General features: G+C 46.3%; 54 protein-coding genes (1 of these 54 running past the window's edge). 28 read left to right on the top strand and 26 right to left on the bottom strand.

Features of this window, described 5'->3' with window-relative positions; all coding sequences use genetic code 11:
* From aroB to L1D37_RS13975, 12 genes are all read left to right on the top strand, one after another.
* Positions 1–1,004 carry the 3' portion of a 3-dehydroquinate synthase gene (gene aroB / locus L1D37_RS14030; protein ID WP_017061124.1) on the top strand. 85 nt of this gene lie to the left of the window's left edge, so the window shows 1,004 of its 1,089 coding nt (coding positions 86–1,089); the start codon falls outside the window, past its left edge; it ends in the stop codon at positions 1,002–1,004.
* A gap of 79 nt (positions 1,005–1,083) precedes the next feature.
* Positions 1,084–2,601 (top strand): AAA family ATPase, encoded by a 1,518-nt coding sequence (locus tag L1D37_RS14025; RefSeq protein ID WP_239848280.1) that lies wholly within the window; start codon positions 1,084–1,086, stop codon positions 2,599–2,601.
* A 69-nt stretch (positions 2,602–2,670) separates the two neighbouring features.
* Positions 2,671–3,516, top strand: a complete 846-nt coding sequence (locus tag L1D37_RS14020) for a Dam family site-specific DNA-(adenine-N6)-methyltransferase (RefSeq protein WP_239848279.1) — start codon at positions 2,671–2,673, stop codon at positions 3,514–3,516.
* A gap of 204 nt (positions 3,517–3,720) precedes the next feature.
* Positions 3,721–4,395, top strand: a complete 675-nt coding sequence (rpe, locus tag L1D37_RS14015) for a ribulose-phosphate 3-epimerase (protein WP_239848278.1) — start codon at positions 3,721–3,723, stop codon at positions 4,393–4,395.
* Positions 4,396–4,513: 118 nt separating this feature from the next.
* Positions 4,514–5,200, top strand: a complete 687-nt coding sequence (locus tag L1D37_RS14010) for a phosphoglycolate phosphatase (protein WP_239848277.1) — start codon at positions 4,514–4,516, stop codon at positions 5,198–5,200.
* Positions 5,201–5,351: 151 nt separating this feature from the next.
* Positions 5,352–6,368 (top strand): tryptophan--tRNA ligase, encoded by a 1,017-nt coding sequence (gene trpS / locus L1D37_RS14005; RefSeq protein ID WP_016796005.1) that lies wholly within the window; start codon positions 5,352–5,354, stop codon positions 6,366–6,368.
* Positions 6,369–6,753: 385 nt separating this feature from the next.
* The gene (locus L1D37_RS14000) at positions 6,754–9,348 is read left to right on the top strand and encodes an ExeM/NucH family extracellular endonuclease (protein WP_239848276.1); all 2,595 of its coding nucleotides are present in this window, start codon (positions 6,754–6,756) and stop codon (positions 9,346–9,348) included.
* 200 nt (positions 9,349–9,548) lie between these two features.
* Positions 9,549–10,127 carry an aminodeoxychorismate/anthranilate synthase component II gene (locus tag L1D37_RS13995; protein WP_239848275.1) on the top strand — a complete coding sequence of 193 codons (579 nt, stop codon included), beginning with the start codon at positions 9,549–9,551 and terminating at the stop codon, positions 10,125–10,127.
* Positions 10,128–10,591: 464 nt separating this feature from the next.
* Positions 10,592–11,803, top strand: a complete 1,212-nt coding sequence (locus tag L1D37_RS13990) for an aspartate aminotransferase family protein (protein WP_017632103.1) — start codon at positions 10,592–10,594, stop codon at positions 11,801–11,803.
* 107 nt (positions 11,804–11,910) lie between these two features.
* A complete protein-coding gene (astA, locus tag L1D37_RS13985) occupies positions 11,911–12,930 on the top strand; it encodes an arginine N-succinyltransferase (protein WP_016796008.1) in 1,020 nt (339 codons plus the stop codon).
* A gap of 39 nt (positions 12,931–12,969) precedes the next feature.
* Positions 12,970–14,427 carry a succinylglutamate-semialdehyde dehydrogenase gene (gene astD, locus L1D37_RS13980; RefSeq protein WP_239830776.1) on the top strand — a complete coding sequence of 486 codons (1,458 nt, stop codon included), beginning with the start codon at positions 12,970–12,972 and terminating at the stop codon, positions 14,425–14,427.
* A 214-nt stretch (positions 14,428–14,641) separates the two neighbouring features.
* The gene (locus L1D37_RS13975) at positions 14,642–15,433 is read left to right on the top strand and encodes a DUF1338 domain-containing protein (protein ID WP_239848274.1); all 792 of its coding nucleotides are present in this window, start codon (positions 14,642–14,644) and stop codon (positions 15,431–15,433) included.
* 143 nt (positions 15,434–15,576) lie between these two features.
* On the opposite strand, the gene crp is transcribed toward L1D37_RS13975, so the two are convergent.
* From crp to L1D37_RS13945, 6 genes are all read right to left on the bottom strand, one after another.
* Positions 15,577–16,209 (bottom strand): cAMP-activated global transcriptional regulator CRP, encoded by a 633-nt coding sequence (gene crp / locus L1D37_RS13970; RefSeq protein WP_004410522.1) that lies wholly within the window; start codon positions 16,207–16,209, stop codon positions 15,577–15,579.
* Between the two features lie 239 nt (positions 16,210–16,448).
* Positions 16,449–17,318 carry a phosphoribulokinase gene (locus L1D37_RS13965; protein ID WP_017632107.1) on the bottom strand — a complete coding sequence of 290 codons (870 nt, stop codon included), beginning with the start codon at positions 17,316–17,318 and terminating at the stop codon, positions 16,449–16,451.
* Positions 17,319–17,395: 77 nt separating this feature from the next.
* Positions 17,396–17,608 (bottom strand): YheU family protein, encoded by a 213-nt coding sequence (locus L1D37_RS13960; protein WP_136974327.1) that lies wholly within the window; start codon positions 17,606–17,608, stop codon positions 17,396–17,398.
* 127 nt (positions 17,609–17,735) lie between these two features.
* The gene (locus L1D37_RS13955) at positions 17,736–18,728 is read right to left on the bottom strand and encodes a hydrolase (RefSeq protein WP_239848273.1); all 993 of its coding nucleotides are present in this window, start codon (positions 18,726–18,728) and stop codon (positions 17,736–17,738) included.
* 294 nt (positions 18,729–19,022) lie between these two features.
* Positions 19,023–19,493, bottom strand: coding sequence for a TIGR02444 family protein (locus L1D37_RS13950; RefSeq protein WP_239848272.1), 471 nt, complete (start codon positions 19,491–19,493; stop codon positions 19,023–19,025).
* The gene (locus L1D37_RS13945) at positions 19,490–21,412 is read right to left on the bottom strand and encodes an ABC transporter ATP-binding protein (RefSeq protein WP_239848271.1); all 1,923 of its coding nucleotides are present in this window, start codon (positions 21,410–21,412) and stop codon (positions 19,490–19,492) included. The genes L1D37_RS13950 and L1D37_RS13945 overlap by 4 nt, the downstream gene beginning before the upstream one ends.
* A 173-nt stretch (positions 21,413–21,585) precedes the next feature.
* Between L1D37_RS13945 and kefG the strand changes: the two genes are divergently transcribed.
* The 5 genes from kefG (at position 21,586) to L1D37_RS13920 (ending at position 26,301) form a co-directional block, all read left to right on the top strand.
* On the top strand, positions 21,586–22,170 hold the full coding sequence (gene kefG, locus L1D37_RS13940) for a glutathione-regulated potassium-efflux system ancillary protein KefG (RefSeq protein WP_017632112.1): 585 nt from the start codon (positions 21,586–21,588) through the stop codon (positions 22,168–22,170).
* Complete coding sequence (gene kefB, locus L1D37_RS13935) at positions 22,157–23,953, top strand: glutathione-regulated potassium-efflux system protein KefB (protein WP_123297262.1); 1,797 nt, start codon at positions 22,157–22,159, stop codon at positions 23,951–23,953. The genes kefG and kefB overlap by 14 nt, the downstream gene beginning before the upstream one ends.
* A gap of 138 nt (positions 23,954–24,091) precedes the next feature.
* Positions 24,092–24,292 (top strand): YheV family putative zinc ribbon protein, encoded by a 201-nt coding sequence (locus tag L1D37_RS13930; protein ID WP_017632113.1) that lies wholly within the window; start codon positions 24,092–24,094, stop codon positions 24,290–24,292.
* Between the two features lie 94 nt (positions 24,293–24,386).
* The gene (gene slyD, locus L1D37_RS13925) at positions 24,387–24,977 is read left to right on the top strand and encodes a peptidylprolyl isomerase (protein ID WP_123284307.1); all 591 of its coding nucleotides are present in this window, start codon (positions 24,387–24,389) and stop codon (positions 24,975–24,977) included.
* Between the two features lie 119 nt (positions 24,978–25,096).
* Positions 25,097–26,301 (top strand): IS3 family transposase gene (locus L1D37_RS13920; protein WP_239848270.1). Its coding sequence is split into 2 segments (ribosomal slippage): positions 25,097–25,484 and positions 25,484–26,301, totalling 1,206 coding nucleotides; the frame shifts between segments, so codons are not numbered across the junction.
* Positions 26,302–26,348: 47 nt separating this feature from the next.
* On the opposite strand, the gene ilvA is transcribed toward L1D37_RS13920, so the two are convergent.
* The 5 genes from ilvA to ilvG are packed head-to-tail and all read right to left on the bottom strand — an operon-like array spanning position 26,349 to position 32,684.
* Positions 26,349–27,893 (bottom strand): threonine ammonia-lyase, biosynthetic, encoded by a 1,545-nt coding sequence (gene ilvA / locus L1D37_RS13915; RefSeq protein ID WP_239848269.1) that lies wholly within the window; start codon positions 27,891–27,893, stop codon positions 26,349–26,351.
* 3 nt (positions 27,894–27,896) lie between these two features.
* On the bottom strand, positions 27,897–29,738 hold the full coding sequence (ilvD, locus tag L1D37_RS13910; RefSeq protein ID WP_017066753.1) for a dihydroxy-acid dehydratase: 1,842 nt from the start codon (positions 29,736–29,738) through the stop codon (positions 27,897–27,899).
* A gap of 32 nt (positions 29,739–29,770) precedes the next feature.
* Positions 29,771–30,739, bottom strand: coding sequence for a branched-chain amino acid transaminase (locus tag L1D37_RS13905; RefSeq protein ID WP_239848268.1), 969 nt, complete (start codon positions 30,737–30,739; stop codon positions 29,771–29,773).
* 12 nt (positions 30,740–30,751) lie between these two features.
* Positions 30,752–31,036, bottom strand: a complete 285-nt coding sequence (ilvM, locus tag L1D37_RS13900; RefSeq protein ID WP_017055442.1) for an acetolactate synthase 2 small subunit — start codon at positions 31,034–31,036, stop codon at positions 30,752–30,754.
* Between the two features lies 1 nt (position 31,037).
* Positions 31,038–32,684 (bottom strand): acetolactate synthase 2 catalytic subunit, encoded by a 1,647-nt coding sequence (gene ilvG / locus L1D37_RS13895; RefSeq protein ID WP_239848267.1) that lies wholly within the window; start codon positions 32,682–32,684, stop codon positions 31,038–31,040.
* Positions 32,685–33,156: 472 nt separating this feature from the next.
* Here ilvG and L1D37_RS13890 point away from each other — a divergent pair, with 472 nt between their 5' ends.
* A complete protein-coding gene (locus tag L1D37_RS13890) occupies positions 33,157–34,680 on the top strand; it encodes a YifB family Mg chelatase-like AAA ATPase (RefSeq protein WP_239848266.1) in 1,524 nt (507 codons plus the stop codon).
* A gap of 81 nt (positions 34,681–34,761) precedes the next feature.
* Here the strand turns inward: L1D37_RS13890 and L1D37_RS13885 are convergent, their stop codons facing one another.
* From L1D37_RS13885 to L1D37_RS13860, 6 genes are all read right to left on the bottom strand, one after another.
* A complete protein-coding gene (locus L1D37_RS13885; protein WP_239848265.1) occupies positions 34,762–35,715 on the bottom strand; it encodes a DUF2860 domain-containing protein in 954 nt (317 codons plus the stop codon).
* Positions 35,716–35,951: 236 nt separating this feature from the next.
* A complete protein-coding gene (locus L1D37_RS13880) occupies positions 35,952–36,551 on the bottom strand; it encodes a thiol:disulfide interchange protein DsbA/DsbL (RefSeq protein ID WP_176680641.1) in 600 nt (199 codons plus the stop codon).
* Between the two features lie 55 nt (positions 36,552–36,606).
* Positions 36,607–37,593 carry a serine/threonine protein kinase gene (locus L1D37_RS13875; protein ID WP_239848319.1) on the bottom strand — a complete coding sequence of 329 codons (987 nt, stop codon included), beginning with the start codon at positions 37,591–37,593 and terminating at the stop codon, positions 36,607–36,609.
* Between the two features lie 70 nt (positions 37,594–37,663).
* Positions 37,664–39,082, bottom strand: a complete 1,419-nt coding sequence (gene ccoG / locus L1D37_RS13870) for a cytochrome c oxidase accessory protein CcoG (RefSeq protein WP_239848264.1) — start codon at positions 39,080–39,082, stop codon at positions 37,664–37,666.
* Positions 39,083–39,409: 327 nt separating this feature from the next.
* Positions 39,410–39,673, bottom strand: coding sequence for a YihD family protein (locus tag L1D37_RS13865; protein ID WP_010433308.1), 264 nt, complete (start codon positions 39,671–39,673; stop codon positions 39,410–39,412).
* Between the two features lie 131 nt (positions 39,674–39,804).
* The gene (locus L1D37_RS13860; RefSeq protein WP_004739323.1) at positions 39,805–39,972 is read right to left on the bottom strand and encodes a hypothetical protein; all 168 of its coding nucleotides are present in this window, start codon (positions 39,970–39,972) and stop codon (positions 39,805–39,807) included.
* Positions 39,973–40,255: 283 nt separating this feature from the next.
* Here L1D37_RS13860 and L1D37_RS13855 point away from each other — a divergent pair, with 283 nt between their 5' ends.
* Together L1D37_RS13855 and L1D37_RS13850 are read left to right on the top strand one after the other, a co-directional pair.
* Positions 40,256–41,047 carry a sporulation protein gene (locus tag L1D37_RS13855; protein WP_029405285.1) on the top strand — a complete coding sequence of 264 codons (792 nt, stop codon included), beginning with the start codon at positions 40,256–40,258 and terminating at the stop codon, positions 41,045–41,047.
* Between the two features lie 156 nt (positions 41,048–41,203).
* Positions 41,204–41,857 carry a hemolysin III family protein gene (locus L1D37_RS13850; protein WP_019820279.1) on the top strand — a complete coding sequence of 218 codons (654 nt, stop codon included), beginning with the start codon at positions 41,204–41,206 and terminating at the stop codon, positions 41,855–41,857.
* On the opposite strand, the gene L1D37_RS13845 is transcribed toward L1D37_RS13850, so the two are convergent.
* The 6 genes from L1D37_RS13845 to def form a co-directional block, all read right to left on the bottom strand.
* The gene (locus L1D37_RS13845; protein ID WP_239848263.1) at positions 41,854–42,429 is read right to left on the bottom strand and encodes a DUF3157 family protein; all 576 of its coding nucleotides are present in this window, start codon (positions 42,427–42,429) and stop codon (positions 41,854–41,856) included. The two genes, L1D37_RS13850 and L1D37_RS13845, sit on opposite strands and share 4 nt — an antisense overlap.
* A 26-nt stretch (positions 42,430–42,455) precedes the next feature.
* Positions 42,456–43,901, bottom strand: coding sequence for a TrkH family potassium uptake protein (locus L1D37_RS13840; RefSeq protein ID WP_019820282.1), 1,446 nt, complete (start codon positions 43,899–43,901; stop codon positions 42,456–42,458).
* A 79-nt stretch (positions 43,902–43,980) separates the two neighbouring features.
* On the bottom strand, positions 43,981–45,357 hold the full coding sequence (gene trkA / locus L1D37_RS13835) for a Trk system potassium transporter TrkA (RefSeq protein WP_004739332.1): 1,377 nt from the start codon (positions 45,355–45,357) through the stop codon (positions 43,981–43,983).
* 109 nt (positions 45,358–45,466) lie between these two features.
* The gene (gene rsmB / locus L1D37_RS13830; RefSeq protein WP_017631532.1) at positions 45,467–46,747 is read right to left on the bottom strand and encodes a 16S rRNA (cytosine(967)-C(5))-methyltransferase RsmB; all 1,281 of its coding nucleotides are present in this window, start codon (positions 46,745–46,747) and stop codon (positions 45,467–45,469) included.
* A 91-nt stretch (positions 46,748–46,838) separates the two neighbouring features.
* Positions 46,839–47,786: a methionyl-tRNA formyltransferase gene (gene fmt, locus L1D37_RS13825; protein WP_239848262.1), complete on the bottom strand. Its 948-nt coding sequence runs from the start codon at positions 47,784–47,786 to the stop codon at positions 46,839–46,841.
* Positions 47,787–47,823: 37 nt separating this feature from the next.
* On the bottom strand, positions 47,824–48,336 hold the full coding sequence (def, locus tag L1D37_RS13820; protein WP_017058772.1) for a peptide deformylase: 513 nt from the start codon (positions 48,334–48,336) through the stop codon (positions 47,824–47,826).
* A 140-nt stretch (positions 48,337–48,476) separates the two neighbouring features.
* Here def and L1D37_RS13815 point away from each other — a divergent pair, with 140 nt between their 5' ends.
* From L1D37_RS13815 to L1D37_RS13800, 4 genes are read left to right on the top strand one after another with little or no spacing between them, the layout of a single operon-like run.
* Positions 48,477–49,568: a LysM peptidoglycan-binding domain-containing protein gene (locus L1D37_RS13815; RefSeq protein ID WP_239848261.1), complete on the top strand. Its 1,092-nt coding sequence runs from the start codon at positions 48,477–48,479 to the stop codon at positions 49,566–49,568.
* A complete protein-coding gene (gene dprA, locus L1D37_RS13810; RefSeq protein ID WP_239848260.1) occupies positions 49,565–50,677 on the top strand; it encodes a DNA-processing protein DprA in 1,113 nt (370 codons plus the stop codon). Before L1D37_RS13815 ends, dprA begins: the two co-directional genes overlap by 4 nt.
* A gap of 3 nt (positions 50,678–50,680) precedes the next feature.
* Positions 50,681–51,157, top strand: a complete 477-nt coding sequence (locus L1D37_RS13805; RefSeq protein ID WP_048657837.1) for a DUF494 family protein — start codon at positions 50,681–50,683, stop codon at positions 51,155–51,157.
* Between the two features lie 12 nt (positions 51,158–51,169).
* Positions 51,170–51,739 carry a topoisomerase DNA-binding C4 zinc finger domain-containing protein gene (locus L1D37_RS13800; protein WP_239848259.1) on the top strand — a complete coding sequence of 190 codons (570 nt, stop codon included), beginning with the start codon at positions 51,170–51,172 and terminating at the stop codon, positions 51,737–51,739.
* A gap of 104 nt (positions 51,740–51,843) precedes the next feature.
* Here the strand turns inward: L1D37_RS13800 and L1D37_RS13795 are convergent, their stop codons facing one another.
* Positions 51,844–52,974: a 5-(carboxyamino)imidazole ribonucleotide synthase gene (locus L1D37_RS13795; RefSeq protein WP_239848258.1), complete on the bottom strand. Its 1,131-nt coding sequence runs from the start codon at positions 52,972–52,974 to the stop codon at positions 51,844–51,846.
* Positions 52,975–52,979: 5 nt separating this feature from the next.
* Positions 52,980–53,465 (bottom strand): 5-(carboxyamino)imidazole ribonucleotide mutase, encoded by a 486-nt coding sequence (gene purE / locus L1D37_RS13790; protein ID WP_017073863.1) that lies wholly within the window; start codon positions 53,463–53,465, stop codon positions 52,980–52,982.
* Between the two features lie 194 nt (positions 53,466–53,659).
* On the opposite strand from purE, the gene L1D37_RS13785 reads away from it, so the two are divergent.
* The 4 genes from L1D37_RS13785 (at position 53,660) to L1D37_RS13770 (ending at position 56,349) form a co-directional block, all read left to right on the top strand.
* Positions 53,660–54,217 (top strand): L-threonylcarbamoyladenylate synthase, encoded by a 558-nt coding sequence (locus L1D37_RS13785; protein ID WP_239848257.1) that lies wholly within the window; start codon positions 53,660–53,662, stop codon positions 54,215–54,217.
* 20 nt (positions 54,218–54,237) lie between these two features.
* Positions 54,238–55,155, top strand: coding sequence for an oxygen-dependent coproporphyrinogen oxidase (hemF, locus tag L1D37_RS13780; protein ID WP_239848256.1), 918 nt, complete (start codon positions 54,238–54,240; stop codon positions 55,153–55,155).
* A gap of 77 nt (positions 55,156–55,232) precedes the next feature.
* Positions 55,233–56,063 carry a shikimate dehydrogenase gene (aroE, locus tag L1D37_RS13775; protein ID WP_239848255.1) on the top strand — a complete coding sequence of 277 codons (831 nt, stop codon included), beginning with the start codon at positions 55,233–55,235 and terminating at the stop codon, positions 56,061–56,063.
* Between the two features lie 16 nt (positions 56,064–56,079).
* Positions 56,080–56,349, top strand: coding sequence for a DUF1488 domain-containing protein (locus L1D37_RS13770; RefSeq protein ID WP_239848254.1), 270 nt, complete (start codon positions 56,080–56,082; stop codon positions 56,347–56,349).
* Here L1D37_RS13770 and L1D37_RS13765 read toward each other — a convergent pair.
* Entirely contained in the window at positions 56,346–56,891 is a 546-nt protein-coding gene (locus L1D37_RS13765; protein ID WP_239848253.1) for a gamma carbonic anhydrase family protein, read from the bottom strand. The genes L1D37_RS13770 and L1D37_RS13765 overlap by 4 nt on opposite strands.
* Between the last annotated feature and the right edge of the window lie 780 nt (positions 56,892–57,671).

Below are 57,671 nucleotides of genomic sequence, written 5' to 3'. Positions count from 1 at the left end.
CTTTTTTATCAGGCAAACAGAAAGTTGTTGTTATCAGTAATGTGACAGTAGCGCCTCTTTATGCTGATAAAATTTTATCGCTATTGGATCAAGTTGGCTGTCAGACTTCTCTTTTAGAGTTGCCAGACGGTGAACAGTACAAAACCCTTGAAACGTTCAATTCAGTGATGAGCTACATGCTTGAAGGAAATTACAGCCGCGATGTGGTGGTGATTGCTTTAGGTGGTGGTGTTATCGGTGACTTGGTCGGTTTTGCTGCTTCTTGTTACCAGCGCGGTATTGATTTCATTCAAATCCCAACGACACTTCTTTCTCAAGTGGACTCTTCTGTAGGTGGTAAAACCGCAGTAAACCATCCCCTTGGTAAGAATATGATCGGCGCTTTTTACCAACCGAAATCTGTCATCATCGATACTAACTGTTTATCAACGCTTCCAGAGCGTGAGTTTGCAGCGGGTATTGCTGAGGTGATCAAATACGGCATCATTTACGATGAAGCCTTCTTTGATTGGTTGGAACAGAATCTAGAGAAACTTTATCAACTTGATGAAGAGGCACTGATTACCGCAATTGCTCGTTGTTGTGCAATTAAGGCAGAAGTGGTGGCTCTAGATGAAAAAGAGTCAGGAATCAGAGCGTTATTGAACCTAGGTCATACATTTGGTCATGCGATCGAAGCAGAACTAGGCTATGGTAATTGGCTACATGGTGAAGCTGTGTCTTCAGGCACTGTAATGGCAGCGAAAACTGCTCAATTACAGGGACTGATCTCTCAGCAGCAACTTGAGCGAATTATTTCTATACTCAAGAATGCGAAACTGCCAATCCATACGCCAGAAAGCATGTCTTTTGAAGACTTTATGAAGCACATGATGCGTGATAAAAAAGTGCTGTCTGGTCAGTTACGTTTGGTATTGCCAACAAGTATTGGTACTGCTGAAGTAGTCGCTGATGTGCCTCAAGACATCATTAAACAAGCGATCGATTTCTGCCGTACTCTTTAAATTTGGTTGTGAGGTTGCCTAGTTAAACTCTAGGCAACTGAAGCGTTTTACTGATCGATCTTATCAGTAGGGATCCCCAATGAGTTTGGCTCATGAATTAAGAGTATTAGAGTTAGAATCTCAAGTTGAGCTGCTAGAGCGCTTACAGCTTTTGACTAATTTTGGCTCAAACCTAGTCACGGTTGCTGGTAAAACTGGCTCTGGCCGTTCTTGGTTGGCTCAGCGTTATCTTGAAGCGTGGTCGACAGAAAAAAATCAGTGCTTACTGCTTTGTCACCCAAGCCAAGACGATCAACAACGCCGTGCGCTTATTCTTAGCCAAATAGTTTCTGATCCACTCTTTAATCAACATGACTCTTTATCAGATAGCCTCACTCGGTTACTGGATGGGGATTCGTGTAATGTGGTTATAGTTGTTGATGATGCCCACAGACTCTCTGAGCTATTGGTATCCGAATTATGGATGTTGGTACTGGAAGCTCAATCAAACCCTCAATGGACGATCAATATCGTTCTCTTCTCGGATACGGGTCACTTAGACACGCTATTAACACGTCTAAGTTACGGCCAACCACACAAGCCTATCGATCTCGAGATCGATGACCTTTCGCAACCAGAAGCTGAACATTTCTTTGAATCACTGGTGATTCGATATGTTGATGATGAGTCTGAAACTCGCGTGCGACGTGCGTTTAGTAAAGCGCAACCTTTGCCCGGCGAGTTAATGGCTTTAGGAGAATTGAAAGTGGAAAAAAGGATTATTATTCGCTCAATCATTGGCTCACCAATCAATATCGCGATTGTGGTGGCCTTGTTGCTGTTGTTGATTGGTGGTGGTTATTGGTGGATGTTCAGTCAACCAACACCAGACGATAAAGCGCAGTCGCTTATCGCACCGATTGAACAGACGGCTATTCCAACCTTTGAAGTGGAAAGCGGCACTGAACAAACTGGCGTCGATGGAGCTGTTGATTCTGAAGCTGAAACCGACATGAGTTACCAAGGTGCCGATGATGATAGCTCGTCTCTGCCACCAACTGTCGTTGAAGATACCGCGAGTGTCGGAGAAGTCGAACAAGATCAGCAACGCGTTGTGATAACCTCTGACGTGGTTGATGCTCTGCTTGATGATAAGCCTGAAAGTGCTGATACTAGAGCGATTGATGCGGCAGTTGAGGAAAATACAGGGGCAGCGGTTAGTGCACAACCTGATGCGGCGCAAGCCGAACCACAACCAACAGTCGATGAAGAATCAGATCTAACTGATTCAACACCACCGACCAAAAAGATTACCTTCTCCTTTGCTCGTGAAGAGTTACAAGCTATCTCGCCGCGCGCGTATACCTTGCAGTTGAGTGCGATGACTTCATTGGAGGATGTGCAATCCTTCATTGAAGAGTATGACCTTGAGAACAAGGTTCGTATCTACCCAACACTTCGTAACGACACCAAGTGGTTTATCATCACTTATCAAGATTACCCAACGATTCAAGTGGCGAGAGACGCGGTAAGTGCGTTATCAAAACCCCTTCAACAGTTGGAACCTTGGGCAAAATCGATGAATCAAGTGCATCGAGAGATAGAACGTGCGAAATAACCCTGAGCTTAGCCTCAAAATATGTTACATTCCGCAGCCTTATTTTTGAGTTGATAGATAGAGCAGTAAATGAAAAAGCAGCGTGCCTTTCTAAAATGGGCTGGTGGTAAATATGGCCTAGTTGAAGACATCCAACGTCACCTGCCACCTGCTCGTAAATTGGTAGAACCGTTTGTCGGTGCCGGCTCAGTATTCCTGAATACTGATTTTGAACAGTACCTGCTTGCAGACATCAATCCCGATCTTATCAACCTGTATAATCTACTTAAAACCGATCCTGAAACCTATATCACGGAAGCGAAACGCTGGTTCTGCCCTGAGAACAATCGCAAAGAAGCCTTTTTAGATATTCGTGCTCAGTTCAACGATACCGACAACGTCATGTATCGTTCGCTTGCCTTCTTGTATATGAACCGTTTTGGCTTCAATGGCCTGTGTCGTTACAACAAGAAGGGCGGTTTTAACGTTCCGTTTGGTTCTTACAAAAAACCTTACTTCCCAGAAGCTGAGCTGGAGTTTTTTGCTGAGAAAGCGAAAAAGGCCACTTTCGTTTGTGAGGGATACCATGAAACCTTTAGCCGTGCTCGCAAAGGCTGCGTGGTTTACTGTGATCCTCCATACGCACCGCTATCAAATACCGCTAACTTTACCTCTTATGCAGGTAATGGCTTCAGCTTAGATGATCAGGCAGCTTTGGCTGATGTCGCTGAAAAAGCCGCAATGGAACGTGGTATTCCTGTTTTGATTTCAAACCACGATACGACATTAACGCGTCGCTTATATCATGGTGCGGAGCTGAACGTGGTGAAGGTGAAGCGCACCATCAGCCGTAACGGCGCTGGGCGTAATAAAGTTGATGAGTTACTGGCGCTTTTCCATAAAGAGAAAAACCTGCAACACGTATCAGCGGAATAGGTCTGGTCAGAATCGCCTCTAAACTCATTAAATTGAGTGACCAACGGATACTTTCTTAAACTAATCTTTCGAACTGCTAGGATCTGCTTAGGTGCTTAGGTAGAATTGCACACCAAATAGTCTTGGGCTCGAGTCTTGTATTTGTGTATGAGAGAGCACCAAGGCGGTGACATTCGCAATTTACTCACTCTTAAGAGGTTTGGTATGAAAGATTTTCTAATCGCTCCATCGATTTTGTCTGCAGATTTTGCTCGTCTTGGTGAAGATGTAGAAAAAGTGTTGGCAGCTGGTGCTGATGTTGTGCACTTCGATGTGATGGACAACCACTACGTACCTAACCTGACTTTTGGCGCGCCTATCTGTAAAGCGCTGCGCGACTACGGTATTACTGCTCCTATCGACGTTCACCTAATGGTTAAGCCAGTCGACAGCATTGTGCCTGAGTTTGCGAAAGCGGGTGCATCAATGATTACCTTCCACGTTGAAGCATCAGAGCACATCGATCGCACTCTACAGCTAATCAAAGAACACGGCTGTAAAGCGGGCGTCGTTCTTAACCCTGCAACACCACTATCTTGCCTAGATTACATTATGGACAAAGTAGACATGATTCTACTAATGTCTGTGAACCCTGGCTTCGGCGGTCAATCTTTCATTCCTCACACGCTAGATAAGCTCCGTGCAGTTCGTAAGCTAATTGATCAGTCAGGCCGTGACATTCGCCTTGAGATTGATGGTGGCGTGAAGGTTGATAACATCCGTGAAATCGCAGAAGCGGGTGCGGATATGTTCGTTGCAGGTTCAGCTATCTTCAATCAACCAGATTACAAAGAAGTGATTGATGAGATGCGTGCAGAGCTTGCAAAAGTTAACGCATAAAAGTAGAACTAGGGTCAGTTGACCTAAAATCAAAAATTTAGATAAAGGGGCTGATTGGCCCCTTTTTTACGTCTTATTGCTCAACACATAAGACGAATATAATTAATAGGAAAGTAAGATGTCATTAAGCTCAATAATACTGATCGCCTTTGATTTGGATGGAACCTTGTTAGACAGCGTGCCTGATTTGGCTGTTGCTGCTGACCAAGCTTGTCAGGAGCTGGGCTTCCCTTCAGTGAGTGAAGAACAAGTTCGTGACTATGTTGGCAATGGCGCTGACGTGCTTATCGGGCGCTCACTTAGCCGTAACCTAACCGTTGACCCAAGCCTAGAGCCTGAACTGCTGAAGAAAGCGCGTATCCTGTTTGATGATTTTTACGAGCAGGGCGGCCACAAGCTGAGCCACCTTTACCCATCAGTAAAAGAGACGCTGGCTGAACTACATAAAGCAGGTTTCACTATGGCACTTGTGACGAACAAGCCATCGAAGTTTGTACCCGACGTTCTGGCGCAACACGGTATCGATAAGTACTTTGTTGATGTCTTGGGCGGCGACTCTTTCCCAGAGAAAAAACCAAACCCAGTAGCGCTGAACTGGTTGCTAGAAAAGCACAACGTTAAAGCGGAAGAGATGTTGATGGTTGGTGATTCGAGCAACGACATCAAAGCGGCGAAGAATGCGGGTTGCCACTCGTTTGGTCTGACTTACGGCTACAATCACGGTGAGCCAATTTCAGCATCAAACCCTGACTATGTGGCGGATAACGTTGCTCAATTACTAGATGTCGTTCTAGTTTCAGCATAAAGCGTACAAAAGTTAGCTAACCCACTAGCAAAATACTTATCAATGAGTACACTGGTTGAGCCGCGCAGAAAGAGCTGTGCGGCTTTTCTATATTTAAGTTAAGAAGCTAAGCGTTCAATAAACTTAGCGAATAAGCAAAGGAATTAAAACCATGAGCAAGCCCATCGTATTGAGTGGTGTTCAACCATCTGGTGAACTAAGTATCGGTAACTACTTGGGTGCTCTACGTCAATGGCAACAGATGCAAGATGATTACGATTGCCAATACTGTGTTGTAGACCTTCACGCAATTACGGTTCGTCAAGACCCGAAAGCACTGCATGAAGCGACTCTAGACGCACTAGCAATCTGTCTTGCTGTCGGTGTTGATCCAAAGAAGAGCACGCTATTTGTTCAGTCACACGTACCAGAGCATGCTCAACTTGGTTGGCTTCTTAACTGTTACACACAAATGGGTGAACTGAGCCGTATGACTCAGTTTAAAGATAAGTCTGCACGTCACTCAAACGACGTAAACGTAGGCCTATACGACTACCCAGTGTTGATGGCTGCAGACATCCTGCTTTACGGTGCTCACCAAGTGCCAGTAGGTAGCGACCAGAAACAACACCTAGAGCTAGCGCGTGATATCGCAACTCGTTTCAACAACATCTACGGTCCAGAAACACCAATCTTCCAAGTGCCAGAACCTTACATTCCAACAGTGAATGCACGTGTAATGAGCCTGCAAGACGCGACTAAGAAGATGTCTAAGTCGGATGACAACCGTAAGAACGTAATTACTCTGCTAGAAGAGCCTAAGTCGATCATCAAGAAGATCAACAAAGCGCAAACTGATGCAGAAACACCGCCACGTATTGCTCACGATTGGGAAAACAAAGCGGGTATCTCTAACCTGATGGGTCTTTACTCAGCAGCGACAGGCAAAACGTTTGAAGAGATCGAAGCGCAATACCAAGGCGTTGAGATGTACGGTCCATTCAAGAAAGATGTAGGCGCAGCATTGGTTGAGATGCTTGAGCCGATTCAAGCTGAATACCACCGTATCCGTGCTGACCGTGCTTACATGGACGCAGTAATGAAAGCGGGTGCTGAAAAAGCGTCTGAGCGTGCTGCAGTAACACTGAAAAAAGCATACGAAGCAGTAGGTTTTGTTACTCGCCCATAGGGTGAACTAAAACAACTCGCTTGATAATTTGAGCCCAAAGTAGCTTCTGTTTACTTTGGGCTTTTTAATGCCCATTCCATTTGCCTTCCTCGAAAACCCCTTGTTTGAATTGATAATTTACGCAGTATCTGGCTAGCATATCCATCATGTTAATGCTGTGCCGATGATCTTATTCATCACTTCTAGACTTTATAAATTCATACTCATTTCTATATATGTTGGAAATATATAACGTGCCAAACAATTGATGATTCCAAAGTGATAAGTTCCTCATTTTCTTGCCAACTGACTTATTCCTTTCATAAATAAACCTGATAGTTACCACAAAATACATGACTGCCCATAGATGGCAGTGACTATAAATCAATGAACTCAGGTGAAACGGATGGCTCTTTTACACAAACCTTCATTGCTAGCAGTGGCAATTGGTAGCTTGTTAACCACAAGCGCACACGCTGATTTGTTTATTTCACAATATGTGGAAGGCGGCAGCTACAACAAAGCGGTTGAGATCGCCAATAACGGCGATAGCAGCATTAACTTAGATGGTTACTCACTGGCTAAGTCAGCCAATGGCAACGGATCATGGGGCGCCACTTTACCTTTAGACGGCCACGTTTTAGCGCCCGGTGAGGTGCTTGTTGTTGCTCATACCAGTGCCAGTGATGAGATTAAGGCAGTCGCTGACATTCTCAATGCTTCATTGGCTAATCATAATGGCGACGATCCACTGGCGATCCTAAATTCAGACTCAAGCGTGCTGGATATGATTGGTGTGATGGGCGATGTGGACTGGGGCAAAGACGTCACCTTAGTTCGTGCTGAGCAAACACCATCGGCGACGTTTGACGCTTCACAGTGGGTATCGCTACCAAAAGACAGCATTGAAGGTCTAGGTTCACTAGACAGTGTGGAACTACCAGAAGCATTCGCTTGTACGCAAGATGGCTCTGACCCAGTATTCACCACCATTCAAGAAATCCAAGGTGAGGGCGCGACATCGCCATTCATTGATGGCTACCCGTATATCACCGACGATGAGTATTTCGTAAAAGGCGTGGTTAGCGCAGTGACAACGGGCCTAACCAAAGGCTTTTATCTGCAAGCGCTTGAGGATGACTTCAATTCAAGCACTTCTGAAGGTCTGTTTATTCACACTAACCAATCAAGCTCAGACTTAGCTGCAGGCGATGTGGTGTGTGTGAAAGGTAAGGTTCAAGAATACTACAGCCACACTCAGCTTAAAGTTGAAAACAACCAATGGCTAAAGCAGGGCGAACAACAAGCCCCTGAAGCGACGGCGATTGAAGCGCTAGACAGTGATGAGAACTTCGCTGCAACGCTTGAACGTTACGAAGGCATGTTGGTAAAAACAACCGAAGCGCTTGATATGCGTGTGACGCGTACCTTTGGTTATGATTACGCAGGTCGTCGCAACAACATGGTATTGGCGCATGAGCGTATCAACATGCAACCGAACCAGCTTTTCGCCGCAGGTTCTGATGAAGCGAAGCAGCAAACTCAAGACAACGCAGATCGTCGTCTTTTCGTAGAAACGGATCAAAAAGCGGGTGATGGCCAAGTTCCTTTCTACCCAGATTTTGGTCGTACCGACATCGACCAAGATGGTTCGACCGAAGACTACATTCGTATCGATGACACCATTGTCGGCCTAGAAGGTGTGTTGACTTACAGTTACGGTGAATACCGTTTAATTACAACTAACCAGATCTCGGCTGAAAACTTTGTTCGTAACGACCCACGTACTGACAAGCCAAACATGGATGAAGGTGACCTGCGTATCGCGACCTTCAACGTGCTGAACTACTTCAACTCTCCATTTGGCGGTGATGCGAACCAGCACGGCAACAACCGTGGCGCAAACACCATCACTGAGTTTGAAATGCAGCAAGAGAAGATTGTGAACGCGATTCTTCGTCTAGACGCTGACATCATTGGTTTGATGGAAATCGAGAACAACGGCTTTGGTGAAGGTTCTGCCATTCAGCAGCTTGTGAATCAGTTGAATGATCGCATTGAGCGTAAGAAAGACCGTTATACGTTTGTCGCTGTTGATTCAAATGAAGATGGCGTAACCGACGAGATGGACTCTATTGGTACCGACGTTATCACAACAGGTGTTATCTACCGTAAGAAGGTAGTGAAGCTTAAAGACAGCCGCGTTATCGCGATGCCAAGCCAACAAGCACCAGAGGTGTTAGACGATTCAGGTAAGGTGATTGAAGACGGTAAGAACTACCAGCGTGACTCATTGGCGCCAACCTTTAAAGTTAAAGGCACTAAAGAGAAACTCACTGTAGCGATTAACCACTTTAAATCGAAAGGCTCTAAGTGTTGGGAAGATGCAGCACCGGTTGAGCAGGGCGGTCAGGGTGGTGTTGATGCCGATAAGCAAGGCTCATGTGAGAACTTCCGCGTAGCTGCTGCGGTGGCACTGGGTGAAGCGCTCGATGGCATCAAAGGTCACAAAGTGATCCTAGGTGATATGAACTCGTACGGCATGGAAGATCCAATGCTGGTGCTAACGGATTACTCTGAAGAGAAATACGGCAAACAAATCAAAGCGGCTCGTAACACTTACATTGATGGTGTTGAACAGTTTGGTGATAGCGGTGCGGTGATTACTAAGAACTACGGTTACATTAATGCTGTAGCTCAAAAGCACCCAGACAGCTGGAGCTACTCATACAATGACGAAGTGGGCGCACTGGATCACCTGTTGATCAGCGACAGCCTGAAAGACATGGTGGTGGATGCAACGGACTGGCACATTAACGGTGGTGAATCGACGTTGTTTGACTACAACGAAGAGTACAAAGGCGATCTGCCTAAGTACCAAGATCACTTCCGTTCATCGGATCATGATCCTGCGGTTCTTGAGCTAAGAGTTGGCGGTTCATTCGGCTTGGGTGCATTGATGTCATTGTTTGGCCTAGCAATGTGGCGTCGTCGTAAGTAGCTAAATCGTCAGTAGATTGGCAAGCCATACAAGCAAGCCAATTCAGATAGCTTAAGGCTATCTGTAAACAATTAAGGTCAACCTAGGTTGGCCTTAATTATTGGCGAAATGCAGTTTCCACTTGCCTTTCGCTATGGGTATTGCACAATACCGCCCCTATATCTCCCAATCCTTTAGTATTTAGCAAACGATTTCGACCCATGTTACTTATCATCGATAACTACGACTCCTTTACTTATAACTTGTATCAGTATTTCTGTGAGTTAGGGGTAACTGTAAAAGTTGTACGCAACGATGAGATTGATATCGTAGGTATCGAAGCGCTGAATCCTAGCCACATTGTTATCTCGCCGGGTCCTTGTACGCCGGATGACGCGGGAATCTCTCTGCAAGTCATTGAGCACTTCGTGGGTAAGTTGCCGATCTTAGGTGTGTGTCTTGGTCATCAAGCCATTGCTCAAGTGTTTGGTGGGGAAGTGGTGAGAGCCAGACAAGTGATGCACGGTAAAACCTCTCCGATACGCCATAATGGTAAGAGTGTTTTTCAAGGATTGAACAACCCATTGACCGTGACACGTTACCACTCACTCGTGGTGAAAAATGGCACGCTACCAGACTGCTTTGAACTGACGTCTTGGACGGAATTTGAAGATGGCAGCATGGATGAAATCATGGGTTATCAACACAAAACCTTGCCAATTGATGCGGTGCAATTTCACCCTGAATCGATTAAAACAGAGCAAGGACACCAGCTTCTCGCTAACTTCCTAGCACGCTAAGTGTTTAAATTTGACCCTTTCCCCGTCTAAATAGGCCAGTTAAACCTGTCAGTCCATTCGTTAAGCGTTTAAATTCGGGCTTTACGCGTCTCTCTCCCTCTGACGCCGATCACTTTTTATAACATTTCTCTCTCGCTTCGCTAAGTTTTTAGCCTATGCAAAATTATTCGCCTTATTTCCTCTCGAACCCTATATACCGCTGTGCCAGTAAGGCTTTGCTATTGCTGGTTATACGTTTAGGTAAAAAAAGCTTCATAAAACAGATTAATTGATGCATAAATAGTCATAGGTAGTGACGTTTAGCTGGTTGTTAGGGATGGCTAAAGAATAATCTACTATTGAAAAGGTTAATTAAATGTAAATATAATGCTGCAGCGGGATTATGGCGAGACAAAATATCTTTGTCTCACTTATGAACCATTACGCTTATTTGCGAAGCTTGCGGTATCGAGAAGGAATGTACGATGACAGTGGAAAATAAAGTAGAACGTAGTCTGTTTAATGAGGTGATGGTGCCTTGTTATAACCCAATGGAAATGATCCCGGTAAAAGGGGAAGGCGCACGCGTTTGGGACCAACAAGGCCGAGAGTATATCGACTTTGCTGGTGGTATCGCTGTGAGCTGTTTGGGTCACTGTCACCCGGCAATGGTTAACGCCGTTACTGAGCAAGCAAACAAGATTTGGCACCTAAGTAACGTGATGACCAACGAACCTGCACTGCGTCTAGCGAAAAAGCTAACAGACGTATGTTTTGCTGAAAAAGTATTCTTTGCAAACTCTGGCGCGGAAGCGAACGAAGCAGCTCTAAAGCTAGCTCGTCGTTGGGCGGCGGATGTTCACGGTCCTGAGAAATCTGAAATCATTGCATTCAAACAAGGTTTTCACGGTCGTACTTTCTTTACTGTAACGGTGGGTGGTCAAGAAGCTTACTCTGATGGCTTCGGTCCTAAACCGGGCGATGTGACTCACCTGCCTTACAATGATATTGCAGCGCTAGAAGCGCACATCTCTGATCGCACTTGTGCCATCATGATGGAACCTCTGCAAGGCGAGGGCGGTATCATTTCTCCAACGTCTGAATTCGTGAACACAGTTCGTGAACTGTGTGACAAACACAATGCACTGCTTATCTTTGATGAAGTGCAAACAGGTAATGGCCGTACTGGTAATTTTTATGCTTACCAAGGTCTAGGTGTAACACCAGACATCTTGAGCACAGCAAAATCTCTAGGTGGTGGCTTCCCTATCGGCGCAATGCTTACAACCTCTGAACTTGCGACACACCTAAAAGTTGGCACACACGGCTCTACTTACGGTGGTAACCCACTGGCGTGTGCGGTAGCAGAAGCGGTTGTTGATGTAGTTAGCCAACCTGAAACTCTGGCTGGCGTGAAAGAGCGTGAAGCTCTGTTCCGCGATGGCCTAGCTAAGATTAACGACAAGTACCAAATTTTCAGTGAAGTTCGTGGTAAAGGCCTATTGTTAGGTGCTGCACTCAACGACGAATGGCAAGGACGTGCACGTGACGTATTAGTAGCAGCAGGCGAACAAGGCTTGATGGTATTGGTTGCGGGTACAAACGTGGTTCGTTTTACTCCATCACTGGTTATCACTACACAAGAAATTGAAGAAGGCTTATCAAAACTAGACAAAGCAATCGCTACGCTAGTTTAGCCTGAGCGGCGTCATAGGAATGATCGCCACTAGAGCGATCCCATGACGTTCTGCTAAAGGCCCAAGCTTCTGGTTTTGGGCCTATTTTGCATCTGGAGGGAATATTGATGCTAGTTGTTCGCCCAATAAAACTATCTGATTACGATGCGCTGCATACCTGCGCCGTTGAGTCAGGACATGGATTCACATCTCTTCCGGTTAACGAAGAACTGTTAACTAACCGTATTACTCACTCTGAATACAGCTTTGCCAAACAAGATGTGACTGAACCCGGTGACGAAGGCTACCTAATGGTTGGCTTCGACACTGAAACCGGTGAAGTTGCTGGTACCACCGGCATTGAAGCTTCAATTGGCTGGGATGTTCCATTTTACTCTTACCACATCAGTAAAGTAGTTCACTCATCGCAAAAGCTTGGCGTGAATAACGTCGTGAAGCTGCTGACTTTCGGTAACAACTACACGGGATGCAGCGAGATTTGTACGTTGTTCTTGCGTCCGGCTTTCCGTGGTGGATTGAATGGTCGTTTGATGTCGAAGTGTCGCTTCTTGATCATGTCTGAGCACCCAGAGCGTTTCTCGAAAACGATTTTTGCTGAGATGCGTGGTGTCTCGGATGCTGAAGGCAACTCTCCTTTCTGGCAATGGCTGCAAGAGCACTTCTTCTCGATTGATTTCACGCTTGCCGATTACCTAACCGGTATTGGCAAGAAAGGCTTCATTGCTGACCTAATGCCAAAGCTACCTATCTACGTGAACCTACTGAGCAAAGAAGCTCAGGCGGTGATTGGAGAGGTACATGACAATACACGTCCTGCACTTAAGTTGCTGGAGCGTGAAGGTTTCACTAACCGTGGTTATGTCGACATCTTTGATGCGGGCCCGACGGTTGAGTGTGATCTTAGAAACATCGAATCGGTGCGTCACTCAATTCGAGCACAGGTTCAAATTGCAGAGCACTCTAGCTCTAAAGACTTCCTAATTGGTAATACCTCGTTTGAGAACTTCCGCGCAGTAGCCGCGAAAGGTGCGTATGACCAAGCAAGCGACACAGTGATTTTATCATCTGAAGTAGCAAGCGCTCTTGAAGTAAAAGAAGGCGAATACGTTCGCATGTTGGCTCAATAAGAGCGGCGATTATCTGTCGAAGATTTTAAGGATAGAAGTATGACTCAGTGGATAGCAGGACAATGGGTGGCAGGTCAAGGTGACGCCATGACATCAGTAAGCCCATACAACAACGAAGTAGTGTGGCAAGGTGATAGTGCAACACCAGCACAGGTTGAATCTGCAGTAGCAGCGGCTCGTGAAGCGTTTCTAGTTTGGAAAAAGCTGAGCTTTGCTGAGCGCGAAGCGATCGTGTTGAAGTTCGCGGAAAAAGTGAAAGAGAACAGCGAAGAGATCGCGCAAATTATCGCAAAAGAGACGGGTAAGCCTATTTGGGAAACTCGCACTGAAGCGGGCGCAATGGCGGGCAAGATCGCTATCTCTATCCGTGCTTACCACGAGCGTACTGGTGAGGCTTCACGTGAAGCGGCTGGCAACCAAATCGTACTTCGTCATCGTCCATTGGGCGTGATGGCGGTATTTGGCCCTTACAACTTCCCAGGTCACCTACCTAACGGTCACATTGTTCCAGCTCTGCTATCGGGCAACACTGTAGTATTCAAACCTTCAGAGCAGACGCCTTGGACGGGTGAGTTTGCTATGAAGCTATGGCAAGAAGCGGGTCTTCCTGCTGGCGTAATCAACCTAGTGCAAGGCGCTAAAGAGACTGGCATCGCACTGGCTGATGCTAAAGGTCTTGATGGCGTGTTATTTACGGGTAGTGCGAATACGGGTCATATCCTGCATCGTCAATTCGCGGGTCAACCGGGCAAGATGCTGGCACTAGAAATGGGCGGCAACAACCCTATGGTGATCAGTGACCAATACGGTGATGCGGATGCAACGGTATACACCATTATTCAATCGGCGTTCATCAGTGCTGGTCAACGTTGTACATGTGCTCGTCGCCTGTATGTTCCTGTTGGCGAGAAGGGTGACCTACTGATCGATAAGCTGGTCGCGGCTACGCAAAAGATTCGTGTTGATCAGCCTTTTGCTGAGCCTGCACCCTTCATGGGCCCACAGATCTCAGAAGCCGCTGCTAAGTTTATTTTGGACGCACAAGCGAATCTGCAATCGCTAGGTGGTGTAAGCCTAGTAGAAGCAAAAGCGGGTGAAGCGGCGTTTGTTTCTCCGGGTATTATTGATGCAACCAACATTGCTGAACTACCAGATGAAGAGTACTTCGGTCCATTGCTACAAGTGGTTCGTTACCAGTCACTTGAGCAAGCGGTTGAACTAGCGAATGACACACGCTTTGGTTTGTCTGCTGGTTTAGTATCGACAGACGATTCTGAGTGGGAATACTTCGTTGACCATATCCGTGCGGGTATTGTTAACCGTAACCGCCAACTCACAGGCGCAAGTGGTGATGCACCATTTGGTGGTCCGGGTGCTTCTGGCAACCTACGTCCAAGTGCTTACTATGCGGCGGACTACTGTGCTTACCCAATGGCTTCAATGGAAGGTGGTGAAACTCAACTACCAGCTACGTTTAGCCCGGGCATCGAGCTGTAGTTTAGATGGATATTGAGCTAAGGCTCATTCATTAGTTATGAGATAAGGAAGCGGCGTATCGCTTCCTTGTTTTAACCACGCTCAGCATCAAGATTGGGCGGTAGATAATAATAGAACAAGTATGTCACAGGCTGATGGCTGCTGACTCTATGTCCAGCCTCTCCCTTTCTAATCCAAATCACTAGCTTGCTAGAACCTCTGACAAGGAGTCACCATGACGCCCGATCTACTCTTTAAATCACTATGGGATGATTACATTCATAGGCTTTGTCCATCGGCTGAGAAAGTACACCACTTGCTGAAAGAAGACGAAGCGCTGATCAACGATCACATTGCGCTGCGTACTTTTAATGTTGCTCCGCTGGGTATTGAAACATTGGCTAAGCCTTTCCTTGAGCTAGGTTATAAAGCGTGTGGCGATTATCTGTTTGAGAGCAAGAAGCTAGTCGCGAAGCATTACGAGCACCCAGACCCAAAACAGCCGAAAGTGTTCATCAGTGAGTTGAAGGTAGAAGAGTGCTCAAGTGAGTTACAACAGATCGTTGCTAAGCTAGTTGAGCAAGTCGATGCTAGCAAACTACAAGGTCATGAATTCCTGTTTGGTGGACGCCTTTGGGATTTAAGCTTCGCAGATTTCCAAGTGCTCGCAAAAGAGAGTGAATACGCGTCTTGGTTAGCGGCTCATGGTTACGGTGCCAACCACTTTACGGTGAGCGTAAATCAACTCAACGCCTTTGATGAAGTTCAGGCCGTGAATGACTATCTGAGCGAATCGGGTTTCACTATCAATGCATCTGGTGGTGAAGTTAAAGGCTCTCCAGAGGTCTTATTAGAGCAATCATCAACAATGGCAGACAAAGTGCCAGTTTCATTTGTTGAAGGCAATGAGATGATTCCTGGAGGCTTCTATGAGTTCGCTAAGCGTTATGCGATGGCGAATGGTGAGCTTTACACTGGTTTTGTTGCAGCATCGGCGGACAAGATCTTCGAAAGCACCAATGGTTAAACTGTTAACGGCTGAGTTTTACTGACTCGGCGTTAATGTCATGTCTTTACTCATTCAGGTCTAGAGGCATGATAAACAGATAATAAAAAAGCCACCAAATTTGCATTTGGTGGCTTTCAAATTTTTGGCTCAGTTAATCGAGATTAACGAGTGCCGTATACCACGATAGTTTTACCATGTGCAGAAATTAGGTTCTGCTCTTCTAGCATCTTCAAGATACGACCTACTGTCTCACGAGAACAACCAACGATCTGGCCAATCTCTTGACGAGTGATCTTGATTTGCATGCCGTCAGGGTGAGTCATTGCATCTGGCTGTTTCGCTAGGTTTAGTAGCGTTTGAGCGATACGACCTGTTACGTCAAGGAACGCTAAGTCACCAACCTTTTGGCTAGTTACTTGTAGGCGGCTTGCCATTTGCGCTGAAAGACGCATCAGGATGTCTGGGTTCACTTGGATAAGTTGACGGAATTTCTTGAAAGAAATTTCAGCTACTTCACAAGGAGATTTAGCACGAACCCAAGCAGTACGCTCTTGGTCTTCTTCGAACAAGCCTAGCTCACCGATGAAGTCGCCTTGGTTTAGGTAAGAAAGAATCATTTCCTTACCTTCTTCGTCTTTGATAAGAACTGCCACAGAACCTTTAACGATGTAGTACAAGGTTTCTGCCTTTTCACCAGCATGAATCAAAGTACTTTTTGAAGGGTACTTATGAATATGACAGTGTGAAAGGAACCATTCTAATGTTGGATCGGTTTGAGGTTTACCTAGAACCATAATATCTCACTTCCTCTGCAGGGTATGCTTGCCGCTTTCCGTATTTTAGCTAAGCCTGGATTGACTTGTAGGATAAGAGCACTCGTTGAGCGCTGCAAGCTATCTTGTGTTTCGTTTAAGAATAGTATCCTTTTTCAGGTACTATTTCTTGATTTTAATCGTGACCAAGCTACGATTTTTTACGCAAAATTGTGCACATGATCACGGTATGAAAAGTAATCAACCAGAATGTCGTTTTGTTAACCTATTTTTCCGGTTTCGATGAGTTGTTGTAGGATTGGCCTTACAATGAGCTCCATAGCAAAACTCATCTTGCCCCCTGGCACCACTAGCGTGTTATGACGAGACATAAATGAGCCGTCAATCATTGCCAAAAGGTAAGGGAAATCGACGTTTTTGATGCCACGCAAACGTATAACTACGAAGCTTTCGTCTAAACTTGGAATCCCTTTGGCGTTGAGTGGGTTCGATGTATCTACGGTTGGAACACGCTGAAAGTTGATATGTGTGCGTGAAAACTGCGGGGTAATGTAGTTAAGGTAATCATCCATTGAACGCACAATGGAGTCCATTACCGCTTCACGAGAGTGGCCACGATCGCGTGTGTCACGAACGAATTTCTGAATCCATTCTAGGTTTACGATCGGTACCATGCCAATCAGCAGGTCGACGTGTTGAGAGACATTAATATCGCCATCAACCACACCGCCGTGCAGGCCTTCGTAAAACATCACATCGGAATTTTCAGGGATATCTTGCCATGGCGTGAAGGTGCCCGGCATTTGATTGTAAGGAACAGCTTCATCGAAGGTGTGTAGGTAACTACGTACTTTTCCGGTGCCTTCGTTCCCGTATTGACGGAAGAACTCTTCTAATGCACCAAAGTCGTTGGCTTGTGGACCAAAGTAGCTAATGTGCTTACCTTGCTCGCGCGCCTTGCGGATCTCGACATCCATTTCTGGTCGAGTGAATCGGTGGAAACTATCCCCTTCAACCCAAGCAGCCTTCACGTCCATCATATTGAACATTTTGCGGAAGGCTTCTGAGGTAGTGGTGGTGCCGGCTCCAGATGAACCCGTCACCGCAATAATTGGATGTTTAGCGGACATGACAACCCTTGTCGTTTGAGTAACTTACTTGTTAGCAATCGTTTTCCACTATAACACGGCTCCTTTCTAAGCGCAGCCTAGAAGCGTTTTGTCACCTGGATATCAACGGTCTCGTGCAGTTCTGAAAACACGATGCTCACATCACCAGAAGCTAATTGATGTTTCACCTGATCAATCTTGTTTTGCAGTGAGATCTCAACGTCGCCATAGTCTGTGCCTTCACGCAGCACGAATTCTTTGATGAGGTTTTCCAGTGTTTCTGGCGCGATGTCTTGCCATGGGATGATCATAAATACTTCTCTCTTTTATGTTCATTGATATGTTGATGAGTGTGTCTAGTGATGTTTTTAGCACAACCCCGTTTGGGCTGCGCTATCTTATCAAGGTTTCGCGTTTATATTTAGCAAGGCTTCGTCGTTATGCTGAACCTTGGATACTTTCATAATACGCAGGTAAGGCTTCTTCTAGCCAAAATCGTGGTTTGAGTGTACTACCTGTGATAAACCCGACATGGCCGCCTTTCTGAAACAGGCGATAATCGATGTTATCCGGTAGGACGAATTTTGGAATCACATCATCGGTCATGAAAGGATCGTCTTTGGCGTGAATGATCTGTGTCGGTAGTTTGATTTTATTGAGCTTAGGAAGAGCGGAGCACTGTGCGTAGTAGTCTTGCGCGTTTTTGAATCCGTGCAGGGGCGCAGTAATCCGTTCATCAAACTCATACAGTTTGTCGATCTTCTTGATGGATTCAGCTGTGATGCCGAGTTTCTCCTGCAGCAGCTTCACCTTTTTCAAGGCATTCGATTTGAGTGAATCAAGTAGGTATTTTTTATAGAGCTTCGAGAAGCCACGTTCTATGCGACTCGAACAGCAGGCTAAATCAAAAGGTGCAGAGACTATCGTTGCTGCAGACAACAGTGGATCATCTGCGTATTCCGCCAAATAGTTCGCCAACATGTTTCCGCCCAAGGAGATACCAACCGCCACCTTTGGGTTATTGGGAAACTGAGCGTGTAGATGCCTTAGGAAGAAGCGAGCGTCTTCAACTTCACCTGAGTGATATGCGCGAGCCAAGCGATTCGGTTTACCGCTGCAGCCTCTAAAGTGCATCATCACCGATAGCCAGCCATCTTTAGCAAACGCATTCATTAGTCCATTGGCATAAGGGCTCTCAAAACTGCCTTCCAAACCGTGGAACAGCACGAATATCGGTTTGTTCTTTATATCGTCACTATTTGGATTGTCGCCATCTGGCGATTCGCTCCAAGCAAGATCGAGAAAATCACCGTCGGGTGTTTCTAAGGTTTGCCATTGCGGATTGAACAACGCCTGCTTTCTAATAAATCGTGGCACTAAGGTTTGTAAGTGCGGATTAGATAGACCAGCTGCTGCGGTAAATATTGTCATAAAACAGTCCATGCTTCTTTTATGGGCTTTGGTAAAGTGTTGAGCTTTTAGCGGAACGCCCACGTTTTTATTTGAGCTTGGTTGATTCTCGGCATAAGCGCAAGGGTTTCACTGATACGGGCAACAAAAACATGCTATGGGTAACTGATTGAATAATATCGGAGTTAGGCTTGTTACTTGCTGTATGAGTGGAGTGTTCTACCAATGGTACGTACCCGATATGTTGTAAACATCGATCACGATACCTCTCAAACAAGCTTGGATCTTGATTGAATAAAAGGGAAAGGAAACAGGTTAGGGCTGAGGTGCTGGTTCAGAAAATGCATCGTAGAGGTTTTCAGCCCCTAATAAACGACAGTATTGAAATGCGAGAGGCGATTGCTGATTGGCGTGCAATGGTAGGGAGTTAATACAATCGACGAGATCGGACTGCTGTTGTTTCTCAAGCTGCAATTCGAACTGTAAGGCTTCACGGTAGAGTGAATCTACAACGTGTGCCTTGAGATGTTTACGCAGTTCTCGATAACTATGGAGCAGGGTTTCATAGCGGCTTAAGCATTGCTGTACCTTGTGCCACTCTTCTTCCGCAAAGGAGAGTTGCTGCTCATCAAGCCATTTGAGAAGCAGCAGTAGATTGACGTTGCCATGGAACTGGTTTTGCAAAGCTAAGCACGCATCCTTTACACCGCGCACACTGTAATACTGAAGGCTAAATTGCCATAGTCGTTCCAGTGTTAGTGATATTGGGGCGTGCTCTGGGTTCATAAGCTATCCATATCCTGTTCCATCTGCTCAAGCTCTTCTTGAGTGGACATCCAATCCATTTCAACTTCTTCTAGCTGTGACTTACTGCTCGCTTGTAGAGCGAGTACTTTGTTCAGTTTAGCCTTATTTTCAGCTTCATACAGTGAAGTGTCGGATAATTCTTGCTCGGCTTCTTCAAGAGCTTGCGTCAGCTTATCCATCTGCTTTTCAAATTGAGTCAGCTTTTTACGCAGTGGCGCAGTCAGTTTTCTGAACTCGGCTTCTTTGCGTTTCTGCTCTTTTTTCGCTGCTGCACTGTTGGCGCCGTCTTTTGCTGGTGCCAATGCTTGTGCTTCTTTACGCTCAACTTTTTGTTGTTCGGTTAGCCACTTGTAGTAATCGCTTAGGTCACCATCAAACGGTGCCACTTGGCGATCGTGTACAAGGTACAGGTCATCTGTGGTTGCACGCAGTAGGTAACGGTCGTGCGATACGATAACCATTGCACCTTCAAACGTCTGCAATGCAAAAGTCAGCGCCTGACGCATGTCGAGATCCAAGTGGTTGGTTGGTTCATCGAGTAGCAATAGGTTAGGTTTTTGCCATACCAGCAATGCCAATACCAAACGCGCTTTTTCACCACCTGAGAATGGCGCCACTTTATCCAGTGCTTTTTCACCTTGGAAGCCAAAGCTACCTAGGTAATCACGCAGCTGTTGTTCTGTGTGCTTAGGCGCAATCTGCATCATGTGTTGCAGCGGCGTCTCTTCTGGGTGCAGGGTTTCTAATTGGTGCTGTGCGAAGTAGCCAATCTTAACGCCTTGTGAGTAGCTCAGTTCACCGCCTTGCTGTTTCAGTTCACCTGAAAGCAGCTTGATCAGCGTTGATTTACCTGCGCCATTTCGACCAAGCAGACCAATGCGGCTGCCCGGAACGAGATTTAGGCGAATCTTTTCTAGAATGAGGTTGTCGTCATAGCCCGCTGATACCTCGTCCATCATCATGATTGGATTTGGTAGTGCGTCTGGCTCTCTAAACTCAAAGCTGAATGGATTATCAAACTGAGCGGGTAACACTTGCTCCATTTTCTCTAGTGCTTTAATACGGCTTTGCGCTTGGCGAGCCTTTGAAGCTTTGTAGCGGAAACGGTCAATGTAGCTCTGCATGTGCGCCATTTGTTTCTGCTGCTTCTGGAACATCGCTTGTTGCAGGATCAGCTTTTGCGCTCGTTGAGTTTCAAACGATGAGTAGTTACCCGTGTATTCGTTAAGCTGTTGGTTTTCAACATGCACGATACGGTTGACGATAGGGTCTAGGAAGTCTCTATCGTGCGAGATAAGCACTAGCGTGCCCGGGTAGGTTTGTAACCAACGCTCTAGCCACATTACTGCATCTAAATCCAAGTGGTTGGTCGGCTCATCGAGCAGCAATAAGTCACTGCGACACAGTAGGGCTTGCGCTAGGTTCAAACGCATACGCCAACCACCAGAGAACTGAGTCAGGTTCCATGTCATTTGTTCTTGGCTAAAGCCTAGGCCATCCAACAACTCGGCAGCGCGTGCCTTGATGCTGTAACCACCAATGGTTTCGATCTTGCCGTGGATCTCTGCGACCAATGTGCCGTTGTCGGCTTGTTCCGCTTCCTCTAGTTGATCTTCAAGGCCACGATATTCACGGTCACCATCGATCACGTATTCAATTGCTGTTCTTTCTAATGCAGGTGTCTCTTGAGCAACCCAAGCCATTTCCCAATGCGCTGGTTTGCTGAATGAGCCTGCATCAATAGACAGTTCGTCCTTGATTAAGGCGAACAGCGTAGATTTACCACAGCCGTTTTTACCAACCAAACCGATCTTGTCGCCAGGGTGAAGAGTCGCAGATGCTTGGTCAAGGAGTGGCTTACCGCCGCGTAGCAATTGAATATCAGAGAAAGTAATCATATAGAGATAGCATAGAAATTAGAGGTGAACAGACGCCTGCATAGTAGGCTGAAACCAGATAAAAGTCGATCACAATGCAATTTGCGTTATGATGCCAATAACATATTAATAACTTTTGCTTAAATTCTTGTGGCCTTGCCACCGTTTAGCCCTCAAAGGAATGTTTCAAAGGAATGAGTAATACTCCCTCGACAGACAAAGTCGTGCCAAAGGTGTTGATCATCTACGCGCACCCAGAGCCGCAAACTTCTATTGCCAATCAGATGATGATTAAAAAGATAGAGTCGCTCGGTCATGTCAAAATTCATGATCTCTACGCCATCTACCCAGACTTCTTCATCGATGTGCCTTATGAGCATGAACTACTTCTCGAGTACGATGTGATTGTGTTTCAACACCCTCTGTTTATGTATTCCTGTCCCTCATTATTAAAAGAGTGGTTTGACCGCGTATTGGGCAAAGGTTTTGCGTTTGGTGAACAAAGCGCGCTTAAGGGGAAACACTGGCGTAGCGTTATCACAACCGGTGGTAAAGAAGAGGCGTTTGGTGCCGCAGGCTATAATAAATATCCATTACAAGAGATCTTGCAACCATTCGAACTCACCGCTGCCTTGTGTCAGATGAACTGGATATCACCATTGGTTTTACACTGGGCAAGAAATGTCTCGGATATGACGCGTTATCAACACGCAGAAGCGTATCGAAACTGGTTACGAGACCCGCTACAAGAGATAGGAGCGAATGATGGCTCTGACTAATGATTTTTTGCAAAGTAGCGTTATATTTCTAGCGGCTGCTGTAGTCGCGGTTCCTATCGCGCAGCGAGCAGGCTTGGGCTCAGTATTGGGTTACCTTCTGGCAGGTGTTGCAATTGGCCCATGGGGGCTTGGTTTAATCAGTGATGTAGAGGCGATTCTGCACTTCTCCGAATTTGGGGTGGTACTGCTGCTCTTCTTGATTGGCTTAGAGCTTAACCCTAAAAAATTGTGGCAGATGCGGGCGCCTATTCTCGGATTGGGTGGTGCGCAGGTGCTGATCACCACTCTGATTATTACCGCCATCGCCTGCATGTTCGGCTTAACTTGGCAAACGAGCTTGGTCATAGGTATGGGCTTAGCCCTATCTTCGACCGCAATCGCCTTACGGGTTATTGAAGAGCGAGAGCTTGGCGGCAAAGAAGCGGGGCAGTCTGGTTTCGCGGTGTTACTTTTCCAAGATATTGCCGTTATTCCTATGTTGGCGATGTTGCCTCTGCTTGCGGGCAATACCGGTGGCAGTTGGGCGGACATGTTATGGATGCTAGGCGGAGTAATTGGCTTGCTTGTCGGTGGTCATTTCTTGTTGAGACCGCTATTTCGCTACGTAGTCATGAGTGGCGTGCGTGAATTGTTCACGGTCGCAGCGCTGTTATTGGTGATTGGTATTGCTGTGATCATGCAGCAGATCGGTTTATCGATGGCATTGGGCACATTCTTGGCGGGCGTACTTCTGGCAGAAAGTGAATATCGACACGAGCTTGAAATCGCGATTGACCCATTCAAAGGATTACTGCTTGGTCTGTTCTTTATCTCGGTGGGGATGGCGGTGAACTTAGGTTTACTCGCTGAAAGTCCATTTGCGATATTGATTGCCGTTTCTGCATTGGTCGTATTGAAAGGCTTAGTGCTGTACGCACTGGCTCGTATCTTCGGTACTCAGGCCAAAGCACGTAGCCGAATGGCGATGATTCTCAGCCAAGGCGGTGAGTTTGCTTTCGTTATTTTTACCGCGGCGAGTGCTCAAGGCATCCTAAGTGGCGAACAAGTGTCTTTCTTACTGGTGGTTGTGAGTTTGTCTATGGTGACCACGCCATTGATGCTCAAGTTGCAAGACCGATTCTTTGCTCGTCAACTGAATCAAATCAGTGAGAACGCGATGTCTTCGGATGTTGTCGATCGCAGCCCTCGAGTAATCATTGCTGGCTTTGGTCGTTTCGGTCAGATCATTGGTCGTTTGATGTATGCCAACAAGATTCGAATCACCGTTCTTGAGAGTGATGCCAGCCAAATACACATCCTGAGAAAGTTCGGCTACAAGGTATTTTACGGTGATTCAACACACCTAGAACTGTTACGTGCCGCAGGTGCTGATAAAGCGGAAGCCATCGTGTTGTGTACTGACTCTCCTGATGAAATCATGAAAACCGTCGATTTGTGTAAGCAGCATTTCCCGCGCTTAAAGATCTTAGCGCGCGCTCGAAGCCGTGTTGAAGCGTATCAACTACTTAACCACGGTGTGAGTAACTACTCACGTGAAACCTTCCTTGGGGCTCTCGATTTAGGCCGTCAAACATTGACCGAGCTTGGCATGCACCCATATAAAGCGAAGCGAGCAGAAGCACACTTTAGGAAGTTGGATAATGGTATGCTGAAAGAGTTGCTTCCTCAGCATAACGAGGATGCCGAGTTAGCCCAAAGAGCGAAAGAGGCTCGTAAAGAGCTTGAAGAGATTTTTGGACACGAGATGGAAAACGATCACCAATCTCGAAACTATTGGCAGTAGCTAGAGTAAATAGCGGATAGCTTGAGCATAGAAATAACAGTCTATAGAACCAATCTAATAATAAACGCGGTCTCTGCTTCGTCTTTAATAATGCTAGAACGGAAGAACCGTGAATCCAGAGTAGTAAAGGATATTAACGTGAAACAGAAAAAACGCTTTATCGCAGGGGCGAGCTGCCCGAGCTGCAACACTCAAGACACGCTTCGCTGGTGGGTTGAGAATAATATCGAGCTGGTGGAATGTGTCGATTGTGACTTCACAGAGCAACGTAAACCGAAAACTGTAGAGAAATCTGAACACGCGAATCAAGAAATGATCGGTATTTTTAAGCCAGAATGATTGAGTTTCGTTAATTGATCCCCATAATATCCCGGTACAGAATTTTTCCTAAGCTCAACTGTTCGAGCTTAGTCCAAACCTCCTTGGAGCTCTCATGAAAATTGAAAAGAACGTAGTAGTTAGTGTTGCATATCAAGTGAAACTTGAAGATGGCGTAGTAGTTGACCAATCAACTGCAGAAGCTCCACTAGATTACCTTCACGGTCACAACAACCTAATTACAGGTCTTGAAAAAGAGCTTGAAGGCAAAGTTGCTGGTGACAAGTTCTCTGCAACTGTTACTCCAGAAGACGCTTACGGCGAGCACAACGACGCTCTAGTTCAACGTGTTCCTGCTGACGTATTCCAAGGTGTTGAACAAATCGAAGTTGGTATGCGTTTCCTAGCGGATACTGACCAAGGTCCAATCCCAGTAGAAGTTACTGAAGTAGACGGCGACGAAGTTGTTGTTGACGGTAACCACATGCTAGCTGGCCAAACTCTAACGTTTGACGTTGAAGTTGTAGCGGTTCGTGAAGCGACTGAAGAAGAAGTTCAACACGGTCACGTACACCAAGAAGGCGGCTGCGGCAGCCACGGTCACGATCATGACCACGAAGGCGGTTGCTGTGGTGGCGAAGGCCACGACCACGGTGAAGAGAAAAAAGACGGCTGCTGCGGCGGCGGTAGCTGTGGTTCTCACTAATACCGAATTAGCGGTTTAGATTAAGAATCTTGAAAGCCTCCCTTGTGGAGGCTTTTTTCGTATTAGTGTACCGTCCTAAATATGGTTGACACATTTCCAACATGAAATTGGAGAGTGTCATGAAAACAACAAGTAGACGTACTCAACGAGATTATTCTCTTGCCTTTAAATTGGCAGTAGTAAGCCAAGTTGAAAAAGGCGAAATGACTTATAAGCAGGCTCAAGAGCGTTATGGGATCCAAGGTCGCTCTACCGTTTTAGTTTGGCTTCGCAAACATGGTCAACTAGATTGGTCTAAAGGAATAGAACAATCGAGAGCGTTAGGAGCGACTATGTCAAACTCTTCCTCAACTCAAACCCCAGAGCAACGAATCAAAGAACTCGARCAGCAATTAGAAGARACTCAGCTYAARGCTGAGTTCTTTGAAGCGGTTGTAAAAGTCATGGATCGAGATTTCGGWGTCCGAATYTCAAAGAAGCGCAAGGCCGAGTTATTAAGGAAAAAACGGTCAGAAAGTTGACCGTCACTAAAGCTTGTCACTTCATYGGTATTACACGACAAGCTTTCTACAAGCGCTGTGTTGCRGAAATTCATCAGACAAAGAAAGATGAATCAGTACTCGGTTTTGTGAAGGAGCAAAGGATGATGCACCCTCGTATAGGAACTCGTAAGATCAAGTATTTACTTGCTCAGAACGATATTGAAATCGGGCGAGACCGCTTATTCTCTCTACTGAGAATGAATCGATTATTAGTGCAGAATCGAAGGGCTTATCATCGAACCACAAACAGTAATCATCGYTTTTACTGCCATCCAAATCGAATCAAAGAAGGCTTAATACCGGAAAGACCAGAGCAATTATGGGTTGCYGATATTACTTATCTAGCAACGCGGTGTGGTAGTACTTATCTCAGTTTAGTGACGGACGCTTATTCAAGAAAAATCGTGGGCTATCACATAGGTGATGATATGAAAGCTCGCACGGTCAAGCAGGCCTTTTTAAACGCGTTGAAAGAGCGGAAGAATACAGGTGAGCTTRTTCATCACTCAGATCGAGGTGTTCAGTACTGCTCTGTTGAATACCAAGAGTTACATCGACAGTATGATGTATCTTGCTCAATGACTGATGGCTATGACTGTTATCAAAATGCGTTGGCAGAGAGGATCAACGGAATACTGAAGATGGAATATCTGTTGAATAAGCCGAATGATTTAGATGAAGCAAAGAAAATGGTCGCCGAATCAGTAAAAATCTACAATGAATATAGGCCTCACACAGCTCTAAAATACAAAACGCCCGATGAAATACATCGAGCGTTTTAGTCAATCAAGTGTCAACCCATATCAGGACGGGTCAGATGGTTTAACTCTTACGACAAGAAGAACTTGTAAGAAGGGTTATCGGTTTCATCTTTACACTGATAACCAAGCTCCCGTAAATGTGTTGAGAACTGGGCTAAATCATCATCGCCAAGTTCGAAGCCACACAATACGCGACCATAATCGGCACCGTGGTTACGATAGTTGAACAGGCTGATGTTCCAGTGGGTACCTAAGGTATCAAGGAACTTAATCAAGGCACCTGGGTATTCCGGAAACTCAAAGCTGTATAGTCGCTCTTTCAATGGTTTTGATGGTTTGCCGCCAATCATGTAACGAATGTGCAGTTTTGCCATCTCATCATCAGAAAGGTCGACGACTGGATAGCCGCCCTCTCGCAGGTCATTGATGATGTGCTCGAGCTCTTCTTGACCACCTTGCAGACGTACACCAACGAAGACATTTGCTAGGCTTTCGTCATTGTGGCGGTAGTTAAACTCTGTCACCGCTCGGCCGCCAATAATATTGCAGAACTCTAGGAACGCCCCTTGTCGCTCAGGGATAGTGACCGCAAGCAAACCTTCTCGCTTCTCACCTAACTCACAACGTTCAGACACATAGCGCAGACCGTGGAAGTTGGTGTTAGCACCAGACAGTACTGTCGCCAGTTGCTTGCCTTGCAGTTGGTTCTGCTCAGCAAACTTTTTCAAGCCAGCCAGAGCAAGCGCTCCCGAAGGTTCAGCAATCGCACGAGTATCTTCAAAGATGTCTTTCACCGCCGAGCAGATCTCATCGCTAGACACGGCAATGTGGCCATCAATGTACTGCTGACATAAGCGGAATGTCTCTTCACCAATGCGCTTAACCGCGACGCCATCGGCAAACATACTGACTTGGTCAAGAACCACTGGTTCACCGGCATCCAGCGCTGCTTTCAAGCAAGATGAGTCTTCTGGTTCAACCGCGATGACTTTGATTTCTGGCATCAACTGTTTAACCAGTACAGCAACACCCGCAGCTAAGCCACCACCACCGACAGGCACAAAGATATAATCCATGTGACCATTCTGCTGAAGCATCTCCATACCCATGGTACCTTGCCCAGCGATCACTAATGGGTGATCGAATGGAGGTACAAAGGTGTAGCCGTGTTCAGCAGAAAGGCGTTCAGCCTCTGCCTTAGCTTCATCAAAGTTGCTGCCGTGCAGAACCACGTTACCGCCAAAGCCACGTACCGCATCAACCTTGATGTCTGGTGTGGTTTTCGGCATCACAATCGTGGTTTGAATACCAAGTTTAGAACCGGACAGCGCCATACCTTGAGCGTGGTTACCCGCCGATGCAGCAATCACACCGGCAGCTTTCTGTTGCTCTGAAAGGCTTGATACCATGTTGTAGGCACCACGTAGCTTGAACGAGTGGACCGGCTGACGGTCTTCTCGCTTTAGCTGAACCTGATTACCAATACGAGTACTTAAGCGAGGCATCTCTTGCAGAGGAGTCACTATTGCCGCTTCGTAAACTGGCGCTCTCAGGATCTGGCGCAGGTAATCTGCGCCAGTTTGTTTTACGGGACTGACCGTGTCATCGCTCATAGACTAGCCCTCTAGCTTAGACTTATCACGCACGGCGCCTTTATCGGCACTGGTTGCCATGCTTGCGTAAGCTTTCAGTGCGAACGATACTTCACGCTGACGGTTTTCTGGTTTCCAGCCTAGTGCGTCTTGCTTAACACGACGCGCTTCTAGCTCGGCTTCAGGCACATCAAGTGTGATTGAGCGGCTAGGGATGTCGATAGTGATGATGTCGCCAGTATTTACTAGACCAATCACACCGCCACTTGCTGCTTCTGGAGAAGCGTGACCGATAGACAGACCCGAAGTACCACCAGAGAAACGACCATCTGTTAGTAGTGCACAAGATTTACCTAGACCCATCGATTTTAGGTAAGTGGTTGGGTAAAGCATTTCTTGCATGCCCGGACCACCTTTAGGGCCTTCGTAACGAATCACAACCACTTCGCCTGCTTTCACTTTGCCACCTAAGATGCCATCAACAGCACTGTCTTGGCTTTCAAATACGATAGCTGGACCTTGGAATTTCAGGTTCTCTTCATCAACACCTGCCGTCTTAACGATACAACCATCAACCGCGATGTTACCCGAAAGTACTGCTAGACCGCCTTCTTGGCTGAATGCGTTCTCTTTGGTTCGGATACAACCTTCTTTGCGGTCGTCATCAAGACGATCCCAACGGCAATCTTGTGAGAATGCTTTGGTGGTACGGATGCCCGCAGGGCCAGCACGGAAGAACTTAAGCACCGCTTCGTCTTCTGTTTGCATTATGTCGTATTGAGCTAGCTGCTCTTGCATGCTTAGACCAAGTACTGTGCGAGTCTGGTTGTTCAGTAAGCCTGCACGGTCTAATTCACCTAGGATAGCCATTACACCACCAGCGCGGTGAACGTCTTCCATATGGTATTTAGGTGTTGAAGGTGCAACCTTACATAGGTGTGGAACGCGGCGAGACATCTCGTCGATATCACCCATATCAAAATCAATCTCACCTTCTTGAGCTGAAGCTAATAGGTGAAGAACGGTGTTACTAGAACCGCCCATCGCGATATCCAGCGCCATCGCATTTTCAAATGCTGCGCGGTTTGCGATGTTACGAGGCAGTGCTGATTCGTCATCTTGCTCGTAGTAACGCTTGGTCAGGTCAACGATACGCTTACCAGCATTGATGAATAGCTCTTCACGGTCAGCGTGCGTTGCTAGCATAGAACCGTTACCAGGCTGAGATAGGCCAAGTGCTTCAGTTAGACAGTTCATTGAGTTCGCCGTGAACATGCCTGAACAAGACCCACATGTTGGACATGCAGAACGCTCTACTTGCTCACTTTGCTCATCTGAAATCGTTGGATCGGCACCTTGAATCATTGCGTCAACTAGATCTAGCTTGATGATCTGATCGGAAAGCTTGGTTTTACCCGCTTCCATAGGACCGCCAGATACAAAGATCACTGGGATGTTTAGGCGCATTGCAGCCATCATCATTCCCGGAGTGATTTTGTCACAGTTAGAGATACATACCATCGCATCCGCACAGTGTGCATTCACCATGTACTCTACTGAGTCTGCGATAAGCTCACGTGATGGCAGTGAATACAGCATGCCGCCGTGACCCATTGCGATTCCATCATCCACAGCGATGGTGTTGAACTCTTTAGCGATACCGCCCGCTTTCTCGATTTCACCCGCAACCAGTTGACCCATATCTTTGAGGTGAACGTGGCCTGGTACGAATTGAGTGAAAGAGTTTACAACTGCGATGATTGGCTTACCGAAGTCATCATCTTTAACGCCAGTTGCACGCCATAAAGCGCGCGCACCAGCCATGTTGCGTCCGTGGGTAGTTGTTGCTGAACGATAGATTGGCATTGCTTAAATCCTTATAAATACTTGGCTGTTGCTTACTTAGTTGATTGTGTTTGGTTTGCTGAAGTGCGGTTTTCTGGATAAACGTAATCTAACCAGCCCCATTTATCTTCAGTGGTACCATTGAACAAACCAAAGTAAGCCGCTTGAACTTTTTCAGTGATAGGGCCGCGTTTGCCTTCACCTACTGTAATTTTGTCTACGCTGCGAACCGGAACGATTTCCGCTGCTGTGCCTGTCATGAAGACTTCATCGGCAAGATACAGCGCTTCACGAGCAATGTTCTCTTCACGGATCTCATAACCCATGTCTTTTGCTAGTGTCATGATCGAATCACGAGTGATGCCCGGCAGAATCGCACTGGTCGCAGGTGGTGTGGATAGCACGCCATTGCGCACCACAAAGATGTTTTCACCTGCACCTTCAGAAAGGTAACCATCAACACTTAGTGCGATACCTTCATCGTAACCATGACGACGCGCTTCACCACCAACTAGCAGTGAAGATAGGTAGTTACCACCGGCTTTAGCAGCGGTTGGGATGGTGTTTGGTGCTGCACGGTTCCAGCTTGATATCATCGCGTCCACGCCATTCTCTAGCGCTTCTTCTCCTAGGTAAGAGCCCCAAGGGAAAGCAGCGATGATCAGTTCCATCTCAGTGTTTTCTGGAGGGCATACACCCAAACCTACGTTACCAACAAAACCTAGAGGGCGGATGTACGCTGACTCTAGCTTATTTTTACGTAGCGTTTCGCGAGTCGCTTCCATAATTTCTTCCTCAGTGTAAGGAATCGGGAAGCGGTAGATTTTTGCTGAGTCTTTTAGGCGCTTAGCGTGCTCTGGGTGACGGAAAATAACCGGACCCTTTGGTGTGTTGTAGCAACGAACACCTTCAAACACAGAAGTACCGTAGTGCATTGCGTGAGTCAGGACGTGAACGTTCGCCTCTGCCCAAGGAACCATCTCACCGTTAAACCAAATATAGTCTGCCGTTTTAGCTGTCATGTTTGCGGTTCCTTATGCGTTTATCTTTTGTTGTAAGTTATTGTTTGGCAATTCATTACGACTGATAGAGATAACGTCAACGGTACGCACATCCCACAGCTTTTCGATTTGATTGACCAAGAAAGAGATCGGACGGTCACTGTCTACAATGATCTCAACACTTGCCACTTTGCTTTCGTGGTTTTGAGTGCCCGCAACTTGCTTAACAATAAAGCCACGGTGGCGGATAACACGAAGAACACGCTCTAGTAGTACTGGCTTATCATCGGCTTTGATGTCTAATAGGTATCTTTTCATGTTATGTGTTCTCCAACATCTCGCTGTTTGAAGCACCTGGCGGTACTAGTGGCCATACGTTCTCTTCTTCATCGATAAGAACATGAAGTAGGTAAGCGGTTTTGCTCTCAAGCATCTCTTTCAGTGCTGGCTCTACTTCTTCTTTGCGCGTGATGGTTTTACCCGGGATATCGAAGGCTTTCGCTAGCATCACGAAGTCTGGGTTGTCATCTAGGATGGTTTCACTGTGGCGGCCATCGAAGAACAACGATTGCCATTGGCGAACCATACCCAAGCGAGAGTTGTTTAGAAGTACCATCTTCACTGGGATTTGGCGGCGTTTCAGTGTGCCAAGCTCTTGTACGTTCATCATGAACGAGCCATCACCAGAGATTAGAATCGATTGGTCATCAGGACGTCCAACCGATGCACCCATCGCGGCTGGTAAACCAAAGCCCATGGTGCCCAAACCGGCAGAGGTGATGAAGTTCTGTGGATCGCGAGGTTGAATGTGTTGAGCTGCCCACATTTGGTGTTGGCCAACATCGGTCGAAACGATAGAGCTTGCTGGCATCATGTCTGACAGTTGCTTCAATAGTAGTGGAGCAAAGATCAGATCGCCTGGGTGGTCATAGCGCCACTTGAATGAGCTACGAAGGCCTTCAGAGTGGTGAACCCAAGATGAGATGTCTTGGCTTAGTTCCAATTGAGGCATGATCTTGTTGATGTCACCACGAATTGGCGCATTAGCAAGACGCAATTTGCTGAACTCAGCGGCATCGATATCGATATGGATAACCTTTGCGTGTGGTGCAAAGGTATCAAGCTTACCGGTTACTCGATCATCGAAACGAGCGCCAACAACAATCAGCAGGTCACTCTCTTGAACCACTAGGTTAGCGGCTTTGGTGCCGTGCATACCTAGCATGCCAAGGTAGTGTGGGTCATCACGTTCGATGGTACCCAAGCCTTTCAATGTACTTACCGCAGGCATAGGGTTAAGGCGTAAGAACTCACGAACAGCATCGGTCGCTTTAGCAAGTTGAACACCACCACCTACGTATAAAACAGGGCGGGTTGATTGAGACAAAAAGTACTGTGCCTGTTCAATGGCATCGGTTGTTGCAACAGGAATAGCTGGTGGAGTGAATTCTGGGAGAGTTTTAACGGGAGCTTCTGCTAGTTGAACATCTTTAGCTATATCGACGATAACTGGACCTGGGCGGCCTGACTTCGCGACTACAAAGGCTTCAGCTAAGGTTGGAGCCAATTCTTCAATGTCGGTAACTAGGTAACTGTGCTTGGTACATGACAGAGACATACCAATCACATCCATCTCTTGGAATGCATCGGTACCAATGTGGGAACTTGCAACCTGACCCGTGATAGCAACCAATGGGATTGAATCCATAAAGGCATCTGCAAGGCCAGTGACTAGGTTAGTTGCACCTGGTCCCGAGGTTGCCATACAAACAGCGACATCTTGTGTTGCACGAGCCATACCGATCGCGGCCATTGCTGCGCCTTGCTCATGACGACATAGGATATGCTCAACCCCGCCGTCATAAAGTGCATCGTAGATTGGCATGATGGCACCACCTGGGTAACCAAATACGGTCTCAATTCCTTGTTGCTTGAGTGCGGATACGACTAGTTCTGCGCCTTTCATCGGAATTCTCCCGTATTACCTGTGTTTTGGTAACTGTTTCCTTTGTCTCTGCACATCGTGTGCTCCCATTCTTCCTGTAAATCGGCAAAGCCGAAAATGCTCAAAAATATAAAAATCGATTATTCAAATTAGAAAAAACCCCCGGACTTGTCAGTGCGGGGGTTTTTTCTAATTCGTGGTTACTTTTTTCCCACTCGCCCCCGCGCAGTCTCAATAATGACCACGATAATCAGGTTAATCAGTGCGTAAATGCGAGCGTTAAAGTTCATATAATTCGAGTTTTCTCGTTTATTGTGTTCAGTAAATGTCTACATCTCTAGTGTTATCACACAAATCTGTTGCCTGACAAGGAAAATGTCATTCTTTTTTCACATTAAAACACCATTCCACCAAGCTATATAACAACCTTATCGCTTTGGTGAGCAATGAATATCCAGAGCGAATGCTTTTAAATCAAAGACAAAGGAAAGTTATGGGACTCGCGATAATTCATAGCCGAGCAAGTGTGGGTGTTGAGGCGCCAGAAGTGACCGTAGAGGTCCATATAAGCAACGGAATGCCCGGTTTTACGCTGGTGGGTTTGCCTGAAACGACGGTCAAGGAATCCAAAGACAGAGTAAGAAGTGCCATCATCAACTCTCGCTTTGAATTTCCCTCGAAAAGAATAACGGTCAACCTTGCTCCTGCAGATTTACCCAAAGAGGGCGGCCGTTTTGACCTGCCAATCGCACTAGGGATCTTGGTGGCATCCGATCAGCTACCCACATCTAAAATAGATCAACATGAATTCATCGGCGAATTGGCTTTGTCAGGAGAGTTGCGTTCAGTGAAAGGAGTGCTACCCGCAACACTCGCTGCTGATAACGTCGAACGTTGCTTGGTTGTGCCACATCACAATGGTGATCAGGCAGCCTTAGTCGGTAAGGGAGCGCATAAGTCTGCACAAACCCTGTTAGAAGTTTACGCAGACATGTGTGGTCAGGCTCAGCTTGGTTTGTATCGAACAGAGCAGCATCAAGTTGATGTGTCTGAGCATCGTGACCTACAAGATATTATTGGTCAGCAGCAAGGCAAGCGAGCGTTGGAAATAGCCGCGGCTGGCAACCATAACTTATTGTTCCTTGGTCCTCCTGGAACGGGCAAGACCATGCTCGCTTCTCGACTACGCGACCTATTACCTGAAATGAGTGATGACGAGGCGATGGAAACCGCTTCAGTGGCTTCGTTAACACAGCAAGAGATCAATCAATACAATTGGAAGCAGAGGCCATTTCGATCGCCTCACCACTCGAGCTCGATGGCGGCACTGGTAGGTGGTGGTTCTGTTCCTCGCCCCGGTGAGATCTCTCTGGCTCATAACGGGTTACTGTTTCTGGATGAGATGCCTGAGTTTGAGCGCAAGGTGCTCGATTCACTGCGCGAGCCGCTAGAATCGGGCGAGATTATTATCTCGCGTGTGGCAGGTAAGACTCGTTTTCCTGCGCGCTTTCAGTTGGTCGGCGCCTTGAACCCAAGCCCAACTGGTTATTACGAAGGTAATCAAGCCCGAGCTAATCCTCAGATCATATTGCGCTATCTCAATCGATTGTCTGGGCCATTGCTTGATCGGTTCGATATGTCATTGGAGATCCCCTTGCTTCCCAAAGGAATGTTGGCTGAAGGTGGCGATCGTGGTGAAACCACTCAAGTGGTAAAGCAAAGGGTCAAACAAGCGCGTCAGTTGATGCTGTCTAGGAACCATAAATCGAATGCGTTGCTAGGAAGTCGAGAAATTGAAAAATATTGCCCACTTCGACGTGAAGATGCAGAGTTTCTTGAAACCGCGCTGCATCGGTTGGGTTTATCGATTCGTGCTTATCATCGAATTATCAAGGTCGCACGCACCATCGCTGATTTGGATGGTAATGAACAGATTGAGAAGAAGCATTTATCGGAAGCGCTGGGTTACCGCGCGATGGATAGGTTGTTGAAGCAACTTACAGCACAAGCTGTGTAGTCACTGTGTTGTGGCAAACAAAAAAGCCTGCAATTAAGCAGGCTTTCGTCATTCAGGTTGGTTGCTATGAGTTAGCAGTGATTAGAACTTGTAGTTCAAGCCAACTGAAGCGATGTATTGTGACTCATCGTAGAAGGTGATGTTTGATTCACTAGTACCGTAACCGGCAAGAGCAACAAACGACCAGTTTTCCCATTCCATGAACTGATCATATTCATACGCGGCGAATAGATTGATATTGTCGTCGCTGCGCTTCTTTTGAAAAGTCATGCTGCTCGCATCGTAAGAGCGTTGGTTGTAACCCGCAGTTAGTGCGTACTGGTGACGACCCATACCGCCGAACAAGCTGACTTCACCACCGAATTGTTCGAACGAAGCTGCATCGCCTTTAGCGTCTGTTGATTGATAGATCAAAGACGGAACCAGCATCATGGTGCGGCTAATCGGTTGGCGGTACTGACCTTTCAGGTAGAAAGTATCCGCATCACGCTTTAGTGCGTCCTCAACCAGATCATTTTCTACATCTCTGGTCGCGAAAGCCATATCGAGAGAGAACGCTGAGCCAGCAATGCTATCCAGCTTTAGACGGAACGCATTACCGGTTTCGTCCGTTTCACTTCGAGCAACATCTACTGCGTAAGGGTTAGCCCAAGTCTCACCAGACATAATGGTTGGCAGAATTGAAGCATCGATTACCATGCCAGACTCAAGCTGGTATTTGTAACCCACTTCAAGTACCACAGTACCCGTTGCAACGTCATCACGTGCTGTACCTGTGTAAACCTGATGGTTCAATTTCTCGCCGAAGGTGTACGCAACGCTACCTAGAGGAGCAATCAGAAATGAGCTTTCCGAAGAAGCCTTCTGTTCATTAGATGAAATAGTGCTGTCAGCATCGGTATTAAAGTTTGAGGTTGAAGAAGTAAAACCGGTGTTGATAGAGATTTCACCACTGAAACCTGCTTCATCAGCAAGCTTGGCAAAAGCAGGTGCTGCGGCAACGCTCAGTGCTAATAACGTATATTTGATTTTCATTCAGAGGCTCCTTACCCCGGTGAGTGGTAGCAATAAATGGCTGTTAATAAAAAGTTATAGAAAACAACATAATCTAAAGGTTCACTTTATCGCGCACCTTATAAAGGTTTATTAGATAAATGGGAAGTAGAACCGTATTCCAGGCTGAAAATTATGTGTTTACTGAAGATGATTAAAAAGGGTCAGGCATAAAAAAGGAAGCCGAAGCTTCCTTATTATGGTTTTTTGATTGTTTTTTACTTCTTCAGTAGGAAGTTAACCAATTCAAAGTACTCGTCTAGGCTGTTGATGCCTTGTGCTTCTACTAGGTAGCGGTTGTTCACTACTACAGCAGGTACGCCTGAAAGGCCGCTGTCTTTGAATGCTTTGTCGAAACGACGAACCATTGAATCTACCGCAAAGCCATTGTATGCCGCATCAAACTTCTTAGCATCAACACCTTCGTCTAGGAAAATTTGACGCAGTTCTGCTTCATCACGTGGTGGTTTGTTCATGTTGTGAATGCGGTTAAACATCACTGGCACCATCTTGTCTTCAACCTTCAGTGCAATCATGGTCGCGTAAGCCTTACTCATTGGCAGACCCATGTTGCCACCCATGAATGAAACATGGTTCTTCTGTAGTTTAGCGTCCGCAGGTAGCTGTTGTTTTAGCTGCTGGATGATAGGCTCAAAGCTATTACAGTGAGGGCAGTAGAAAGAGAAGAACTCTGTCACTACTGGCTTCTTTGATGCTTCTAGATCGAGAACTTTGTAGTGCTCACCTTCGTTAAATTTCGCAGCGTGAGCTGAAAGGCTCAACATGATCAATGAGAAAAATGCGAATAGCTTTTTCATTTATCCAATCTCCATTATGTTTGAATTTTTATCTAGTTGTATGTTGCGATTGCGGTTACCACTGAGGCATTAACGAAAGTGGTGGCTCTTGCAGGGTAGCAATTTGCTCTTTACAAGCAAGTACTTGTTGCTCCCAATATTTCGGATCATTAAACCACGGGAAGGCCAAAGGAAACGCCGGATCGTGCCATCGCTTCGCTAACCATGCCATGTAATGCACCATACGTAGACCGCGTAGTGGTTCGATTAGTTTCAGTTGCGAGGTATTAAAATCGCAAAACTCTTGATAACTCTCCAGCAGAATATCGAGTTGCATCAGCTTATCTTGGCGTTCACCGTTGAGCAGCATCCATAGATCTTGTATCGCAGGGCCATTACGTGCGTCATCAAGATCAACGAACATCGGCCCGTCGCGCCACAGAATATTGCCTGGGTGGCAATCGCCATGCAGGCGGATGTTCTCAATGTTGCTAGGCCATTGGCTCTCTAACTCTTTAATCAGAAGGTCGACGTCATTGAAGAACGCGTTCTCTAGGTGAGTAGGGATAAACTGAGAGTTTTCTAATATCTTACGTGGTTGATACAGATACTCATCTAGGCTGATGGTTGGGCGATGTTGGAAGGTTCTTCCTGCACTCGCTTTGTGAATTCGGCCTAGGAAGCGTCCGACACCTTCTAGTTGGTCTAGGTTATCCACTTCATATTGTCGACCGCCAACGCTTTCGAACAACGCAAATAGGTAACCTTGATATTCATGCAGGGTTTCACCGTTGACGCGCATTGGTGGAGCGACTGGCATTTCCTGTTCGATCAACTCAAGCGCGAAGTCGTGTTCTTCTTGAATCTGCTCTTTGTTCCAGCGCTGTGGGCGATAAAACTTAACGACGTAGCGTTTACGGTCTTCATCGGTGAATTGATAGACCCGGTTTTCGTAACTGTTGAGAGCGAGAAGCCCGGATTCAGCACGAATCCCAATGCTTTCCAGTGCGTACCACATGAAGTCGGGGGTCAGGTTATCAAAGTTAAAGGCTTGCATCGTCATATAATAAAAAAGGCTCATTACTGAGCCTTTTTCCATTTATTGGGTTATACCAACCGTTGGGGGGTTAGTATCAGAGTTTCTTGATAAAGCGGCTTTCTACTTCCATCGTAAACTCTTCATTATCCGAGAGTATAAACTGAATTGTCGAAACTGGTGAGCTCAGTTTTTCTGGGTCGGCGCCTAAACTGATAGGTAGGTTCAAAACCTCGCCTGGATCGACAGTAATCGTCTGTTTGCCGTACCAGATAGAATCGGGCAGTCCGCTAACATCGAGCTTGTACTCTTGCTCTTGTTGAGTCTTGTTGATCACTTTCAAGGTGTAGGTGTTTTCAACCAACCCTTGGTTATTGACTCTGAACAGCTGGTTTCTGTCACGAAGTACGCTCAGACCCGCAGGATCAACACTCGCGATTTGTACGAAGAACAAGCCCAGCATAAGAACCAATATCGCCCCATAGCCTAACAACTTCGGACGCATTACCTTGGTTGAATGCCCTTCAAGCCTGTGTTCAGTGGTGTAGTTGATCAGGCCTTTGTCATAACCCATACGCTCCATTGTGTTGTCACAAGCATCAATACACGCACCACAATTGATACATTCATATTGCAGGCCGTCACGGATATCAATCCCCGTCGGACACACTTGAACACACAGGTTACAGTCAATACAGTCGCCTAAGCCAAGCTCTTTTGGATCGGCCTTACGAGAGCGAGGACCGCGGCTCTCACCACGCTCAGTGTCATAACCAACGATGAAGGTGTCTTTATCAAACATCGCAGATTGGAAGCGAGCGTAAGGACACATGTGCAGACACACAATCGAGCGCATCCAACCTGCGTTGGCATAAGTACAGCCCGCAAAGAACAGAACCCAAAATACAGGCCAGAATGACGAGTTAAAGGTAAAGAAGCCAACCACTAACTCTTTGATTGGGATGAAGTAGCCAACAAAGGTTAAGCCGGTCGCAATAGCAATCGCCCACCACGCAATGTGTTTGAGGGTTTTTCTGACCATTAGATTGGTGGTCAATTTACCGGAATCTTGTTTTCTTCGTTTGTTAGCTGCACCTTCGAGTTTTTCTTCAAACCAGATGTACATGAAGGTCCACACGGTTTGAGGACAAAGGTAACCACACCACACACGGCCTAAAAAGGTGGTGATAAAAAACAGGCCGAACGCTGCAATCATGAAGAGGATCGCGAGCAGGGTCAGATCTTGCGGGTAGAGTGTGGTGCCAAAGAAGTTGAACTGTTGGCTGCCGATATCGAGCAAGATCGCTTGTCGCTCACCAAATGGAATCCACGGAATAAGTGCAAAAAGTAAAAGTAAGAACCAACCACCGTAGCGGCGTAATTGTTGGAATTTACCTTTGCTTTCTCGAACGTAGATTCGGTTACTTGGGTTAAATCGATCTCCATTACCTTTATGTGTTTTCGGGTTAAAGGTTTTAGGAGTCACATCTTTGATATCGATTTTATCCTGACTCATGGACTATCCTTTTTGTGGCTGGTTTGCTCGGTTAAATCGAGCAAGACGACATTACTTTAAAGTGTGGTTTAGAGAACCTGTAGAAATTGAGCTTGATGCGTCAATTGATATCGCACTTACTCTTATTATTTTAGAAGATTCTTATGGGTGGCGATTATAGCGACAATCTTGTTCTCATTTCTTTAACGCTATCAACCTTTAACAACAAAAGTCATAACAGTTGTGACGAAAAAATAGCGAACAGAAACAAAAAAGCGACCGAGTGGTCGCTTTTTAAAATTGAGCATTTTATCTATACGGCAATTACGCTGTTGATCATTGAGGTAATTATAGGATGCCGCGCGCTTTTAGAATTGCAGTTTTGAAATCATCTTCTTGGTCTTTTTTAAGACCCGGGATCATTTCATCTTTCTCGCTGTTGCGCATTTTTAGATGATAGATAAGAACATCGTCAGTCAGTTCTTCAAGTTTACCTTCGTAGCCGGCTTCTTTTGATAGCTTGATGATGAACTCTAACAAGTTAAGTTCTTGATCTTTCTGCCACTCAGGCTCCATCAGTTCAAGCAGTTCTTCTATGCGGTGACACTTCATACTTTATTCTCCACAAATTTTATAATGATTTGTGGCTAAGGTATCAAATCGGGTGGGGAATACCAATGTGTAAACGCATTTGGAGCAGGGAAAGAGGCAAGAAAAAAGCGCAGTAAAAACTGCGCTTTTTGTTAAGCGGCTTTAATTACTTTTGTTGTAGTCGGTGCTAATAAAGCAGTCTTCTCAACTAAAGTCATTGTTGGAGCCAATTTCTTTGCCGTTGGAGCAGCAACAAAGCCACTACGACGACGCATCGCACTACGGTTGGTGTGCGAGAACCTGACAGCTGTTGGGCGCATTCATTTACCTAACGGTCAGGCATATCCATTGCCAATCTAATGGCCTGATTTACCATGAGGTCCGCCTCAATTTCTTGAAGAGTCGCTCGTCTGGCTTTCGCCAATCCGAATAATAAATCAGGATAATGATATGCATGCATATCAAGGCTTAGATTATCACTATCTAACTTATCGATCGACGCCTGAGTGATAAATAGACGATATTAGAGCTAAAATAGTGTGAGCAGTATATTTGAGTTTGAACCTCTTTCAGGCTTAAGATGATGCTTTAAAGGAGGTGCATATGTCGTTCTTAAAGAAAACGTTAGCAAGTTTTGGTATTGGGTCTGCCAAGGTGGATTCTGTATTGCAACAGGAAGTGCTTTATCCAGGGCAAAAGGCGAGCATTATTGTGCACGTGTATGGTGGCGCTCAACCACAGGAGATCGACAACATCGATCTCAATCTGTGCTGTCGTTATGTCAAAGAAGTCACCATGAACTCGCAGAGACAAGAGGGCGGTCAAAAACGTCGAATGCACCAGACATACTCGTTGGCCAAATGGAGCCTGCCGTATGCCTTTGTTATTCAGCCGGGTGAAACCCGTGATTTTGAGTGTGAATTTGATGTTCCGTTGAATACCCCAGTGACGATCGGCGATTCAAAAGTATGGCTTGAAACCGGATTAGATATTGCGATGGCGATTGACCCATCGGATAAGGATATTTTAACGGTTCGCCCAGATGCACTTCTCGATGGCATTTTTAATGAACTTGAAGCTCAAGGTCTACGCATTCGCCAAGTTGAGTGCGAAGCGGTAGAAGGCTTTGAATTGCCATTTGTTCAAGAGTTTGAGTTTGTCCCTACCACAGGTCCATATCATGGTCGCTGGCGTGAACTGGAAGTTGTGGCTCATCGTGATGAAACCGAGCTTAAGTTGTGGTTTGAGATAGACCGTAATCGCGATGGTGCGAAAGGTATGTTGGCGAGCTTGTTAGGCATTGGTCAGCTGCAGCGTCAATTGAGTGTGCCATTGGATACGTCACCACAAGATGCAGGCAAGATGGTGCTTGAGTATCTAGACAACGCATCTTAGTTAGCTCTTTGGTTGTTTGGCTTTAGAGATCTTAGCTTCATAACACTGTTTAGGCGTTATTAATGTTACAAGAGATGTCATAAAAATTTAAGCTTACACGTGTAAGCTTAATGTGTAATACTAGGCAAATCGAACATTTACTCTAGTAGGATAATCATGTCTGCATCATCAGCGAGCGAATACAGTGACATAGAAGAACGCGCCAATGCGATAACCCATGGCTTGGGTGTTGTGCTTGGCGTGGTTGGTCTAATCCTGCTACTGATTCGTGCGTTTGACCATCAAGCCGACATGCTGACTATTGCGAGCATGGCGGTATATGGCAGCAGTATTATCCTACTCTTTCTCGCTTCCACGCTTTATCACTCGATCACCACAGAAAAGACCAAGCGCCTACTGAAAACTCTCGATCACTGTGCGATCTACTTGCTGATCGCAGGCAGCTACACGCCATTTTTATTGGTGAGTTTAAGAACACCATTAGCGATGGGCTTGATGGCGGTGATTTGGGGGATCGCGTTGGTGGGCATCATTATGAAGATTGCTTTCGTCTACCGATTTAAGCGTTTGTCATTGGTGACTTACTTGGCGATGGGTTGGTTGTCATTGATTGTGGTGTATCAACTGGCAATGAATATCGAGATGGGTGGTTTAGTACTATTGGCACTCGGTGGTGTGATTTACTCGTTGGGTGTGATTTTCTATGTGGCAAAACGCATCCCTTACAATCATGCCATCTGGCACTTGTTTGTGTTGGCGGGCTGCGCTTGCCATTTCTTCGCTATCTATCTGTACGTGACTCCGGTTTAACGAGTCAGCAATTCAACGATTTCAGCTTTGATTTGGTATTCAGGGTGCTGTTCAACAGCTAGCTTGATAGAAGTACCTTCGGCATCTGTTTTTGGTCGAAGGTAGGTATCTGCCATTCGTTTTATCGATTTCCAAACGGCTACCGTTTTCTCTTCTAGTAATTCACCGCTCGCTGAATACACGTCGAGTTTTACCGATACTAAGATCACGGCTTGTGTGCTTTGGTTGGTAATCGCGGTTGGGATAATCAGCTCACCATCTTCATAGTGACTCGCGCCTAGCACTACATCTACCCCGGATTGAGATAGTTGCAAGCTTGGCTTTTTGCTATCAACGACAATTGTCGTACCGCGCACGTTGGTCGCAACTGGAACTGCCACAACAGGAGCTGCTACGACAGGTACGGCGATCTCTGATGTTGTCGCTACTTCTTCCGTTTGCTTCGGTGCCACGTACTGCCAAGTAAAGTCATCTTTTAGCAGTATCTGTTTTCCATCTTGAAGAGTTACCATTTGGTCGGCGAAGGCTGAACTGCTCAGCAGTGCGCTTGCGATAAGTAGGTATGATTTCATCTGTGTTTCCTTAAATATTCGTGCAATTAGCGTCGCCAGAAGGCTGGGAAGAATAGAACGATTAACGTTAATATCTCAAGCCTTCCCATCAACATACCAAGGCTTAATAACCACTTAGCTGCGTCTGGCAGGGGAGCAAAGTTACCCGTCGGGCCAATTACGCTGCCCATCCCCGGACCAACGTTAGCAACCGCAGTGATAGCGCCAGAGATACTGGTGATTGGGTCTAACCCCATCGCACTTAACCCACCAGCGATTAAGATGATCGTAATAAAGAACATCAAACCAAATGCCACCAACGAACGCACGATGTCGTCGCTGACAGGGCGTTGGTTATAGCGTTGAACAAACACGCCTGATGGGTGAATTAGCTTCATCATCTGTTTGTGAAGCATAGTCATCGCTATCTGGAAGCGGAAGATCTTGATGCCACCCGAGGTTGAACCGGAACAGGCACCCGCCATCATCAGGAAGGCAAACAAGGTGGTTGGCAGTGCGCCCCACGCTGTGAAGTCTTCCAAGCCAAAACCTGTGGTTGTTACAACCGAAACGATGTTGAACATCGAGACACGCATGGCATCTAATACTGTGTAGCCATCCCTGACCACCAACCATGTGGATATAACAGCACTGGTGACTAAGAATAGGTAAGCGAAGCCTCTCACTTGGGCATCTTTGTAGAGGATAGAGAGCTTTCTACCGCGCAGCGCGCTGACAAAGAGTAGGAATGGTAGTCCGCCTAAGAACATGAACACGGTGCCCACCCAGTGAGCGCTGTTCGAGAAGTGGTTCATTGAGCCGTCTGAGGTTGAGTAACCGCCCGTAGATAGCGTGGTGAATGAGTGGTTGATGGCATCAAACACACTCATGCCTGCAAACAGATAGCTCACCAAACACAAGCCAGTTAATACCAGATAAACCGCTACGATGTTCTTGGCGACGGTTTTTGCTCTCGGGCTGCTTTTATCTGACCAGTCGGATGATTCGGTTTGGAAGAGGCGCATACCACCAACGTTGAGCATTGGCAGCACCGCTACCGCCATTACGATGAAACCTATGCCACCAAGCCACTGCAATATAGATCGCCACAATAGAATGCTTGGCGCCATGCTATCTAAGCCACTCAGTACCGTGGAACCTGTCGTAGTAATACCGGACATGGTTTCAAAGTAGGCGTCAGTGAAGCTGATATGGTTGATGAACACAAATGGCAGCGCGGCGAAGGCACTGGCAATCGTCCATACCAGAGAGGTGATCAGGAACATGTCCCGCACCCCAAGTCGGAACTTAGCTGAACGGCCTAAACTCAAGCAGATGAACGCGACGATGTGCGTGATCACTACCGATTGACCAAACTCGAGGAAGCCACCGGTGCCAGTAAAGAAGGCCACCAATGTGGGGATGTACATGAAAAGGGCCAGTTTTGATAACACTAACCCTATCACTAATAATATCGGACGAAAGTTGACCATAGCTTAATAGACCATCGCTTTGTGTCGGAGCTTCGTTCTCACATTAGAAGGTTGTGAGAAGAAGCTTACGAGAACAAGGCTATAAGAAGAACGGGCTCGGTTGGAATAGAGACTCAACATCAGGTACGTATTTCTTGTCCACTAGGAACATCACTACGTGGTCATCCTGTTCGATCACGGTTCTATCGTGCGCGATTAGTACCTCTTCTCCGCGAACAATCGCACCAATTGTCGTACCCGGTGGCAGTTTGATGTCGCCAATTGCTCGGCCAACGACTTTCGATGTGGTTTCGTCACCGTGAGCAATCGCTTCGATAGCCTCTGCAGCGCCGCGACGTAGTGAAGATACGTTTACAATATCAGCACGACGAACGTGAGTAAGCAGCGCAGAAATGGTCGCTTGTTGTGGAGAGATAGCAATATCAATCACACCACCCTGCACAAGGTCGACGTAAGCACCACGCTGAATCAGTACCATTACCTTCTTGGCGCCCATGCGCTTAGCCAGCATCGCAGACATGATGTTGGTTTCATCTTCATTGGTTAGCGCAATGAACACATCAACTTGATCGATGTTTTCTTCGGTTAGCAGCTCTTGGTCTGCTGCGTCACCACAGAATACGATGGTGTTTTCTAACTCTTCAGACAGCTTCTCTGCACGAGTGTAGCTGCGCTCGATAAGCTTGATGCTGTAGCTCTGCTCAAGGCGTTTCGCCAAGCTTGCACCAATGTTACCACCACCAACAATCATGATGCGGCGGTAAGGTTTCTCTAGACGTTGCAGCTCACTCATCACTGAGCGGATGTGGTTACTTGCCGCTACAAAGAACACTTCATCATCGGCTTCAATGATGGTGGTGCCTTGTGGGCGAATAGGACGACCTTGACGGAAGATAGCCGCAACACGAGTATCTATGTGTGGCATGTGCTCACGCAAAGCAGACAGTGCATTACCAACCAGTGGACCACCGTAGTAGGCTTTTACTGCCACCAGGCTCACTTTCTGTTCTGCAAAGCTCACTACTTGTAGTGCACCTGGATATTGGATCAAACGTTCGATGTAGCTGGTGACCAGTTCTTCCGGTGCAATCAGGTGATCGACAGGGATGGCACCAGATTTGAACAGCGCTTCTTTCTCCTCCAGATATTCTGGAGAACGAATACGGGCAATTCGGTTTGGCGTGTTGAAAAGAGAGAAGGCAACCTGACATGCGGCCATGTTGGTTTCATCCATGTTGGTCACGGCAACCAACATGTCGGCATCTTGTGCACCCGCTTCACGTAGTGTGTTCGGGTGGCTGGCATAGCCGTTTACAACCCTAAGGTCGTATTTGTCTTGAAGTTCACGCAGTCGGTCGGCATTACGGTCGACGATCGTGATGTCATTGTTTTCACCTACTAGGTTTTCAGCAAGGGTACCGCCTACTTGTCCAGCACCTAGGATAATGATCTTCATAGCCTTTCTCTTATTTTTGCCGTTGTAATTCTAGTGCGCGCATTTTGCTTCGATAATGCACTAGAAAGAAACAGCGGCTAAGAAATAAATTCTTAGCCGCTGTTAGTTGTTATGCCTGTTTTACTAGAACTGCGTAGTAGAAGCCATCCATATCTTCTTCACCAGGCAGTATTTGACGACCCGGATTTTCGATATCAGACCCAACCAGCGTTGCGTTCTCGGTGCGCTCTAGGAAAGCTTTCACCTGCAGAACGTTCTCTTGCGGTGTGATAGAGCATGTCGCATAAACCATGGTGCCGCCTTCTTTCAGCTGACGCCACATTGCGTCCATGATCTCACTTTGTAGCTCAGCGAGTGCATCAATATCAGATGCACGACGTAGCCACTTGATGTCAGGGTGACGGCGGATTACACCCGTCGCTGAACAAGGCGCATCAAGTAGGATACGGTCGAACTTATCGCCCATCCACCACTCTTCAGGGTAGCGAGCATCACCACAAATTACGTCGGCACGCAGTTGTAGGCGTTCAAGGTTATCGTAAACACGGTCTAGGCGTTTAATATCACAGTCAATGGCAACCACTTCAGTGTCGTTAGTGTGCTCAAGAATGTGTGCGGTTTTACCGCCTGGGGCTGCACAACAGTCTAGGATTAGCTCACCATCTTTTGGTGTTAGGTAATCTACCGAAAGCTGAGCAGCTGCGTCTTGTACTGATACCCAGCCTCTGTCAAAGCCAGGTAGTAAAGTCACATCACAAGGAGCGGCCAATTTTATGGCATCTGCAGCTTCTGGGTGCAGTGTGTATTCAATGTTTTCGTTTTTAAGCAGTTCAACATACTCGTCACGAGTGTGGTGTTGGCGGTTTACGCGCAACCACATTGGTGCCTTGCTGTTGTTTGCTTCAACCAGTTGCTCCCATTGATCTGGGTAGCTCTCTTGAAGCATTTTTAGAATCCAGCTCGGGTGGCCGTATTTGCCTGCATTGTGGCTAACGGCTTTCTCATCCAGCTCTTCTTGGTCACGTAGGTAGCTACGTAATACTGCGTTGATCAAACCACTTAGGCTTGGACCTCGCAGTGTTTTGGTCCCCTCAACGGTTTCCGCAACGGCAGCATGCGAAGGAATACGCATGAAGCTCAGTTGGTAAATGCCCACCAAAATCAGGTGGTGGAATACACGCTTTTTACCTTTAAGCGGGTTTTCCATCAGCTCGTTAGCGATTGACTCTAGACGAGGCAGGTAACGAAGTGCGCCGTAGCAAATCTCTTGCAGTAGAGCATGGTCTCGTGGGCGGATCGTTTTTTGAGCCGCAGGGAGAGCGTGTGAAAGAGAGTGGCCTTTATCGACAACTTGGAATAGGACATTTGCAGCAGCAGCGCGAACATTCATGAGGGGTACCGAATATTTATTTGAATACATGAGGGCATCTCTGCCCTCGTAAAGGTTTTCTAAGCTGCGCTTATGGCAGCTTTAAAAGCGGTTAAGAAAGTTGAGTTCCAACTTCAAACCAGCTTGCACGAGAGTTCAAGATATCCTGAACTGACATGGCTTTTTTACCTGGTACTTGCAGCTGTTCAAGAACAAGTACACCTTGTCCTGTCGCCACATAGATACCCGTTTTATCCGCTTGCAGAATGGTACCTGCAGGCTTATCAGTGGTTTGCTCTGCCACACGGCTTTGCCATACTTTGATGCTGTTTTCCGCAGCTTCAAAGTGGCTCATTGGCCATGGGTTGAAGGCACGAACGCAGCGCTCAATATGAGCCGCGTCATCACTCCAGTTGATACGCGCTTCTTCTTTACTTAGCTTCTTCGCGTAGTTAGCAAGTTCGTCGTCTTGTTTTTCAGCCACCGCTTTACCAGAAGCGATGTCAGACAAACACTCAACAAGCGCATCAGGGCCAAGGCCAGCTAGCTTTTCGTACATTGACGCACTGGTATCTGTCGCTTCAATTGGTAGCGTTGCGATACTTAGCATGTCACCCGTATCTAAACCGATATCCATCTGCATGATCGTTACGCCTGTCTCTTTATCACCTGCCCAAATAGAGCGTTGGATAGGAGCAGCACCACGCCAGCGCGGCAAGATAGAACCATGCACATTGATACAACCTAAGCGAGGTGTATCTAAAACCACTTGTGGAAGCAATAAGCCGTAAGCTACAACAACCATGATGTCAGCATTCAAATCCGCTAGCTCTTGCTTAGCTTCATCTGACTTGAAGTTTTCTGGTTGGTAAACCGGAATATTGTTTTCAAGTGCGATGTTTTTTACTGGGCTCGCAGTCAGTTTTTTACCGCGGCCTGCTGGACGATCTGGCTGTGTGTAAACAGCAATAACTTCATGCTCCGAAGACAACAACGCCGCCAAGTGACGGGCGGCGAAATCCGGAGTACCTGCGAAGACAATTCTTAAAGACTGACTCAAGGTAGGCTTCCTTCTAATTTAGTAATAGCAGCTGTGATTAACCCTGTTTCTCGTTGAAACGTTTAATTTTCGCTAGCTTATCTTGGATACGTTTACGCTTTAGTGGCGATAGGTAATCAACAAACAACTTGCCTTCTAGGTGGTCAAGTTCGTGCTGAACACAGATAGCCAGAAGGTCATCAGCGTCGAATGTGAATTCGTTGCCGTCACGGTCTAATGCTTTAACCGTTACTTCTGCAGCGCGAGGTACTAGAGCTCGAGCGCCTGGTACAGATAGGCAGCCTTCTTCGATACCATCTTCGCCGCGTTTTTCAGTGATTTCAGGGTTGATCAGAACCATAGGCTCATCACGCGTCTCTGAAATATCGATAACAACGATGCGTTGGTGGAAATCTACTTGCGTTGCCGCAAGGCCGATACCTTCTTCGTCGTACATGGTTTCAATCATGTCATCAACGAACTTTTGAATCTCTGGGGTAACTTCTTTTACCGGTTTCGCCACGGTACGTAGACGATCATCTGGTAATGTTAATACTTGTAATACAGACATATACACTCGAAATATTGAACTGTGCCGAAACAGCTTAAACCTTGTTGGCTCAATTCTAGACATTTTAGAGGTCAAATGACAGCATCCTGAAGGTAATTCTCCAATCAGATGTCATATATTCAGACCAAGGAACCTAGGTCATGCGTCATTTATTCCCTGCTTTATCTCTTATTTGTGCCTCGATTTCGTTCGCCGCTACGGCTGAAAATAGTGAGCAACCTTTAACCATTAAAAAGGGCGCACCCGAGGCGTATGTCGTGGTTAAGGGCGATACTTTGTGGGATATCTCTGCGATGTATCTCGATAGCCCATGGCTGTGGCCAAGGTTATGGCAGGTGAATCCAGAGATAGAAAACCCTCATCTTATTTATCCCGGAGATAAACTGTCTTTGGTTTGGATTAATGGCGAGCCTGTATTGAGCCTCAAGCCAGTTATCAAGCTTAGCCCTAAGATTCGTGTCTCTGAGAAGAAAGCAGTACCTACCGTCAACGAGGGGCTGGTTCTACCTTATTTACAGTCTGATCGTTTGGTTGAGCAGCAAGATATCGATTTGGCGCAACGAGTATTAGGGACCAGTGATGGAAAGAGGTTCTTATCGGGTGCAGACCGGTTATTTATCTCAGGTAACCAGCAGCATCAAAAGTGGGGTATCTACCGCGCCGTTGAAACTTATCAACGACAACAACCTCAAGCGAGTATGACCTCGTTGCGTTTGGTTGCCACTGCGCGTTTAAAAGAGGTGGATGCTGAGTTCAGCAGCTTGCAGATAGATACGCAATTGCAAGAGGTATTGCTAAACGACCTTGTGCTACCAGAACTTGGTGTTGATCAGGTGAAGCTCTCTACCACGTTTTATCCTGCACCTAGTGCGGCGGGTCAGTTTGCTAATATCTTGGGTTCATTAGATGGTAGCCAGTACAGCGCGAAGAATCAGGTAGTGGTGATCAACAAGGGTTCACAGGACAACCTTCGCCAAGGTTCTATGTTTACCCTCAGTGAAAGCGGTGCTGTGGTGTTTAGTAAACAAGGTGAATACAGCTATAAAGAGTCTGCGGCGAGCGATAAGGTGCAATTGCCAAGTACCTCGCTGGGTAGCTTGATGGTCATTCGTCCCTATGAGTATTTTAGCCTCGCGTTGATCACTCAAAGCTCTAAGCCTGTTAGTAATGACATTCTGGCGGTATCACCTTTGGATCTTGCTTTGACGGAAGAGGTTAAGGGCACCGAGTGAATGAGCAACAACTGAGTGCTTGGCTAACTCTAAGTTTTGTTCCGCAATTGGGTGGCAAACGGCTTTCTCGCTTGCTGAGTATCGATTCCCCTTCGAACATTGTTGGCTACTCAAGTCAGCAGCTGCAAGCGATCGGTTTGTCAGCCAAGCAAATTTCTTATCTAAAAGAGCAAGCCCCAAGAGAAGTGGAGGCTTGCTTAGCATGGCAAGCAAAACAACCTAACCATCACATCATTACCCCTAATTGCCCACATTATCCCAAACTGCTCAATGAGATTGCCTCTGTGCCCAGTGTTCTTTTCGTTAAAGGATACGTCGAAAAGCTAATTGAACCGCAAATCGCGATGGTCGGCAGTCGTAATGCTAGTCTCGAAGGGCTGCAAACCGCGAAGTCCTTCGCCAAAGAGTTTGTCCAAAACGGCTTGATTGTCACCAGTGGCTTAGCGCTCGGTATTGATGGCTATGCTCATGATGGTGCTCTAGATAAAGGAGGGGAAACTTTTGCAGTGTTGGGTTCTGGCTTGGATTCCATTTATCCTGCACGGCACCGAAATCTAGCTGAGAGGATCTGTGAGAATGGAGCGCTGATTTCAGAGTTTCGACCGAGTGCTAAACCAAGACCTGAACATTTCCCCCGTCGTAACCGTATTATAAGTGGCTTGTCGTTAGGAACCTTGGTGGTTGAAGCGGCTGAGAAGAGTGGTTCTTTGATTACGGCTCGCTATGCGATGGAGCAAGGTCGAGAGGTGTTTGCGCTGCCCGGTTCAATTCATAACCCAACCAGTCGCGGAGGTAACAGTCTCATCAAAGCTGGAGCATGTTTAGTGCAAAATGCTCAAGATGTTCTGATTGAAATAAAGAGTCTGTTAAACTGGTCTATAGATCAACAGCCGAGCTTATTCGAACCTACGCAGAATAAGGGTGAAAATGAACAATTGCCATTTCCACAGCTGTTAGCTAACGTAGGATTAGAGGCGACACCCGTTGATATTTTGGCACAGAGAACCCATATACCTGTGCATGAAGTCATGATGCAGCTTTTAGAGCTTGAGCTCTCAGGGCATGTTGTTGCAGTTTCCGGTGGCTATATTCGAAAGGGGAGAGGCTAAGCTATGATGATGGACATACTGATGTACTTGTTTGAAACCTACATCCATAGCGATTCTGAATTGCAGGTGGATCAAGATGAGCTGGAAGATGAGCTTCTTCGAGCAGGGTTTCACCAAGACGATATTTATAAGGCCCTCCATTGGTTAGAAGATCTTGCGGCACTGCAAGATACCGATAACCAAGCGGCGATTACTATGTGTTCCAATACCTCGATGCGTGTTTACACCAGTCGAGAGGTATCGCGTATTAATATGGAGTGTCGAGGTTTCTTATTGTTCCTAGAGCAGATCAACGTGCTCACGACAGAGATTCGTGAAATGGTGATTGATCGTGTGATGGGGCTTGAAACCAACGAATTTGAGTTGGATGATCTGAAATGGATTATCTTAATGGTGCTATTCAATGTACCGGGTAATGAAAGTGCTTACACGCAAATGGAAGAGCTGTTGTACACCAAAGAGCAAGGTATCTTGCATTAATACAGGCTTGTCATGAGTAGTAAGATTGATAATCAGCTTTTTTCAGCACATGAACATGCGTTAGAGCATGAACCATGTCCACAGTGCGGTGGAGAGCTTCAGCTTCGCCATGGTAAGCACGGCCCATTTTTAGGCTGTAAGCAGTATCCGAGCTGTGATTACATCAAGCCTTTGCATCAAAACGATGGCCATGTGGTGAAAGAGCTGGGTGTACCGTGTCCTAAATGCCAAAATGAATTGGTACTAAGACAAGGTCGCTTTGGGATGTTCATTGGCTGTAGCAACTATCCAGAGTGTAATCACATCGAATCTTTGGACCAACCAAAAGAACAACCTGAAGAGCAGCCGCTGGTTGCATGTCCTGAGTGTGGTAGAGGCCACTTGGTTGAGCGTAAATCTCGCTATGGTAAAACCTTCTATGCGTGTGATAACTACCCTAAGTGTAAGTTTGCCGTTAATCAGCCTCCTGTTCTTGGCCGCTGTGAAGAGTGCCAATTTCCGTTGTTACTTGAGAAGAAAACAGCTAGCGGCACAAAGAAGCAATGCGCTGATCGTAAGTGTCATCACATTCAGTCTCAGTAGTCATGTTAATCACAGTAAGTGAATGACCAGAAATAAAAAACGGCGCTCAATGAGCGCCGTTTCTATATCCAATGAACTTTTTATATCCATAAACCAATGTAGGTTTACTTCATCTGTTCAGCAAACTCATGCACAGCCGGGTAGGCTTGCTTATCAAGAATATCAGACAGTGAGCACAACGCTCTTTGCAGTTCTGCATTGTAATCTGCGCTCACGTTAATGTGGCCCATCTTACGACCTGCACGCTTCTCTTTACCATACCAATGAACATGACAGCCGCCTTGAGCCAGAATAGCCTCAGGTAGAGTATCTTCACCAAGAATGTTGATCATTGCGGTTGGACGAATCAGCTTAGTGCTGCCTAGTGGCATGCCACATACAGCACGCAGATGGTTCTCAAACTGACAAGTTTCAGCGCCTTGTTGCGTCCAGTGGCCAGAGTTATGAACACGTGGTGCAATCTCGTTAACCAGCAGTGAACCTTGAACATCAAAGAACTCAAGTGCTAGTACGCCAACGTAATCTAAGCGCTCTGCAATTGCTGTGAACATGGTTTTCGCTTGCTCTTGCAGTTCCATGTCATCAATCGCTGTCGATAAGCTTAACACGCCGTCGGTGTGAACATTCTCAGCCAGTGGGTACACTTGAATCTCGCCATTGGTACCGCGAGCACCAACCAATGATACTTCTCGGTCAAACGGAACAAACTCTTCAGCCACAATGGCTTGATTGTCTGTCGCAGCGATGCACTCGGCCATTTCTGCCCAAGTTGCTTCAGCGTTATCTAATGTCTTTAAACGCCACTGGCCCTTACCATCGTAGCCGCCAAGTGTGCTCTTCAGTACCATTGGTAGGCCAACGTGAGCGATCGCAGCGTCAAAGTCTTCGCGAGAGTTAATCACATAGTACTTAGCGTTTTTCACGTTCGCTTCGTCTAGCAGCGCTTTTTCAAGGCGACGGTCACCGCCTGCTTTGATTGCTTCTGTGGTCGGTAAGAACTTACCGCTGCGTTCACATACCTCAAGTACATCGTGAGGGATGTGTTCGAACTCAGCAGTAATGACGTCCGCGCGCTCAATCGCATTTTCTAAGCCGTTGCCTAGAATCGCTTGCGTTAATGGATGAACAATATTTTTGCTGCCAACATCAAAAGCAGAAATTTTAATATTCAGCGGTGCCCCAGCTAGGGACATCATGCGAGCAAGCTGGCCCGCGCCTAACACAAGAACATGCATGGGAATTAGTCCTCTGCAGGGTTTGGATTAGCAAGTACCGTTTCTGTTTGCTCAGAGCGGAACGCTTCTACTTTTGCCATCACATCTTCATTGTGTGTACCAATGATTTGTGCCGCTAGGATACCAGCGTTCGCTGCACCCGCTTCACCGATAGCTAGAGTACCTACCGCGATGCCTTTTGGCATTTGCACGATAGAAAGTAGAGAGTCCATGCCTTTCAATGCTTTAGATTGAACTGGAACACCAAGAACAGGTACGCTTGTGAAAGCAGCTGCCATGCCAGGTAGGTGTGCAGCACCTCCTGCGCCAGCAATAATCACTTTAATACCGCGCTCTTTCGCACTGGTTGCGTAGTCTGCTAGCAACTGAGGTGTGCGGTGAGCAGAAACCACTTTTGTTTCGTACGCCACGCCAAACTGATCCAACATTTCTGCAGCTAGCTTCATTGTTGGCCAGTCAGATTTAGAACCCATGATAATACCGACAGTCATCTCAAACTCCTTCAGGTACGATTTAATTAGTGATTAGATATTTTGCGCGCATTATACGGGTAAAATTGCCCAAGGAAAACGTTTGCGTCGGTCTAAGTTGTTAATTGATACATTTTATAAACAAATAGCTTTAGTCACAGTGAGTGATAATTTGTACACTTAGTGAGTTAGATAACTGAATTAATGAGGCACCCGTGGATAACTTTCAACATACATTGCAGGCATTACAACAAGGTGAAGTCATTGCTTACCCGACCGAAGGCGTTTTTGGGGTCGGTTGTGATCCAGATAATCCACAAGCCATCAAGAAATTACTCGAGTTAAAGCAGCGCCCGGTTGAAAAAGGCTTGATCTTAATTGCGGCAAATTACGAGCAGTTGCTTCCTTATATAGATGAGAGCCAACTAACCGATGACCAATTAGCAACGGTTAAAGCGACATGGCCGGGTCCAGTTACTTGGATTATGCCGACCAGCAGCAAAGTAACAGACTGGGTCAGCGGTCAATTTGATTCGATCGCGGTACGCGTGACTGATCACCCTTTGGTTCAAAGAATGTGTAATGAGTTCGGTAAGCCGTTAACCTCTACCAGTGCTAACCTAACGGGTGAGCCGCCTTGTATGACGACTGAAGAAGTTCAACAGCAATTAGGTCAACACTTAGTCGCGATTCTAGAAGGTCAAACGGGTGGTCGCGAGAAGCCTAGCGAAATTAGAGATGCAAAAACGTCGAAAATATTAAGACAGGGTTAAACCCTGCAAAGGAAAGTAAAATGTCAGCAATTGATAAAGAAGCAGTAAAGCAGTTTTTACTGAGCCTACAAGATTCGATTTGCCAACAGCTTGAGCAAGCTGATGGTAAAGCGTTGTTTGAAGAAGACGCATGGGAGCGCGAACCTGGCGAACGCCTCGGTGGTGGTGGTCGTACTCGTGTGATGACCAACGGTGCGGTCTTTGAGCAAGGTGGTGTTAACTTTTCTCATGTTGCAGGTAAGGCAATGCCGGCTTCAGCAACCGCTCACCGCCCTGAATTAGCCGGACGTAAGTTTGAAGCTATGGGTGTGTCGTTAGTTATCCACCCTAAAAACCCTTATATCCCAACCTCACACGCCAACGTACGATTCTTTATTGCCGAAAAGGAAGGGGAAGCCCCTATCTGGTGGTTCGGTGGTGGTTTTGATTTAACGCCATTCTATCCAGTAGATGAAGATTGCCAGTCTTGGCATCAAACCGCTAAAGATCTGTGCGCACCATTTGGTGATAACGTGTATCAAGAGCACAAAGAGTGGTGTGATAAATACTTCTACTTGCCTCACCGTGATGAGACGCGCGGTGTTGGTGGTCTGTTCTTTGATGACTTAAATGAGTGGGGTTTCGATAAGAGCTTTGCTTACATGAAGTCGGTCGGTGAAGGTTTTGCTGAGGCGTACTTACCTATTGTCGAGCGTCGCAAAGAGATACCTTATGGCGAACGCGAGCGTGACTTCCAACTATACCGTCGTGGCCGCTATGTTGAATTTAACCTAGTGTATGACCGTGGCACCCTATTTGGTCTACAAAGCGGTGGTCGCACAGAGTCTATCTTGATGTCTATGCCGCCATTGGCTCGTTGGGAATACCGTTACGAACCAGAAGCCGGGTCACCAGAAGCTCTGCTTTATAGTGACTACCTAAAACCGCGAGTTTGGTAGTTCTTCCTTCCTTATAGGGATAGTGATAGGGTCATCTATATAGATGACCCTTTTTATTATTTCTGTTAGGTAAGGATATGACACAGCAAGTAGATCGTTATGCCGTTTTCGGTAACCCTATTGGGCAAAGCAAATCGCCATTCATTCACACATTATTTGCTCGCCAAACCAATCAACAACTTACCTATACAGCATTGCAGCCAGAATATGGCCAATTCATTACCGCGGCTAAAGCTTTTTTTAGCGAAGGTGGTAGAGGGTGTAACGTCACTGCGCCATTTAAAGAAGACGCTTATCAGTTTGCTAATCGCCTAACGGAAAGGGCTCAATTAGCTGGTGCAGTTAATACATTGAAGAAGTTAGATGACGGAGAGATCATCGGTGATAACACTGATGGTGAGGGTCTCGTTCAAGATTTGCTTCAGCATCAAGTGGTATTAGAGGGTGCTCGAGTTCTTTTGCTAGGTGCTGGTGGCGCAGCAAGAGGTGTAATTCAGCCCCTTCTTGATCAAAAACCACAACAATTGGTGATTGCTAACCGAACCAGTTCAAAAGCCGAACTTTTAGCTGAGATGTTTTCTTCACATGGCAATATCAAAGGAATGGGACTAAATGATGTGAATGAAGGCTTTGATGTCATCATTAACTCCACGTCATCAGGTCTAAGTGGTCAGCTCCCTGAAGTTTCCGATGTCATTTTTAATACAAATAGCGCCGTCTATGACATGGTCTACGGATCTGGAACGACAGTATTTAATCAGTGGGCGTTAGATTATGGTGTTCATGCTGCTTATGATGGTTTAGGTATGCTGGTGGGTCAGGCTGCAGAGAGCTTCATGCTATGGCGTGGTCTTCGTCCGGGAACCAAACAGATCTTAAGAGAATTACGAAGAAATCTAGAGATGTAACAAGGTAATTGTAAAAATGAATCAATCAATCTTATTTCCTGATATCCAAGATTGGGATGAAGAGAGTCAGTCTATCGTTTTTCCAGCACAGCAGTCTGGTGCACTGATCGAATGTGTTGTGTCTATTGAAGAGTTGTCTCGATTGGCTGGTAAAGATATAGAAGAAGGCAAACAAGCGTTGGCTGTATTTTCTGAGCTTCGTTTTGATATTGAAGAATTAGCGGAAGAGCTAATAGAAGAAGAGGAGTATGACTCCTCTAATAGAATTCAGATCAAAGCGCTTTAGATAGGAAGCACAGAATCTAGATAGTCATTTTTATTCTGAACATAGTTGTCAGCCGACTTCTGCAAGAAAGCACGTTCTTTATCGTTTAATGGGCGTGCTTGCTTAACTGGGCTTCCTACATATAGGTAACCGCTCTCAAGTACCTTGTTAGGTGGAACCAAGCTTCCCGCACCAATCATCACTTCTTGTTCGATAACCACACCATCCAGCACAATAGCTCCCATACCGACGAGTACGCGATCCTTAATAGTGCAGCCATGCAGCATGACTTTATGACCGATAGTGACATCATTACCTATTAATAGAGGATAACCCTCAGGGTTTTCAGCATTCTTGTGGGTAACATGCAAAACACTGCCGTCTTGGATATTGGTTCTATCGCCTATATGTATGTGGTTCACATCCCCTCGAACTGCAACCAAAGGCCATACACTGGAGTCATCCCCGATTTTGATATCACCAACCAGTACCGAACTTGTATCTATATAGACACCTTGCCCGATCTGAGGTGATATACCTTTATAGCTGCGTATTGAACTCATAAATCCTCCTTTATATAGGCACCTTAAGCCCTTAATTAAGGGGAATACTAGTGAAAATGGCGTGTTTTGAACAAAAAACGCTCGAACAATCAAAAAAGTAAGAAAAACTTAAAAAAGGGCTTGCCAGTGTGATCGAAATCTCTATAATGCCACCTCGCTGACACGGGATGGCTTCGAAGCTTAGGTTTCAAAAGCAGGAACGAATCAGCAAGCCAAATTAGCCAAGCTAAGCGCTTGAAAAAAGTTTTGAAAATAGTGGTTGACACTAAAACTTAAATCGCTAAAATGGCCGTCCGATTTGAGCGAAGCTCAAAAAGGAAAAGCTCTTTAACAATTTAAACCTATCAATCTGTGTGGGCACTNAACTTAAATCGCTAAAATGGCCGTCCGATTTGAGCGAAGCTCAAAAAGGAAAAGCTCTTTAACAATTTAAACCTATCAATCTGTGTGGGCACTCGTTGATGAATATCAAAACGTTATTACTTAGGTAATAGCAGTTACTTCGGTAACAACATTGATTTCAATGAACTGAGTGACCAATACAAATAACTTCGGTTATTTGGCACAGTCAATTCATTATCATTCTGTTGGAATGGTAATAGCTTTAGAATTACATGTTCATTTTCGAATGAATATTAGTTTTGAAGTCAGTATTCGTTGAGTCACAAAATCTTAAATTGAAGAGTTTGATCATGGCTCAGATTGAACGCTGGCGGCAGGCCTAACACATGCAAGTCGAGCGGAAACGACACTAACAATCCTTCGGGTGCGTTAATGGGC

The organism is Vibrio sp. Isolate33 (genome assembly GCF_022397895.1).
Lineage (GTDB): Bacteria > Pseudomonadota > Gammaproteobacteria > Enterobacterales > Vibrionaceae > Vibrio > Vibrio pomeroyi.
Note: the sequence above shows the minus strand (reverse complement) of the source record. Positions and strands in the feature narration are given on the sequence as shown.

Excerpts from the sequence above, each read along its gene's own strand:
- L1D37_RS13995 (WP_239848275.1), top strand. The coding sequence starts at position 9,549 with ATGTTACTTATCATCGATAACTACGACTCCTTTACTTATAACTTGTAT.
- crp (WP_004410522.1), bottom strand. The coding sequence starts at position 16,209 with ATGGTTCTAGGTAAACCTCAAACCGATCCAACATTAGAATGGTTCCTT.
- L1D37_RS13850 (WP_019820279.1), top strand. The coding sequence starts at position 41,204 with ATGTCTGCATCATCAGCGAGCGAATACAGTGACATAGAAGAACGCGCC.
- L1D37_RS13945 (WP_239848271.1), bottom strand. The coding sequence starts at position 21,412 with ATGATTACTTTCTCTGATATTCAATTGCTACGCGGCGGTAAGCCACTC.
- L1D37_RS13875 (WP_239848319.1), bottom strand. The coding sequence starts at position 37,593 with ATGACGATGCAAGCCTTTAACTTTGATAACCTGACCCCCGACTTCATG.
- trpS (WP_016796005.1), top strand. The coding sequence starts at position 5,352 with ATGAGCAAGCCCATCGTATTGAGTGGTGTTCAACCATCTGGTGAACTA.
- L1D37_RS13815 (WP_239848261.1), top strand. The coding sequence starts at position 48,477 with ATGCGTCATTTATTCCCTGCTTTATCTCTTATTTGTGCCTCGATTTCG.
- L1D37_RS13975 (WP_239848274.1), top strand. The coding sequence starts at position 14,642 with ATGACGCCCGATCTACTCTTTAAATCACTATGGGATGATTACATTCAT.
- rpe (WP_239848278.1), top strand. The coding sequence starts at position 3,721 with ATGAAAGATTTTCTAATCGCTCCATCGATTTTGTCTGCAGATTTTGCT.
- L1D37_RS13855 (WP_029405285.1), top strand. The coding sequence starts at position 40,256 with ATGTCGTTCTTAAAGAAAACGTTAGCAAGTTTTGGTATTGGGTCTGCC.
- kefB (WP_123297262.1), top strand. The coding sequence starts at position 22,157 with ATGGCTCTGACTAATGATTTTTTGCAAAGTAGCGTTATATTTCTAGCG.
- L1D37_RS13960 (WP_136974327.1), bottom strand. The coding sequence starts at position 17,608 with ATGATCATCCCATGGCAAGACATCGCGCCAGAAACACTGGAAAACCTC.
- L1D37_RS13885 (WP_239848265.1), bottom strand. The coding sequence starts at position 35,715 with ATGAAAATCAAATATACGTTATTAGCACTGAGCGTTGCCGCAGCACCT.
- L1D37_RS14000 (WP_239848276.1), top strand. The coding sequence starts at position 6,754 with ATGGCTCTTTTACACAAACCTTCATTGCTAGCAGTGGCAATTGGTAGC.
- L1D37_RS13805 (WP_048657837.1), top strand. The coding sequence starts at position 50,681 with ATGATGATGGACATACTGATGTACTTGTTTGAAACCTACATCCATAGC.
- hemF (WP_239848256.1), top strand. The coding sequence starts at position 54,238 with ATGTCAGCAATTGATAAAGAAGCAGTAAAGCAGTTTTTACTGAGCCTA.
- def (WP_017058772.1), bottom strand. The coding sequence starts at position 48,336 with ATGTCTGTATTACAAGTATTAACATTACCAGATGATCGTCTACGTACC.
- ilvM (WP_017055442.1), bottom strand. The coding sequence starts at position 31,036 with ATGAAAAGATACCTATTAGACATCAAAGCCGATGATAAGCCAGTACTA.
- aroE (WP_239848255.1), top strand. The coding sequence starts at position 55,233 with ATGACACAGCAAGTAGATCGTTATGCCGTTTTCGGTAACCCTATTGGG.
- trkA (WP_004739332.1), bottom strand. The coding sequence starts at position 45,357 with ATGAAGATCATTATCCTAGGTGCTGGACAAGTAGGCGGTACCCTTGCT.
- rsmB (WP_017631532.1), bottom strand. The coding sequence starts at position 46,747 with ATGAATGTTCGCGCTGCTGCTGCAAATGTCCTATTCCAAGTTGTCGAT.
- ilvG (WP_239848267.1), bottom strand. The coding sequence starts at position 32,684 with ATGAAAGGCGCAGAACTAGTCGTATCCGCACTCAAGCAACAAGGAATT.
- L1D37_RS14010 (WP_239848277.1), top strand. The coding sequence starts at position 4,514 with ATGTCATTAAGCTCAATAATACTGATCGCCTTTGATTTGGATGGAACC.
- astA (WP_016796008.1), top strand. The coding sequence starts at position 11,911 with ATGCTAGTTGTTCGCCCAATAAAACTATCTGATTACGATGCGCTGCAT.
- L1D37_RS13890 (WP_239848266.1), top strand. The coding sequence starts at position 33,157 with ATGGGACTCGCGATAATTCATAGCCGAGCAAGTGTGGGTGTTGAGGCG.
- L1D37_RS13990 (WP_017632103.1), top strand. The coding sequence starts at position 10,592 with ATGACAGTGGAAAATAAAGTAGAACGTAGTCTGTTTAATGAGGTGATG.
- purE (WP_017073863.1), bottom strand. The coding sequence starts at position 53,465 with ATGACTGTCGGTATTATCATGGGTTCTAAATCTGACTGGCCAACAATG.
- L1D37_RS13865 (WP_010433308.1), bottom strand. The coding sequence starts at position 39,673 with ATGAAGTGTCACCGCATAGAAGAACTGCTTGAACTGATGGAGCCTGAG.
- L1D37_RS13860 (WP_004739323.1), bottom strand. The coding sequence starts at position 39,972 with ATGCGCCCAACAGCTGTCAGGTTCTCGCACACCAACCGTAGTGCGATG.
- L1D37_RS13770 (WP_239848254.1), top strand. The coding sequence starts at position 56,080 with ATGAATCAATCAATCTTATTTCCTGATATCCAAGATTGGGATGAAGAG.
- slyD (WP_123284307.1), top strand. The coding sequence starts at position 24,387 with ATGAAAATTGAAAAGAACGTAGTAGTTAGTGTTGCATATCAAGTGAAA.
- L1D37_RS13965 (WP_017632107.1), bottom strand. The coding sequence starts at position 17,318 with ATGTCCGCTAAACATCCAATTATTGCGGTGACGGGTTCATCTGGAGCC.
- ilvA (WP_239848269.1), bottom strand. The coding sequence starts at position 27,893 with ATGAGCGATGACACGGTCAGTCCCGTAAAACAAACTGGCGCAGATTAC.
- ilvD (WP_017066753.1), bottom strand. The coding sequence starts at position 29,738 with ATGCCAATCTATCGTTCAGCAACAACTACCCACGGACGCAACATGGCT.
- L1D37_RS14020 (WP_239848279.1), top strand. The coding sequence starts at position 2,671 with ATGAAAAAGCAGCGTGCCTTTCTAAAATGGGCTGGTGGTAAATATGGC.
- L1D37_RS14025 (WP_239848280.1), top strand. The coding sequence starts at position 1,084 with ATGAGTTTGGCTCATGAATTAAGAGTATTAGAGTTAGAATCTCAAGTT.
- kefG (WP_017632112.1), top strand. The coding sequence starts at position 21,586 with ATGAGTAATACTCCCTCGACAGACAAAGTCGTGCCAAAGGTGTTGATC.
- astD (WP_239830776.1), top strand. The coding sequence starts at position 12,970 with ATGACTCAGTGGATAGCAGGACAATGGGTGGCAGGTCAAGGTGACGCC.
- L1D37_RS13840 (WP_019820282.1), bottom strand. The coding sequence starts at position 43,901 with ATGGTCAACTTTCGTCCGATATTATTAGTGATAGGGTTAGTGTTATCA.
- L1D37_RS13950 (WP_239848272.1), bottom strand. The coding sequence starts at position 19,493 with ATGAACCCAGAGCACGCCCCAATATCACTAACACTGGAACGACTATGG.
- L1D37_RS13845 (WP_239848263.1), bottom strand. The coding sequence starts at position 42,429 with ATGAAATCATACCTACTTATCGCAAGCGCACTGCTGAGCAGTTCAGCC.
- L1D37_RS13955 (WP_239848273.1), bottom strand. The coding sequence starts at position 18,728 with ATGACAATATTTACCGCAGCAGCTGGTCTATCTAATCCGCACTTACAA.
- L1D37_RS13795 (WP_239848258.1), bottom strand. The coding sequence starts at position 52,974 with ATGCATGTTCTTGTGTTAGGCGCGGGCCAGCTTGCTCGCATGATGTCC.
- L1D37_RS13765 (WP_239848253.1), bottom strand. The coding sequence starts at position 56,891 with ATGAGTTCAATACGCAGCTATAAAGGTATATCACCTCAGATCGGGCAA.
- ccoG (WP_239848264.1), bottom strand. The coding sequence starts at position 39,082 with ATGAGTCAGGATAAAATCGATATCAAAGATGTGACTCCTAAAACCTTT.
- L1D37_RS13800 (WP_239848259.1), top strand. The coding sequence starts at position 51,170 with ATGAGTAGTAAGATTGATAATCAGCTTTTTTCAGCACATGAACATGCG.
- L1D37_RS13905 (WP_239848268.1), bottom strand. The coding sequence starts at position 30,739 with ATGACAGCTAAAACGGCAGACTATATTTGGTTTAACGGTGAGATGGTT.
- L1D37_RS13880 (WP_176680641.1), bottom strand. The coding sequence starts at position 36,551 with ATGAAAAAGCTATTCGCATTTTTCTCATTGATCATGTTGAGCCTTTCA.